This window comes from Micromonospora sp. 050-3 (genome assembly GCF_046549335.1).
Classification (GTDB): Bacteria; Actinomycetota; Actinomycetes; order Mycobacteriales; family Micromonosporaceae; genus Micromonospora; species Micromonospora trifolii.
Window position 1 is genome coordinate 1,312,911 of record NZ_JAJPVX010000001.1, and the last position, 57,114, is coordinate 1,370,024.

The 57,114-nt window shown below is 70.1% G+C and carries 48 protein-coding genes (2 of these 48 running past the window's edge); 19 read left to right on the forward strand and 29 right to left on the reverse strand.

The genetic code is table 11. The features are described 5' to 3' along the window. From ACLJOK_RS06100 to ACLJOK_RS06110, 3 genes are all read right to left on the reverse strand, one after another. Positions 1-209, reverse strand: the start of a protein-coding gene (locus ACLJOK_RS06100) for a hypothetical protein (RefSeq protein ID WP_410816702.1). The gene continues 316 nt to the left of window position 1, outside the view; 209 of the gene's 525 nt are visible here — the first part of the coding sequence; the start codon lies at positions 207-209; the stop codon falls past the left edge of the window. Positions 210-328: 119 nt separating this feature from the next. Beyond that, positions 329-1,987 (reverse strand): RICIN domain-containing protein, encoded by a 1,659-nt coding sequence (locus ACLJOK_RS06105; protein WP_410816703.1) that lies wholly within the window; start codon positions 1,985-1,987, stop codon positions 329-331. 8 nt (positions 1,988-1,995) lie between these two features. Then, positions 1,996-3,498 carry a family 43 glycosylhydrolase gene (locus tag ACLJOK_RS06110; protein WP_410816704.1) on the reverse strand — a complete coding sequence of 501 codons (1,503 nt, stop codon included), beginning with the start codon at positions 3,496-3,498 and terminating at the stop codon, positions 1,996-1,998. A gap of 257 nt (positions 3,499-3,755) precedes the next feature. Between ACLJOK_RS06110 and ACLJOK_RS06115 the strand changes: the two genes are divergently transcribed. Beyond that, positions 3,756-4,190: a glutaredoxin domain-containing protein gene (locus tag ACLJOK_RS06115; protein WP_410816705.1), complete on the forward strand. Its 435-nt coding sequence runs from the start codon at positions 3,756-3,758 to the stop codon at positions 4,188-4,190. Between the two features lie 14 nt (positions 4,191-4,204). Here the strand turns inward: ACLJOK_RS06115 and ACLJOK_RS06120 are convergent, their stop codons facing one another. Further along, positions 4,205-5,392: an amidohydrolase family protein gene (locus ACLJOK_RS06120; RefSeq protein WP_410816707.1), complete on the reverse strand. Its 1,188-nt coding sequence runs from the start codon at positions 5,390-5,392 to the stop codon at positions 4,205-4,207. 273 nt (positions 5,393-5,665) lie between these two features. On the opposite strand from ACLJOK_RS06120, the gene ACLJOK_RS06125 reads away from it, so the two are divergent. Beyond that, a complete protein-coding gene (locus ACLJOK_RS06125) occupies positions 5,666-6,085 on the forward strand; it encodes a VOC family protein (RefSeq protein WP_410816708.1) in 420 nt (139 codons plus the stop codon). Between the two features lie 138 nt (positions 6,086-6,223). After that, entirely contained in the window at positions 6,224-7,177 is a 954-nt protein-coding gene (locus tag ACLJOK_RS06130; protein ID WP_410816710.1) for a cyclase family protein, read from the forward strand. Here the strand turns inward: ACLJOK_RS06130 and ACLJOK_RS06135 are convergent. The 5 genes from ACLJOK_RS06135 to ACLJOK_RS06155 form a co-directional block, all read right to left on the reverse strand. After that, positions 7,155-8,006: a CPCC family cysteine-rich protein gene (locus ACLJOK_RS06135; protein ID WP_410816711.1), complete on the reverse strand. Its 852-nt coding sequence runs from the start codon at positions 8,004-8,006 to the stop codon at positions 7,155-7,157. The genes ACLJOK_RS06130 and ACLJOK_RS06135 overlap by 23 nt on opposite strands. A gap of 98 nt (positions 8,007-8,104) precedes the next feature. After that, on the reverse strand, positions 8,105-9,052 hold the full coding sequence (locus ACLJOK_RS06140; protein WP_410816713.1) for a hypothetical protein: 948 nt from the start codon (positions 9,050-9,052) through the stop codon (positions 8,105-8,107). Positions 9,053-9,109: 57 nt separating this feature from the next. Next, positions 9,110-9,649, reverse strand: a complete 540-nt coding sequence (locus ACLJOK_RS06145) for a hypothetical protein (RefSeq protein ID WP_410816715.1) — start codon at positions 9,647-9,649, stop codon at positions 9,110-9,112. Continuing rightward, complete coding sequence (locus ACLJOK_RS06150; protein WP_410816716.1) at positions 9,646-10,173, reverse strand: hypothetical protein; 528 nt, start codon at positions 10,171-10,173, stop codon at positions 9,646-9,648. Before ACLJOK_RS06150 ends, ACLJOK_RS06145 begins: the two co-directional genes overlap by 4 nt. Continuing rightward, positions 10,160-11,188 carry a hypothetical protein gene (locus ACLJOK_RS06155; protein ID WP_410816718.1) on the reverse strand — a complete coding sequence of 343 codons (1,029 nt, stop codon included), beginning with the start codon at positions 11,186-11,188 and terminating at the stop codon, positions 10,160-10,162. Before ACLJOK_RS06155 ends, ACLJOK_RS06150 begins: the two co-directional genes overlap by 14 nt. A gap of 232 nt (positions 11,189-11,420) precedes the next feature. Between ACLJOK_RS06155 and ACLJOK_RS06160 the strand changes: the two genes are divergently transcribed. Then, positions 11,421-13,901 carry a M14 family zinc carboxypeptidase gene (locus ACLJOK_RS06160; RefSeq protein ID WP_410816719.1) on the forward strand — a complete coding sequence of 827 codons (2,481 nt, stop codon included), beginning with the start codon at positions 11,421-11,423 and terminating at the stop codon, positions 13,899-13,901. A gap of 77 nt (positions 13,902-13,978) precedes the next feature. Here the strand turns inward: ACLJOK_RS06160 and ACLJOK_RS06165 are convergent, their stop codons facing one another. After that, positions 13,979-14,446 (reverse strand): cupin domain-containing protein, encoded by a 468-nt coding sequence (locus ACLJOK_RS06165; protein ID WP_410816721.1) that lies wholly within the window; start codon positions 14,444-14,446, stop codon positions 13,979-13,981. 110 nt (positions 14,447-14,556) lie between these two features. Here ACLJOK_RS06165 and ACLJOK_RS06170 point away from each other — a divergent pair, with 110 nt between their 5' ends. Continuing rightward, positions 14,557-15,033, forward strand: coding sequence for an RrF2 family transcriptional regulator (locus tag ACLJOK_RS06170; protein ID WP_410816723.1), 477 nt, complete (start codon positions 14,557-14,559; stop codon positions 15,031-15,033). Positions 15,034-15,041: 8 nt separating this feature from the next. On the opposite strand, the gene ACLJOK_RS06175 is transcribed toward ACLJOK_RS06170, so the two are convergent. After that, entirely contained in the window at positions 15,042-16,133 is a 1,092-nt protein-coding gene (locus ACLJOK_RS06175) for a LacI family DNA-binding transcriptional regulator (RefSeq protein ID WP_410816724.1), read from the reverse strand. 561 nt (positions 16,134-16,694) lie between these two features. On the opposite strand from ACLJOK_RS06175, the gene ACLJOK_RS06180 reads away from it, so the two are divergent. Continuing rightward, positions 16,695-19,385 (forward strand): RICIN domain-containing protein, encoded by a 2,691-nt coding sequence (locus ACLJOK_RS06180; RefSeq protein ID WP_410816726.1) that lies wholly within the window; start codon positions 16,695-16,697, stop codon positions 19,383-19,385. Positions 19,386-19,582: 197 nt separating this feature from the next. Here ACLJOK_RS06180 and ACLJOK_RS06185 read toward each other — a convergent pair whose 3' ends face one another. From ACLJOK_RS06185 to ACLJOK_RS06205, 5 genes are all read right to left on the reverse strand, one after another. After that, the gene (locus tag ACLJOK_RS06185; RefSeq protein WP_410816727.1) at positions 19,583-21,712 is read right to left on the reverse strand and encodes a ThuA domain-containing protein; all 2,130 of its coding nucleotides are present in this window, start codon (positions 21,710-21,712) and stop codon (positions 19,583-19,585) included. An 84-nt stretch (positions 21,713-21,796) separates the two neighbouring features. After that, positions 21,797-24,937 (reverse strand): glycosyl hydrolase family 95 catalytic domain-containing protein, encoded by a 3,141-nt coding sequence (locus ACLJOK_RS06190; protein ID WP_410816729.1) that lies wholly within the window; start codon positions 24,935-24,937, stop codon positions 21,797-21,799. A gap of 221 nt (positions 24,938-25,158) precedes the next feature. Beyond that, on the reverse strand, positions 25,159-25,512 hold the full coding sequence (locus ACLJOK_RS06195) for a VOC family protein (RefSeq protein ID WP_410816731.1): 354 nt from the start codon (positions 25,510-25,512) through the stop codon (positions 25,159-25,161). 47 nt (positions 25,513-25,559) lie between these two features. Beyond that, positions 25,560-26,402 carry a hypothetical protein gene (locus tag ACLJOK_RS06200; protein ID WP_410816732.1) on the reverse strand — a complete coding sequence of 281 codons (843 nt, stop codon included), beginning with the start codon at positions 26,400-26,402 and terminating at the stop codon, positions 25,560-25,562. Positions 26,403-26,416: 14 nt separating this feature from the next. Further along, the gene (locus tag ACLJOK_RS06205; RefSeq protein WP_410816734.1) at positions 26,417-26,908 is read right to left on the reverse strand and encodes a SigE family RNA polymerase sigma factor; all 492 of its coding nucleotides are present in this window, start codon (positions 26,906-26,908) and stop codon (positions 26,417-26,419) included. Positions 26,909-27,096: 188 nt separating this feature from the next. On the opposite strand from ACLJOK_RS06205, the gene ACLJOK_RS06210 reads away from it, so the two are divergent. Beyond that, positions 27,097-27,759, forward strand: a complete 663-nt coding sequence (locus ACLJOK_RS06210; protein ID WP_410816735.1) for a tetratricopeptide repeat protein — start codon at positions 27,097-27,099, stop codon at positions 27,757-27,759. 58 nt (positions 27,760-27,817) lie between these two features. Here the strand turns inward: ACLJOK_RS06210 and ACLJOK_RS06215 are convergent, their stop codons facing one another. Continuing rightward, entirely contained in the window at positions 27,818-29,032 is a 1,215-nt protein-coding gene (locus ACLJOK_RS06215) for an RNA polymerase sigma factor (protein WP_410816736.1), read from the reverse strand. Next, positions 29,032-29,418, reverse strand: a complete 387-nt coding sequence (locus tag ACLJOK_RS06220; protein ID WP_410816737.1) for a YciI family protein — start codon at positions 29,416-29,418, stop codon at positions 29,032-29,034. Before ACLJOK_RS06220 ends, ACLJOK_RS06215 begins: the two co-directional genes overlap by 1 nt. Positions 29,419-29,844: 426 nt before the next feature. On the opposite strand from ACLJOK_RS06220, the gene ACLJOK_RS06225 reads away from it, so the two are divergent. From ACLJOK_RS06225 to ACLJOK_RS06240, 4 genes are all read left to right on the forward strand, one after another. Further along, positions 29,845-31,059 carry a cellulose-binding domain-containing protein gene (locus tag ACLJOK_RS06225; protein WP_410816738.1) on the forward strand — a complete coding sequence of 405 codons (1,215 nt, stop codon included), beginning with the start codon at positions 29,845-29,847 and terminating at the stop codon, positions 31,057-31,059. 366 nt (positions 31,060-31,425) lie between these two features. Next, on the forward strand, positions 31,426-32,067 hold the full coding sequence (locus ACLJOK_RS06230) for a GNAT family N-acetyltransferase (protein ID WP_410816740.1): 642 nt from the start codon (positions 31,426-31,428) through the stop codon (positions 32,065-32,067). A gap of 131 nt (positions 32,068-32,198) precedes the next feature. Further along, positions 32,199-32,345 carry a hypothetical protein gene (locus ACLJOK_RS06235; RefSeq protein ID WP_167337290.1) on the forward strand — a complete coding sequence of 49 codons (147 nt, stop codon included), beginning with the start codon at positions 32,199-32,201 and terminating at the stop codon, positions 32,343-32,345. A gap of 158 nt (positions 32,346-32,503) precedes the next feature. Beyond that, positions 32,504-34,537 carry a hypothetical protein gene (locus tag ACLJOK_RS06240; RefSeq protein WP_410816742.1) on the forward strand — a complete coding sequence of 678 codons (2,034 nt, stop codon included), beginning with the start codon at positions 32,504-32,506 and terminating at the stop codon, positions 34,535-34,537. Positions 34,538-34,591: 54 nt separating this feature from the next. Here the strand turns inward: ACLJOK_RS06240 and ACLJOK_RS06245 are convergent, their stop codons facing one another. Next, positions 34,592-35,008: a hypothetical protein gene (locus tag ACLJOK_RS06245; protein ID WP_410816744.1), complete on the reverse strand. Its 417-nt coding sequence runs from the start codon at positions 35,006-35,008 to the stop codon at positions 34,592-34,594. Between the two features lie 137 nt (positions 35,009-35,145). On the opposite strand from ACLJOK_RS06245, the gene ACLJOK_RS06250 reads away from it, so the two are divergent. From ACLJOK_RS06250 to ACLJOK_RS06265, 4 genes are all read left to right on the forward strand, one after another. Next, entirely contained in the window at positions 35,146-36,174 is a 1,029-nt protein-coding gene (locus ACLJOK_RS06250) for an NBR1-Ig-like domain-containing protein (RefSeq protein ID WP_410816745.1), read from the forward strand. Positions 36,175-36,381: 207 nt separating this feature from the next. After that, entirely contained in the window at positions 36,382-37,245 is an 864-nt protein-coding gene (locus ACLJOK_RS06255) for a peptidoglycan-binding domain-containing protein (RefSeq protein WP_410816746.1), read from the forward strand. 33 nt (positions 37,246-37,278) lie between these two features. Beyond that, the gene (locus tag ACLJOK_RS06260; protein WP_410816748.1) at positions 37,279-38,163 is read left to right on the forward strand and encodes a peptidase inhibitor family I36 protein; all 885 of its coding nucleotides are present in this window, start codon (positions 37,279-37,281) and stop codon (positions 38,161-38,163) included. A gap of 6 nt (positions 38,164-38,169) precedes the next feature. Continuing rightward, on the forward strand, positions 38,170-39,093 hold the full coding sequence (locus ACLJOK_RS06265; RefSeq protein WP_410816750.1) for a peptidase inhibitor family I36 protein: 924 nt from the start codon (positions 38,170-38,172) through the stop codon (positions 39,091-39,093). 75 nt (positions 39,094-39,168) lie between these two features. On the opposite strand, the gene ACLJOK_RS06270 is transcribed toward ACLJOK_RS06265, so the two are convergent. The 3 genes from ACLJOK_RS06270 to ACLJOK_RS06280 are packed head-to-tail and all read right to left on the reverse strand — an operon-like array spanning position 39,169 to position 44,840. After that, positions 39,169-42,042, reverse strand: a complete 2,874-nt coding sequence (locus ACLJOK_RS06270; protein WP_410816751.1) for an FAD-binding and (Fe-S)-binding domain-containing protein — start codon at positions 42,040-42,042, stop codon at positions 39,169-39,171. Between the two features lie 24 nt (positions 42,043-42,066). Further along, entirely contained in the window at positions 42,067-43,263 is a 1,197-nt protein-coding gene (locus ACLJOK_RS06275; RefSeq protein WP_410816753.1) for an anhydro-N-acetylmuramic acid kinase, read from the reverse strand. An 11-nt stretch (positions 43,264-43,274) separates the two neighbouring features. Beyond that, positions 43,275-44,840, reverse strand: coding sequence for a sodium:solute symporter (locus tag ACLJOK_RS06280; RefSeq protein ID WP_410816755.1), 1,566 nt, complete (start codon positions 44,838-44,840; stop codon positions 43,275-43,277). Positions 44,841-45,092: 252 nt separating this feature from the next. Between ACLJOK_RS06280 and murQ the strand changes: the two genes are divergently transcribed. Continuing rightward, complete coding sequence (gene murQ, locus ACLJOK_RS06285; protein WP_410816757.1) at positions 45,093-45,986, forward strand: N-acetylmuramic acid 6-phosphate etherase; 894 nt, start codon at positions 45,093-45,095, stop codon at positions 45,984-45,986. 78 nt (positions 45,987-46,064) lie between these two features. Here the strand turns inward: murQ and ACLJOK_RS06290 are convergent, their stop codons facing one another. The 4 genes from ACLJOK_RS06290 to ACLJOK_RS06305 all read right to left on the reverse strand — a co-directional run bounded on the left by ACLJOK_RS06290 (position 46,065) and on the right by ACLJOK_RS06305 (position 49,298). Beyond that, positions 46,065-46,349, reverse strand: a complete 285-nt coding sequence (locus ACLJOK_RS06290; protein ID WP_410816759.1) for a hypothetical protein — start codon at positions 46,347-46,349, stop codon at positions 46,065-46,067. Positions 46,350-46,395: 46 nt separating this feature from the next. Further along, positions 46,396-47,109, reverse strand: coding sequence for a hypothetical protein (locus ACLJOK_RS06295; protein WP_410816760.1), 714 nt, complete (start codon positions 47,107-47,109; stop codon positions 46,396-46,398). Positions 47,110-47,336: 227 nt separating this feature from the next. Then, positions 47,337-48,575 (reverse strand): MFS transporter, encoded by a 1,239-nt coding sequence (locus tag ACLJOK_RS06300; RefSeq protein ID WP_410816762.1) that lies wholly within the window; start codon positions 48,573-48,575, stop codon positions 47,337-47,339. A 57-nt stretch (positions 48,576-48,632) separates the two neighbouring features. After that, entirely contained in the window at positions 48,633-49,298 is a 666-nt protein-coding gene (locus tag ACLJOK_RS06305) for a DNA alkylation repair protein (protein ID WP_410816764.1), read from the reverse strand. Positions 49,299-49,407: 109 nt separating this feature from the next. Here ACLJOK_RS06305 and ACLJOK_RS06310 point away from each other — a divergent pair, with 109 nt between their 5' ends. Further along, the gene (locus tag ACLJOK_RS06310) at positions 49,408-50,121 is read left to right on the forward strand and encodes an alpha/beta fold hydrolase (protein ID WP_410816765.1); all 714 of its coding nucleotides are present in this window, start codon (positions 49,408-49,410) and stop codon (positions 50,119-50,121) included. A 66-nt stretch (positions 50,122-50,187) separates the two neighbouring features. Here ACLJOK_RS06310 and ACLJOK_RS06315 read toward each other — a convergent pair whose 3' ends face one another. Beyond that, entirely contained in the window at positions 50,188-52,071 is a 1,884-nt protein-coding gene (locus ACLJOK_RS06315; protein ID WP_410816766.1) for an alpha/beta hydrolase-fold protein, read from the reverse strand. Between the two features lie 224 nt (positions 52,072-52,295). Here ACLJOK_RS06315 and ACLJOK_RS06320 point away from each other — a divergent pair, with 224 nt between their 5' ends. Then, the gene (locus ACLJOK_RS06320) at positions 52,296-52,688 is read left to right on the forward strand and encodes a YybH family protein (RefSeq protein WP_410816767.1); all 393 of its coding nucleotides are present in this window, start codon (positions 52,296-52,298) and stop codon (positions 52,686-52,688) included. 55 nt (positions 52,689-52,743) lie between these two features. Next, a complete protein-coding gene (locus ACLJOK_RS06325) occupies positions 52,744-53,076 on the forward strand; it encodes a carboxymuconolactone decarboxylase family protein (RefSeq protein WP_410816768.1) in 333 nt (110 codons plus the stop codon). A gap of 84 nt (positions 53,077-53,160) precedes the next feature. Here ACLJOK_RS06325 and ACLJOK_RS06330 read toward each other — a convergent pair whose 3' ends face one another. Both ACLJOK_RS06330 and ACLJOK_RS06335 read right to left on the reverse strand, forming a co-directional pair. After that, positions 53,161-54,726 (reverse strand): alpha/beta hydrolase, encoded by a 1,566-nt coding sequence (locus tag ACLJOK_RS06330; RefSeq protein ID WP_410816769.1) that lies wholly within the window; start codon positions 54,724-54,726, stop codon positions 53,161-53,163. A gap of 69 nt (positions 54,727-54,795) precedes the next feature. Further along, positions 54,796-57,114: the 3' portion of an AfsR/SARP family transcriptional regulator gene (locus ACLJOK_RS06335; RefSeq protein WP_410816770.1), read on the reverse strand. 510 nt of this gene lie beyond the right edge of the window; only the last 2,319 of its 2,829 coding nucleotides appear in the window; its start codon lies off the right edge, out of view — the gene reads right to left on this strand; it ends in the stop codon at positions 54,796-54,798.

Consider the following 57,114-nt stretch of genomic DNA (forward strand, 5'->3'; position numbering starts at 1 on the left):
AGCAACACCGCTTCCCGAATCTCGACAGTGTCCAAGGCGGAGCGCAGCAGGCTCAGCAGGCTGCGCTCCACCTCGTGGTCATGGTCCGGAACGGACAGCGTGGCCAGCAGCCCCGCAATCTCCTCGAGATCGATTACTTGGCGCACCCCGGAGCGGAACTCCGGCAGCTCCCACGCGACCTGCAGAGCCTTGACGAGATTGCGATTCATGGGCCATCGCTACCCGCAGCCGCCAGCCGGCGAAACCCCGCGACCGGTTCGGGCCGGCGCACCAACCACGATCCGGCTGAGAGCGGCCGCCCCAACCCGGGCGGCCGCTCCTCACCGGGTCAGCACCACGTCAGGGTCGAGTTGACCCGATTGACGTTGCTGATCGTGTTGTTCGCCCCACCGCAGGGGCTCTGGGTGATGTTGGTGCCGCTGACGGTCAGATTCTGGAATCGGATGCCAGAGGAGATCGGGAACTCGCTCCGGGCCGCGATCCGCACTTCGCCACCGCCCGTCACCGTCCCGGACACCCCGGCGATGACGACGTTGTAGCAGTTTTCCACCAGGATCGCGTTGTTCCCCGTGTTCGAGATCGTCACCCGGTCGATGACCGCGCCACCGGACTCGGACACGCAGAAGATCCCCCGGCCACCGCCGGACGCGAGCACGGTTCCGACCCGGATGTTGGTCGGGTACGAGTTGCCCACCCGGCCGTTGCGGTTGGCCATCCGGAACGCCGCGTACCCGGTTCCGGCCCCGGCGCCCTGCGCGTCGACAGTGCCCACCGTGGCGTTGATCGTGTCGTTGAGCAGCAGGCCGGAGTCCCGGGTGTTCCGTGCCGTGACAGTGCCGATCGTCAGACCGTCCACGCCGTACGTCTCCACCCCGTGGGTACCGGTCCCTGACACGTACACGTTGTCGATGCGGATGTTGCGCACCTTGACAGCTCGATCTCCGCCGTGGTTGTCGATGCGGACGCCCAGACCGGTGGAGAGTCGCATGTCGATCTGCCCGAGAGTCAGGTTGTTCACGTTGCGCATGAAGATCCCGTACAACGGTGAGCCGGTCAGCGTGAGGTTCTGCACCTCGACGTCAGTGGTTCCCCGCGAGTACACCGGCGCCTGGTCGCCCGAGCCCGACCCGGTCACGTTGATCGTGCCGCACACCGCAAGGGTCGTGTACGACGGCAGCGACAACCGCGAGCCCGCGCTCATCGAGCCGGAACCGCGAACCACCACCCGCTGCTTCGACGTACGACCCGACGAGAGTGAGGTGACCGCTGCCTGCATCGCCGACAGCATGTCCGAACCCGAGTAGACAGTCGACGAGCCGTTGCGGGCCGTCCAGGTGCTCCCGCTCAGTACGGCCTCGGCGTTGCTCGATCCGCTGCCACAGCCGGTGGTCGGTGGCGTGCTGCCGCCGCCCACCGCGACCAGCTGCCACTGCTGGTTCGGGCCGTTGAGGTCGGCGTACTGGCTGATCCGGCCGCCGTCGGCCGTGGACCGCTCCCAGACCTCAAGTGCCTTGGCCGAGTGGCGGTTGATCAGCCGGACGTAACCGCCGTCGGAGTCGAGGACCTGGAACTGCTGGTTGGTGCCGTTGGCATCGGACCACTGGCGGTACTCGGCGCCGTCGGCGGTGTTCCACTCCCACAGGTCGACGACCTTGCCGCTGTGCCGGGCCTTGAGGCGGTAGTAGCCGCTGCCGGAGGAGACGAACTGGAACTGTTGCCACGCGCCGTCGTTACGGGACCACTGCTGAATCACGGCACCGTCTGCCGTCGAGGTGTCCCGGACGTCGAGGACCTTGCCGCTGTTCCGGTTGACCAGGACGTAGTAGGCGTTGGTATCGATGCTCGCCGCCGCTGCCGGCGGTGCGCCGACCAGAGCGGCACCGGCCGCGCCGACCAGCGTGGTGATCATGGCGAGCGCCAGGCCCGTACGCCGGCCGCGACGGATCGACCCGCCGCCGAACGGTCTTCTCGTGCTGGTGAAGGGCATCGCTCCTCCTAGTCCAGGTGGAAGGTGGCAGAGGCGCGTTCGGCGCTCGAACTGACCGCCTCGATGTAGAGCAGTCCGTCGCGGTGGCGCACGTGGCGGCCCGGGAAGTTCTGCGACTCCAGGGAGATCCCGGCGCTGTCGGCGAGGCCGGCTTGGCGACGGAAGCTCGCGTCGCCGCCGAACAGCGCCGAGCCGTCGTTCTTCTCCACGTACAGGGCGTAGCCCCGGTGACGTAGGTAGTAACCGGGGAAGTTTGTCGACTCCAGCGACACCGAGCCACCGCCGGCGAGGCCGGTGACGATGCGGAACTGGGAGTCGGCCAGGTTGGTGACGTTCGGCTCGATCCGGGCCCGGTAGTCGTAGTGCCGGATGTAGCTGCTGGCCTGGTCATGTGACCGCAGCCGCACCGGTGTGACCCCGTCGGGCACCGGGATGCCGAAGTTCGGGGTGCCGTCGGCGTTCCAGTACACCTTCTGTAGCCGGGTGCGTCGGTTCGGGTCGTTGAGCGGATCGCCGGTGATGTCGCGGTAGTTCCGGTCGTGGTAGACGAGGATGTCGCTCTGCCCGTCCTCGGAGACGGTGAACGAGTTGTGGCCGGGGCCGTACTGACTGGTGGCCGCGTTGCTGGCGAACACCGGGCTGGGGCTCTTGCTCCAGGAGGCGGCGTCGAGCAGGTTCGCGCTGGCGGAGGCGCTCAGCATCCCGAGGCAATAGTTGGCGTCCGTGGCGCTGGCCGAGTAGGTCAGAAAGATCCGGCCGTTTCGTTGGATCACCGCCGGCCCCTCGGCAACCCGGTAGCCGCGGGTCTCCCAGTCGTAGGTCGGCACGACGAGCCGGGTCACGGTGCCGGTGATCTGCCACGGGTTGGCACCCATCCGGGCGAGATAGACGTTGGAGTTGTTTCCCATCGCCGGCTCCTGCTGGGCCCAGGTCAGATAGCGCACCCCGTTGGCGACGAAGGTCGAGGCGTCCAGGCTGAAGGTGTCCCAGGGGGTGGTGATCCGGCCGCGTTCGGTCCACGAACCGGTCAGCGGATTGGCGTTGGCGTTCTCCAACACGTACATCCGGATCCGCCACACGTCGTCGGTCCGGCCCGCCGCGAAGTAGACGTACCACCTGTTGTTGATGAAGTGGATCTCCGGTGCCCAGATGTGGGCACCCATCTCTCCGCTGGTGTGGCGGCTCCAGATCGTCGTCTCCGCGGCCGTCGCCAACCCTTGCAGGGTGGTCGCCCGGCGCAGCACGATCCGGTCGTACTGCGGCACCGTCGCGGTCAGGTAGTAGTAGCCGTCGGTGTGCCGGAAGATGTGCGGGTCGGCCCGCTGGTTGACCAACGGGTTGGTGTAGTTGACGGCCGGTGCGGCGTAGGCCGGCGCGGCCACGGGCAGGCCGGCCGACACGGCCAGCACCACCAGCACCGCGGCCAGCGTCGACCGCAGACGCCGAGGGACACCGCGGCCGGCAGGCCCCCGACGGGTGTTCGGGTCGGTTCGAGGGAATGGCAGCGGCATGTGTCCTCCGCGAGATTGGGAACGGCCATTGACCAGCACCTGGAGCACCGCGGCGATGCCGCAGCCGGTCCGGTCGACCCCGCGCGGCGACGTCGGGCAGGACCGGGGGAGAGGCGCGAAGGGCTGGGAATGTGACGGTGGCGTTGCTACCAGGTGGCGGAGTTCATGTTGGCGTTAACATCGATACATGTCAAGGCGTGATGGCCGCCGACCTGGCCGAAACTGCGGCCCTCGTACCTGGAGGTAGGGTCCTCGGCGTGCTGCGACGGTGGGTTCTGGCGATCCTGATGGCGGCGTGCGGCGTGCTGGTGGCTGCGGCGCAACTGGCCGACGGTCTGCCCGTCGTTGGCGGGGTCGAGTTGTTGGTCTTCCTGGCGTTGGCGCTGCTGCTGTCGCCGTGGGCCTTCCCCCGCTCGGTGGGCGCCGCCGACGCGCAGCGGGCCAGCGCGGTGGACGGCCGGCCGATCGTCTACTGGCGTCCCGGCTGTCACTACTGCCTGCGGCTCCGGTTCTCCCTCGGCCGGCTCGCCCGGAGGGCACACTGGGTGGACATCTGGCGCGACCCGGCCGCTGCCGCCGCCGTCCGGGCGGTGGCCGGCGGCAACGAGACAGTGCCCACCGTCGTGCTCGGCGATCAGGCCGTCGTGAACCCCGACCGAGCCTGGTTCCGCCAGCAACTCCGCTCGTCCTGACCCGGCGACACCCCTCAGGCCGCGAGGTCACCGGCGAGGTACACGGCGAGTGGGCGGCGCAGCACAGTGATGTCGCTCGTCGGGTCGCCGTCCACGATCAGCAGGTCGGCGTCGAACCCGGGGCGGACCCTGCCCTTGCGTCGCCCCAGGCCGCACACCTCGGCGCCGACCGAGGTGGCCGCAGCGAGGGCGACGGTGGCGGGAAGGCCGCAGGCCACGTACTCGACGAGCGTCTCGGGCAGGATCCCGTGCGGCTTCGCGGGGCCGAGGCCCGCGTCCGAACCGGCCACCAGTCGGACCCCGGCCCGGTGCAGGGTGGAAACGCCGTCGCGCAGCGCGGCCTCGCTGAGCCCGGCCCGCGCCGCCATCTCCACCACCTCCGGTGGCGTGACCACTGTCGGGTCGGTGCCGAGCGTGGCGCAGACCGCCACCCCCGACGCGGCCAGCCGGTCCGCGAGCTCACCGGGGACGTGAGCACCGGCCGCGGTCACGCAGGTGCAGTGTTCGATGCCGTCCACACCGACACGCAGCGCCTGCTCGACCGCGCTGAGCGCGTGCGCATGCGCGGTCACCGGCAGACCCAGATCGTGGGCCTGCGTCAGTGCGGCGGTCAGCGCCTCGTCGGTGAACTGCGGCCTCGTGGTGTCGGTGCCCGGGGTGAAGACCCCGCCGCTGGCCATGACCTTCACCAGATCGGCACCGGCCGCCGCCCGCAGACGTACGGCCTCGCGGACCCCGTCGACACCGCTCGCCTCACCCCCCAACGACCAGCAGTGCCCGCCAACACTGGTGAGCGGTGCGCCCGACCCCACGACCGTCGGTAGGTCGTCCCGCACCCGCCGATCCCGCCACCGCAGCACCGCGTCACGCCGGTCGCCCAGGTCCCGGACCGTCGTGACGCCGGCCGCCAGGTGCGTACGTAGTGACACCTCGACGATCGCGTCGAGGTCCGACTCGGGCCGGTCGGCGAGCCGACCGAGCGCGTCAACCCCGGCATCGGCGCACAGGTGCACGTGCGCGTCGACCAGACCGGGCAGCAGAGTGCCGGTCGGCTCCTCGCGCACCGGCCAGCCTTCCGGAGCCTCGGCGCTACCCCGGTGCACGTCGGCGACGCGCCCCTCGTCGAGCAGGACCAGCGCCCCGCCGTCCACGAGCCGTTCGCCGTCGAACATCCGGGCCACCCGGACAGCATGCTTCGTCATCGTCGCTCCAACCCGCCCCGCTCGGCCACAACTGCCACCACCGACGCCCGCGATGCCCTCGTCCGTTGGCGGCGACCGGTCATGGCCCGACCATCGCATCGCCACGGGCACCCGGCCTCCCTCGCCAGAGCGATATCCATCCCCCTGTCGGGTCGGCACCTGTCGGGTCAGTCGGGACATCACCCGTCGCTGTGGCGTTTTCGCCAACACCTGCTGGGGATACCGACGCCGCCCGACTTCTCGCGCTGGACGGGCGACGACAGGAGGACGGTCATGGCGTTGGCCAACCCGGCACCCGACTACTTCGAACCCGAGGACGGCATGTTCCTCGCGACATTGCTGATCGTTCGTGATCTGGCGCGATCACGGGAGTACTACGAGCGGGTGTTCGGAGCGACCTGCGTCCACGAGAGCAGCCCGCTGATCATGAAGTTCTTCAACAGTTACATCATCATCAACGTCGAGGGCGGTCCGACGGATGACAAGCCGACGGTGCAGGCCAAGGCGCCGGCCGATTCCAACACCCTGAGCTGCGCGATGAACGTCCGGGTCCGGGACATTCGGAAGCTCTACGAGGAGTGGAAGTCTCGGGGTGCGGACTTCATCACCGAGCCGAAGGACCACGGAACGGAGATCCGCTGCTACCTGCGCGACCCGGACGGATATCTGGTCGAGGTGGGGCAGGGCCTCTGACCGTCGGGCACCGGCGGTGGTGCCGACAGGGCGAACCACCCGGAACCTGCGCTGCCTGCGCTCGTCCGTGGATCAAGCGGCGGGCTACTCTGACTTGCGGTGCCTCGAAACCGCGTGACCAGAGGGATCGATGCTGACATGACGGCAGGACGACCGATGCCGACCCAGGACGAGGTGCTCGGGTACTTCGACACCCTGTCCAACTGGGGACGGTGGGGCGACGACGACGAACTCGGCACGCTGAACCACATCACCGACGACATCCGGTTGGCGGCGGCGCGGGCCGTGCGGCACGGCAGGAGCGTGTCCTGCGCATGGGAGGTCTCCGCACCGGGAGACATGGAGCGGTCGACGACGACGTGCCCGTGCACCGCCGACATGCCGGGCGCGGAGAACATGCCGCCCGCCTTCCACGCCGACCGGCGCTGGGGCTTCTCGTCCGAGCGGCTCGGCATCTCGTTCCACGGCAACACCCTCACCCACCTCGACTCGCCGTGCCACATCTACTGGGACGGCACGATGTACAACGGGCGGTCACACTCGTTGGTCGACGCCGCGACGGGCTCGGCGTGGGCGGCCGTCACGGCGGCCGCGAACGGGATCGTCACGCGTGGTGTCCTGCTCGATGTCGCGGCGGCCCGAAATGTGCCGTGGTTGGAGCCAGGGCAGGGGGTGTCGCCCGACGATCTCGAGGAGGCCGAGCGCCGCCAGGGTGTGCAGGTGCGACCCGGCGACGCGGTACTCCTGCGGACCGGCTACGGGCGCTTCCGGCACGAAAACGGTGCGGCCAGCGGTTTCGCGCAGGCCGGCTGGCACGCGTCCTGCCTGCCGTGGCTGCAGGAACGGGGGGTCGCGCTGATCGGCGCCGACACACCGCAGGACGTTCAGCCGTCGGGGTACGACGACGTGTTGATGCCGGTCCACGCCGTGAGCCTCGTCGCGATGGGTCTGTGGATGCTCGACAACTGCGACCTGGAGGCCTGCGCGACGACGGCCACCGAGCTCGGCCAGTGGGACTTTCAGCTGGCGGTCGCACCGGTCCGCTTCGCCGGCACGTCCGGCAGTCCGATCAACCCGATCGCCACGTTCTGAACTCGGGTGCTGCGTCTGTCGGCGCAGCGACGTTGTCGGACCATCGTGTGAAGATCGAAGCGGTGATGTAGTAGCCGCCCTGGCTGTTCCTGGTCGCCACGTGGAGATCCACCGAGGTCGGCGTGACCTGCAGCAGGTGGGCGTCCCAGTCCTGGTAGCGAAGGTCCCGCATCCACACTTCTTCAAGCTCCGCTGCGACCTGCTGTGGCGATGCGGCTTGTTCGGCGAGGCAGTGTGCGGTCAGTTGTCGGGCAGGATCCGCGCTGCTGGACACTGTCACCTGCCGGATCGATCGGCAGCGCCAGAGGTAGTGGTCGAAGTCGACCTCCATGCCGGAGAGGTTGTCAGGATCGGCAGGCGGCGTCGCGTCGGCGACAGCACGCACGGCCGCGACGAACTCGGTGACCCGACTGTCGGCGTCGTCGCCGTAGGTGAGGGCACTGGGTGTGACGTCCTCCCACCAGGCTCTCGCGGTGCGGCGCCGCCACCAGTACAGGATCGTCCGATCGTCGGGCCAGGGGGCGAGGCTTCCGCCGCGTGGCTCGAACCGGTCGCGGCGATCATCGATGCGCCGCCAGAGGGGATCCGGCTCGAAATCGGCGACGTCGGCGCGGGTCTGCGTACGGCTGGAATCGGGGCTGGACGCGGGCGGAGTGAAGCTCCGCTGGGCATCGAACAACGAGCGATCGTTCGCGCCGACCGCCTGATACGGCCAGCGGAGTTGGTAGACGTCGTCCTCCCACCCGCACACGGGGCAGATCTCATGAGATCCCGGTGGTTCCGAGAGGGTGCGATATCCGCAGCACACACAGGGGTAGGCGGGCTCCATGCCGTCAAGCGTGCACTAGGCAATCTCGTCGAGGCCCGCGCTCTTTGGGGCACCGGCTGCGCGGAACTGCCGCTGCGAAGCGGTCAGCGGTTGTGGGCTCAGCTCAGTTCCAGGACGGGCCGGGTCAGGATCTCTTCGGCGTACCCGTCGTCAGAGGCGAGCCACTGGCCGAAATCCTCGTCCCGGTAGGCGGTCGCGAGGGCGAGCCACCCCAGGAAGAAGCCGCTGCCTCCGCAGGTGGTGCTGCCGCCATCGCCGCCGCACACGATGGTGCGCTCGGTGGTCGCCTCGTGCTGGTACGGATCCTGCCCGATCGTCAACCCCCACAGGTTGGTCTCGCGGTGCACCCCGGTCTTGTGGTCGAACGGGTAGCCGTCGTTGGGGCAGTCATCGCCCCAGCGGAACAGAGTCGCCGCCCCCGCTCCGCATGCCCACTCCCACTCATCAGCTGTCGTCGTCCGCAGGCCGGCGCCTGCGAGCTGGGCCATCGCCGCGTCATAGGACACGTCAGTGGTCGCTTGGGCCGTCGTCACCTGCCCGGTCCGGTCGAACTCGACGATCAGCCCACCGGCGGACCGGAACTGGCTCACCCCGTCGAGCTGAGCACCCTCCGACGCGATGAGTTTGAGCACCCGGGGGTCGTCCGGCGCCAGCGTGACCTCGCACGGGTCGATCGCCTCCACAGCGACCAGCATCGCTGGCAGCTCGACGCTGCGCGCCGGCGAGGTCATCGCGTCGACGTACTCGGCCAACTGTGGAAGGCCGTACTCCGCGGCGCTGTCGGCGTAGCTGGCCAGCTGGTCCGACGTGGGCCGGAAACGGGCCGCATCGTGACCGAGCGTCGGTCGGCCGCCGGGCACCAGAGCGAACCGCATCCCGTCCCGCTCGAACAGCGCCACCCGGTGCGAGCGCCCCGCGTACACAGTGTCCTGAAGGCCGACCGGCACGGTCAGACCGTGCCGGTCGGCGATATCCTCGGCGAGGCGGCGCGCGGCACCATCGGAGAGGTTGTTCCACTGCGCGACAGTGAGATCGGCGTACGACACCGCGCAAGGATAGGACCGGACGCCCCGCTCCCGCAGGCGCGATATCGCTTTGGAACGTCACGACCCGAACGCGTAGCCGCCGGGCCGGACCGGGTAGCGGGAAAGGTTGTACGGCGCGGTGTCGATGCAGTACCGCGTGGCGGGTCTGGTCGGATCGCCGCCGGCCTGGAGCGTCTCGATCTGGTCGGCTCGACCCGGACCGCCCTCAATGATCTTGATAGCGAAGACGTGGTTGACCATCGGGCTGCCGCCTGCCGGGACGACAGCGGTTACCAGTGCGGTGTCGCCCACCACGCTGACGCACGTCACCTCGGCCTGCCCCTCGCTCGCCACGCTCCCGTCGGGCAGCGCGTGCCGGAAGCGGAACACGCCGTGGCCTGTCCCGTGGCGGTCGACCCAACCCAGGACCCCGAACCGGATCTGATGATCGACCAACCCGGGCTCGTTGTAGACGAAGCCGCCGATGCCGGCGATCCACGCACCCGGCGTGGCGGGCACCTCGGGTGGGTCCTGATCGTCGGCCTGCGCCGACACCGGGGCACCGACTACCGCCACGACCCCGGCGAGCATGGCGACAAGCAACCTGCGGATTCTCATGGCCTCTCCAGTCCTCGAAAATTGGCTGCGCGCCGGCGGTAGTCGACGGCCACGGCTATGACGAGCGGGCCCCACGCGAGCATGGGGGCGTAGTAGCGGAGCACCTCCCAACCGGGAGTCGGGTGCACCGGTTCGTCCTCTCCGATGCCCACCCAGCCGCTCTGCACGAGATGGAACCTGTTGTTGAGGAGGAAGTACACGCAGATCGCGACGAGCAACCAGCCGCCGGTCAGCGCCACGCGAACGACCGGACGCGCCGGGATGGGACGGCCACCGACGCCGGGTACCCAGTGCGGAACTCGCTGTCCCCACCGGTGCACCAGCCCGAGTGTCAACAGGGCCAGTCCCATCGACAGCGCGGACAGGAAGACCATGTACCAGTGCGTGGTGCCATCGTCGGTGAACACCAACGACAGTCGCCAGAGCGCGGACGGCAGGACGCAGAGCGGGACGGCGTAGGCGGCCCAGATCGCCCAGGGCGGCGGGGCGGCGGTCGAGACGCGGGCAGCGTCAGTGGGGTTCATGGACGCTCCGATCCTGAGAGGCGGTCATGGGGGCATCGGTCGAGGTGGCGAGGGCGTAGCCGGCGGTGGTGACGGCCAACGACACTCCCCAGCCGAGGAACACCAGCAGCGTGGCGGTGACGGCCCATCCGTCCCACACGTCGGACCAGCGCGTGTCACCGGTGAGTAGTCGGCCGACGAGCACCGCGATGCTCAGCACGCCGTAGGTGACAAGCGTGAGCGCCACCACGCCGGCCGGAATCACCGCCAGCCGTCGGGGGACCTGTCGACCGTGCAGTCCCGGCACCCAGCGCGGAAACTGCTGCCCCCACCGCTGTACCAGCCCGAGAACGAGCAGGCCGGCGAGCGGCGGGACGAGCGTGATCGCCAACCCGGTCGCCGTGGAGAGGTTCTGCTCGATGTCGTTCAGTTCCCGCTCGGAGATTCCGACGGGAACGCCGAGCACCCACAGCGAGTGGGGCAGGGCCCAGCCGGCCACGGGCAGTGCGACAGCGACATACGCCCAGCGGCGCGTCCACAGCGGCACCGGCCGGTAGCCGGCGGTGGCCGGTCCGCGCCGGGGCCCGGATGCGTTCGCGAGACCGGCGAACAGGACGCCACCGGCCAGTAGAACGAGCCGGGCTCCGAGGTCACGCCAGTCCGAGGGCCGCCCCGCCAGTGCCGCCGGGATCTCGAAGAGCAGGTGCAGCGGGAACGCGGCCACCAGGAGCAGCGCCGCTGCAGCCCAGCTGCCGGCGGTCGCCCGGCTGCCGGGAAACCGGACCGTGCACCCGAGCACCACCGCGAGGGCGACGCCGACTCCCACCGCGCCCCACCCCGACCAGAACGGCAACGCCACGACCTGGTCCGCACCGCACCCGCCCGCCGGATCGACCAGATCGGTGCGGTCGCAGGCGGTGTACCCCCACCGGCCACCCGCGATCCAGTAGAGCCGCTGAGCCACCGCGGCGACGACGAACACGGCACACGCCAGCGCCCACGGTCTGGCGCGGGTCGGTACTTCAACGACAGCCATGGACCAACGATCGCCGGCTGCGGATCAGCTTTCCTCCCCGACAGATGGGGAAGCGCTCCCTCTACCGGGGGACAGGCTCCCTGGGTACGGACACGGCGGCGCGGGGTGCCGGCGACGGTCGCCTCAAGGAATGCTCAAATTCGATCGACGTGAACCACTGGAGCTGCGAACGCACATACGCTCACCGGACCGGTCCGCCGGCAATCACCCGTCGTAGGCAGAAGGAGGGGGAATGCGGCGATCACAACGGCGCATCGCGCTGTTCGCGCTGTCCACCCTGGTGGGCAGCATCCTCGTGACGACCGGCCCTGCGGGCGCGGATCCCACGGGGCCGTCAGCCGCCGCCAGCCGATCCCAGCATGAGGATCGTGAGTCGGTACGCCTCGTACACGTCAGGCTGACCGGCGCCGACATGCTGGACAAGGTCGCCGCGGCCGGTTTCGACCTCGAACACGGCCTCCGGCGCGTGCCGAACGGCATCGAGGGCGAAGCGGTGGTGACCGCCGAGCAGGTCACCGAACTCACGGCGATGGGCGTCGAGGTGCTCGGCGACGACGCGGGCTTCGCCTGGAGCGACGAGGCCGACGGCGGCCTTGGCATCGGCGCGGCCAGCGCGCGGGCGGCCCAGCCGGCGAGCCACGACGCGACGGTACGCGTCGTCCGCGCCGACTGGTTCACCACCAAGGGTCAGGGCTTCCTCTACGTCGAGGCGCGGACCACCGAGGGGCAGCAGGAGGACCCGATCGTCGGGATGCAGCTGGAGAACGACTCGGGGAAGGGCACGGCGTTCGGCTTCGCCAGGACGATGAGCAGGTTCGTCGACTCGGGGCAGTACATGTTCCACCGGAACCTGTTCAAGCTCGACGTACGCCCCAACAAGATCAAGCTGACGAGTTCCACCGGTGGCGTCGCGACCGGCGTCGTCTCCAACTGGCTGGAGGACGCCCCACCGCCACTGACGGAGAACCCGTCCTACAAGTCGGACTTCGTGGACGGCTACCGGCACCCGCAGCAGCTCTACAGCCGCGCCAAGGAGATTGCCCGTCAGTACCCGGACATCGCCGAGATCGTCTACCTGCCGAACCAGACGAACGGGTACCAACGCAAGGCGCAGGCCCAGATCGGCGGCACCGGGCAGGCGGCGGTCGTCGTCTCCTCGACCGCGTGGGGTCACCAGGGCGGCAACGACGTCACAGTGGACTTCGTGGACCGGCCCGACCCGGATCTCCCGCTGGCAGTCGAGGTGACCGGCAAGGCGGTCCGTGTCCTGCTCGCCACTGACGCCTCGGGTGCGCCGACGAGCACGGCCGCCGAGGTGGCCGAGGCGCTACGGACCCGCTCTGCGGGGCTCATCGACCGGGCGCACCCGTACCGCACCAACGAGGGCACCGGCATCGTCGCTCCGACGGCCGGACCGGTCGCGCTGACCGACTTCCTCGACCAGAAGCGCGTCGGAGCACCGGAGGGCGAGGTGCCGCGAGGCCCCGCGACGATCCCGGTCCTGCGGATCGGCAAGCATCGTGACGGTAAGAAGCCTGGTGTCCTCATCCAGGCGCAGGACCACGCCCGCGAGTGGGTGCCGGCGACTACCAGCCTGGAGTCGGCCGAACGTCTGGTGCACAACTACCGGTCCGACCGGGAGACGAAGAAGATCGTCGAGAACACCGACGTCTTCTTCATCCTGTCCAACAACCCCGACGGGGCGAACTACAGCTTCTACAACTTCGCCTCGCAGCGGAAGAACATGACCAACCACTGCCCGGACGCGAGCGCCGACCCGGCGCAGCGGAACTCCTGGGGCGTCGACCTGAACCGGAACTACCGGGTCGGGTCGGGCCACGACGGCTACGCGGGAGGGTCGACCAACTGCGTCAGTGGCACCTACCAGGGGCCCGAGGAGCTGTCCGAGCCCGAGTCGAAGAACATCATCTGGCTGGTCGAGAAGTACAAGAACATCAAGTTCATGATGTCGGTGCACTCCAACGGCGGCCAACTCTTCTGGCAGCCCGGCGCCTACATCGCGGACGGCCGGATCACCACGCCGCGTCCGCCGCTGGGTGACGAGGCGTTCTACTGGCAGTCCGCCGCCCGGATCCTGTCGCAGGTCAAGGCGCACCGGGAAACCGTCGTCACGCCGGAGAACGTCGGCGGCTCGTCCGACGTCCTCTACTCCTCGGCGGGCAACGTACGCGAGGACCTGTACCACACCTACGGGATCTACGCGTTCGGCTGGGAGGTCGGCGGCTCGGTCTACAACCCGGCCACCGGCGATTGGCAGGGCGGTTCGTTCCAGCCGGAGTGGGACGGGAACCCCGAACTCGTCAGTGGCCACGCCGAGACGATGGAGTACGCCAACGGGATCATGGAGATGTTCCGGGTCGCTGCCGACTGGGGCAGGGACAGGAAGAACCCGACGTCCCAGCTTGTCCCGGGTGCGGGGCGCTACTCCCGGCCTGTCGACGTGCGCTTCGAGACCAGTGAGCCGGCGACCATCTACTACACGACCGACGGCAGCCGGCCCACGCTCGAGTCGCCCCGCTACGAGGCGACCGAGTTCCGTGAGCCGGGGCAGGTGTTCCACGTGACCGAGACGACGACGTTCAACTGGTTCTCGGTCGACAGCGCCGGCAACATCGAGAAGAACTACGACCCGACGAAGAACGACAAGCGCAACAACTACCGCACGGCGACGATCAGGATCGCCAAGAGGTAGCGCCCCGCGACATGCGTTGCCCCGTCGGTGTGGATCACCCGCGCCGACGGGGCAACCGCATTGACAGGTCGCGCCGGTCAGCCTCGTCGGCCGGCCCACAACGGGCTGTCCACGTAGTGGTTGTCGTACCGGTCCTGGGTTTCTTCGACGTCCTGCCAGGTGGCTTCGCCCTGGTGCACCTTGTCGAGCAGTCGGTAGTAGTCGAACCGTGGCTTGCCGGGGGTGATCACGACGAGAAAATCGGCGTCCTGGCCCTCGGCGGGGGCGAAGGCGTGCGGGGTCTTCGGCGGGACGAAGAGCGCGTCTCCCTTGTGTAGGGTGTGCACCTCGTCGTCGACGAGCATCTCGAGGGCGCCGTCGAGCACGAAGAACAGCTCACCGGAGTGGGTGTGCAGGTGTGGCGGCGCACCGTCGGTGCCGTGCTTGAGCACTGTGCGGTTGCTGGTCAGGGCACCGCCGGTGTGCTCGGGGTCGAGGAGCAGCGTGATCACGCTGGCCGGGTCCCTGTCGAGAACCTCGGCCTGGGCTGCGCGTACCAAAGTCATTGTCGGCTCCTTGGTCGTTCATCGGTTCCTAGACACTAGATGTCCAGAATCAGTCGGCGCCAGTGATCAGGGTCGGTGTCCCAGATTCTGGACATGTAGAGTCCAGGATCATGCGGATGAGTCAGGGCGTCGAATGGGCCCTCCACACGTGCCTCAATCTGAGCTGGCTGGACGCCCCGGTGCCGACCAGCACCCTCGCCGCCTTCTACGAGCTGCCACCGGCGTACCTGAACAAGCAGCTCCAGGCCCTGGCCCGGGCCGGGATCCTCACGTCGACCTCCGGGCCGCGCGGCGGCTTCCAACTGGCCCGGACCCCGGCGGCGATCTCTCTGCTGGACATCGTGGCCGCGATCGAGGGCCCGGAGGAGCTGTTCCAGTGCGACCAGATCCTCCGCAAGGGCCCGGGCGAACACGCGGGCGTCGACTATCGACAGTCCTGCGCGTTCGCCCAGGCGATGCGGGGCGCCGACCTGGCCTGGCGGCGGGAGCTGGCCGGCAAGACCGTCGCCGATGTCCGGGCCGACGTCGAGCGCGGACACCCCGAAGCCCCAGCCAACACCAGGGCCAGGATCGTGGAACTGCGCTGAGGCGTGTTTCAGAAGTCGTGGGTGGCCGGTGAGGTCACCCCGTGGCGGTGATCGATAACGATCGGCCGGGGCAGTGGTGGCGCCGTCGAGGCGCGGACGACGAGCTCGACCGGTTGGTCGGCCGCCGGTGGGAGCTCGACGTCCGGCTTCTCGATGACCTGTACCAGCAGCGCGAGGCCCTGCCGTGCGACCTCGTCGAACGGCTGCCGCACGGTGGTGAGCGGGGGAGTGACGTAGGCGGCGACCGGGATGTCGTCGAACCCGACGACGCTGATGTCCTCGGGCACCCGGCGCCCGGCCTCGAGCTGCGCGCGGATGAGACCGATCGCCATCTCGTCGTTCGCGGCGAACACCGCGGTCACGGTGCCGTCGCCGGCCAGTTCCCGGCCCGCCGCGTAGCCGGACGCGGCCGACCAGTCGCCCTCGACGACCGGCGGCTCGTGCGCGCCGTGGGCTCGCAGCGCCTCGCGCCAGCCGGCGAGACGGTCCCGTGCCGAATACCACCGCTGCGGGCCGGCCAGGTGATGGACGGTCGCGTGCCCCAACTCCAGCAGGTGCTCGGTCACGGCCCGCGCAAGCCGGCCCGCGCCGACCCTGGCGGTCACCACCTGCGGCGCGGCGAAGGTGGGCGGCGCGCCGAGGACCAGGACCGGCACGTCCACGCCGATGAGGCCGACGCCCTCGTCGATCGGCTCGGAGATGACGACGCCGTCCACGCCCTGGTCCAGCAGCGACGCCAGGGCGCTCGCGATGCCGCCCGGGTCGCCCTCGATCGTGGTGGCCACCCGCAGCGTGTAGCCCACCTCCCGGACCGTCCGCTCGATGCCCATGAGCCACGACGCCGGCCCGTACAGGGCGCTGCCGAGCGTCACCACGCCGATCGACCGGGTCCGCCCGGAGGCCAGCGCCCGGGCCGCCTGGTTGCGCCGGTAGCCGAGCTCCGCGGCGGCGTCCAGGACCCGCCGGCGCACGTCGGCCGAGACATACGGCTCGTCGTTGAGGACCCTGGACACCGTCTTCTGGGAGACGCCGGCCAGCCGCGCGACGTCCACGCTGCGCGGCGTCGAAGGGCTTCCACCCGGCCTCGCCAGTCGCGTCACGGCACCTCCCATCGCCGGCCATAGTCCTCTATGATTGCGCAGTCATGTCTGCGCAATCAGACACTCGCCATCAAGATCCCGTAACCCGTCCGTGACGCTGGCGAAGCACGTTCCTTGCCAACACCCTGACCCCAGTTTGGAACCGAACAGGTCAGGCCGGGCCGCCCGCCGCCTTCGCCGAGGACCGCAGTGCTGTCCACGCCTTCGACGTGTCGCGCGGCCGGGTGCCGCAGAGGCGAATCGATTCGCTAATCGATCGGCGCGCGTCGGTGAGCCGGTGACATGGAATGCCTGAGCGCGATGCCCTAGTACTCCGGAAGGGTCGTGCTCATCGGCGGTCACTCGAAGCCTGCGAGGCGTCATGAGCAGGAAGTAACCGTCTTGAAACCTTGACTTCACGCGCGACGCGCCCATTAATACATACCTATGTATCGGGCCGTAATCACCCTTCCCGGGTGGTCGGCGACGCCGGCAGATCCGTCGAACCGGTTCGACTTTCGGCCATGAGGCTGTGCGCTGAACGGTGTTGGCGAGCTGGCGGATGAGTCACAGGAGGTTGGCATGCATCGTTCGAACGCCCGTCGGCGCGGCTGGTTGCCGGCAGCGGCTGGAGGTCTGGCCGTAGCCGTGGTCGCCGCGAGCGTGGCCCTGGCGATCCACGGGTCGGCCCTGGCCGCGCCGGTCGCGCCGCAGAGTGTCGCGGCCGCCGGTGTTGACGGTGTGGCGGCCGGCAACGCCGCGATCGCCTCGGTCGACCTGGCCGGGACGTGGAACTTCACGCCCGCGGGTCGGGGGGCGACCACGATCGCGGTACCCGGTGGCGGCTGGTACAAGCAGGGTTTCACCGACGTGAACGAGGCGGTGTACTCGCGCAGCATCACGGTGCCGGACTCGGGGCAGCCGCAGTCGACCTGGATCGAGTTCGGCGCCGTCAATCACCAGGCGACATTGTCGGTCGACGGCCGCGTGGTCGCCACCCAGACGACGGCGTTCACCCCGTCGAACTTCGACATCAGCGCATACGCGGCGCCCGGCACCACCCACACGATCACCGTGAACGTGAAGGGCCGCGGCGCGTTGAAGGCATCCAACGGCCGGTACCTGGTGCCCGACGCCGCAACGTGGTCCGAGGCGATACCGCAGGGGATCTTCGGGTCCGCGTTCCTGCGGGTGTACCCGGCGGTGTACGTCAGCGACACATTCGTGCGTACGTCGGTGGCGAACAAGACGCTGACCTACGACGTGACGGTGCGTAACACGTCGGGCAGTTCGCGGTCGGTGACGTTGACCGGGTCGCTGTCGTCCAACAACGGAACGGCTTTCAGCTACCCGGCACTGCCCAGCCGCACGGTCACCGTGGCGGCCCGCTCGACCGCGACCGTGACCGTCGGGCCGGTCGCGTGGAACCTCGACAGCACCTCGTACTGGTGGCCCAACGTGCCGTACCGGTCGGGGTACCGGGCGCAACTGCACGGGCTGACGGTGCATGCCGTCACCGACGACGGCCGGACGAGCGACGCCGAGTACCGGTTCGGGTTCCGGGAGGCCACCCAGAACGGTGACTACTACTACCTCAACGGCGTGCGCGTGAACTTCCGCGGCGACAACCTCCAGGGCGCCGACTACGACCGGATCAACAACGGCGGCAAGGGCGACGCGTACCACACCCTGCCCGGCTTCCTGCCCCCGTCGTCCGGCAACGGCGGCTGGCCGCAGGCGGTGGACAACTACCAGCGGCTGAACTACAACGTGGTACGCATCCACCAGGAGCCCCCGAGCCCGTACATGTTGGATGTCGCCGACGAGATGGGCCTGATGATCATCGGTGAGACCGCGATTCGCGGCTCCCAATCCTCCCAGGAGTGGCAGAACTCCGTCGGGCGCGACAACATGGTCAACCACGCCCGTGCCCTGGTCCTGCGCGACCGCAACCACCCCGCGATCATCCGCTGGAGTCAGAACAACGAGCCGAACCAGAGCGGCCAGGATTCCGAACAGTTCGAGAAGGACCTGTACGCGGCGATGAACGGCGCCGACGGCACCCGGCCGATCATTGTCGAGGTGGGCGTCGGCGGAAATGTCAGCCTGTATCCCGGGATGACGTACGCCAACTTCGCGGTGATCCCGCACTACGTCGACGGCTTCGGTAGGTACGGCGAGGGCCTGATCACCGTGAACGGGCGGCCTGACGGCGAGGGCGAGTACATCTGGCCGGCATGCAACAACAAGCAGGGCTTCGAGTGGTTCGCCACGGCAACCCTGGCCAAGCGCGGCAAGGGCGCCACCGACCTGCGCCCGTACACGCTGCTGTCCGCTTGGGCCAGCGTCGTGCCCGGCGTGCGGAGCACCGACTTCACCCCGGAGGAGGGTGGTCACCCCATCTACGGCGTCGACAACCTGCCCGACCCGTGGAGCAACCCGCAGATCCAGCGCGTGCAGGCGGCGTTCAACCCGGTGGCCGCGGTCGACCTCCCGTACTGGTCCGCCTCCGGCAATTCGGACTCGAACGGCAGCTTCCCGCTGCCGCAGGCGGTACCCACCTACGCCCGCAACGCCACTGTGGCCCGCAACATCACCGTGTTCAACGACGACTTCACCAATACCTCGGTGAACTTCGCCTGGACCGCCCGGCTCGACAGCCCGACCGGCGCGGTCGTCGCGTCCGGCAGCAGCAACCTGACCATCCCGCTCGGCTCACGGGTGACCCAACCGGTGTCCTTCACCGCCCCCGCCACCGGAAGCCGCGTGTACCTGCAGCTGTCGACCACGAAGTCCGGCAGCACCGTCTTCACCGACGCGGTCGAGTACCTGAACCTCAGTGGAAGTGGCGGAACCGGGCCCGCAGCCGGCACCTACCGCATCGTCAACCGCAACAGCGGCAAGCCCCTCGCCATCGTCGGCAACTCGACCGCCGACGGCGCCAAAGCCGTCCAGCAGAGCGGCACCCCCACCTGGACGATCAGCACCAACCAGGACGCCTACACCCTGCGCTACACCGCCTCCGGAAAGATGCTCGACGTCAACGCCGGCAGCACCACGACGGGCCTGCAACTACAGCAGTGGTCGGCAAACGGCGGCACCAACCAGTCGTGGTACCTGCGGCCCACCGGTGACGGCTACTACACCATCGTCAGCCGCAGCAGCGGACTGGCAGCCGACGTCTACGCCGCCTCCACCAGCGACGGGGCGCAGGTCGTGCAGTGGACCGCCAACAGCGGGACCAACCAGCAGTGGCAGTTCGTACCCGCCTGACCAGTGGCAGAGGTGAGCGTCAAGCTCGGCCGCCGGTAACAGGCTGCCGATTGTCGCGCCGACTCGGGGGCACGGTTGTGCCCCCGAGTCGGCCGCGATCCAATCACTGAGGAACACGAGCTACCGCTCCGGACAGATGCGGGCCCGGTCCCCTCGCTACCCGTGTGTGAGCCAGGCCCGGGCGTTAGGGCTCGCGCTCAACTGCCGTGCACCTCCAGCTCCCAGAGTGAGTAGCCGTACGCGGGTAGGGCCCGCTGGGTGCCCTGGACGCGCAGGTAGCGACCGGTGGCCGAGAGGGCGATGTCGTCCACACCACCGTCGCCGGTGGTCGTGGTGTGTACCGGCGACCAGGCGACGTTGTCGGGGGAGACCTGGATCTGGTACGCCCGCGCGTACGCCGCCTCCCACGTCAGCCGGACCCGGTCGAGGGTGCGGGACGCGCCGAGGTCCACCGAGATCCACTGCGGGTCGGCGTACGCGCTGCCCCAGCGGGTGGTCGTGTTGCCGTCCACGGCGTTGGCCGCCGCGTGCGCGCTGCCCGGCTCCACGCTGGACGCGGTGACCGGCTTGCCCCGGGAGAGCAGGGTGCCACCGGCGGCGGTGCCGTAGACGTTGAGGTCCCACAGCGAGTAACCCCACTGGGTGGCGCGTTGGGTGCCGTACACCCGCAGGTAACGGCCGGTGCCGGTGACAGTGAGGTCGTCGACGCCGCCGTCGCCGGTGGTCGTGGTGTGCACCGGCGACCAGGTGACGTTGTCCGGCGACACCTGGACCTGGTATGCCCGCGCGTGGGCCGTCTCCCAGGCCAGCCGCACCCTGTTGATCGCGTACGTGGCCCCCAGGTCGACGGTGATCCACTGCGGGTCGGCGTACGCGCTGCCCCAGCGGGTGGTTGCGTTGCCGTCCACGGCGTTGGCCGCGGCGTGCGCGCTGCCCGGCTCGACGCTGGACGCCGTCACCGGCCGGCCCTGGGCCAGGTCGGTGGCGGGCGGCTCACTCGGCCCGTCGGTCTTGATCCGCACGTTGCGGTAGTTGATGTCCATTCCGGCGCCGTCGTTCTGCAACCCGATGTAGCCGTTGGCGATGGCCCGGCTGCTGACGTAGTCGTTGATCTTGACGCCGTTGAGCCAGATCTCGACCCGCTGGCCGTGCACGCCGATCTCGTAGGTGTTCCAGGAGCCGGGTGGGTTGAGCGCCGCCGCGCGGGCGGCCTGGTTGGGTGCCTGGAGGCTGTAGACGCTACCGGTGGTGCGCGTCGGGTCGCCGTCGGTGGCGTCGATCTGGATCTCGTGACCGGCGGCGACCGGGCCCCACGGGTCGCCCTGCGGATCGGGGAACCCGATGAAGACCCCACCGTTGTCGTCGCCCGGCATCATCCAGTCGACCTTGAGCGAGTAGTTGGCGAAGGTGCGCACCGGGTACCAGAGCAAACCCATGCCACCGTTCGACGTGAGGGTGCCGTCGGCGAGCGTGAACCCGCCCGGTCCCGCCTGGCGCCACTGCCCGAGGCTGGCCTGGGTGCCGTCGAACAGTGGGGTGTAGCCGGGCTCCGGCCGGCAGTCGGCCGCCACCGCCCCGGCCGCCACCTGGATGCCGCCCAGCAGCATGCGGGTGAAGTTCGGGTCGGCGTAGCTCTGCTCGGTGTGGCCGAGGCCGGTGTACCAGGACCGTCCGCCGCCGTAGCTGTGGCACCAGGTGATGGGGTGGTCACCACCCATCGACCCACCGGTGTACGACGACTCGTCGAGGCTGGCCAGCACCTTGACCGCCGAACGGGGGTTGGTCCGGTAGTTGTACCACTCGTCGGTGCGGGTCCAGGTCGACGGCAGGTGCGCGGTCGAGGCGTTGGCCCGGTCCTCGACCCGCACTGTCGCCTGCTGGGTGGCCGGGTGCGAGGCGAAGTACCCGCCGACCAGCCCGCCGTACCACTGCCAGTCGTACTCGGTGTCGGCGGCGGCGTGCACTCCGACGAAGCCTCCGCCGCCGGCCACGTACGCCTCGAAGGCGCTCTGCTGGCCGGCGTTGAGCACGTCGCCGGTGGTGCTGAGGAAGACCACCGCCTGGTACTGGGCGAGGTTGGCAGTGGTGAAGGTCGCCGCGTCCTCGGTGGCGGTGACGGTGAAGCCGTTCGCCGCGCCGAGCTGCTGGATGGCGGCGATGCCGTTCGGGATGGAGGAGTGCCGGAAGCCGGCGGTCTTGGAGAAGACCAGGACCTTGCCCAACGGTGCGGCCTCGGCCGGGGTCGAGGCCACCGTCGCCGCACCAGCGGCGAGGGTGAGTCCGGTGACGATGGCGGCGGCGAGCGTGCTGATGGCGCGTCTACGCATGCGGAGCTCCTTGTGGGAGGGGGTGGACGGGCAGGGCGCGGCAGGGCCGGCCGGCGGGCCCGCACAGGCCCGCCGGCTCCGGCGTCAGAGGGTGACCAGGTCGAACTTCTCCCAGGGACCGATCGCGTCCCGGTTCGCCATCAGCGCCTCGGCCCCGGCGTTCTCCGCGACCACGTATCTGTTGTTCACAGTCGCCCGCAGGCTGACCGAACCGTCGGTGTTGCGGACCAGGGCGAAGGTCTCCCACGACCCGGCGGACGCCCGGTTGGCGATCAGCGGGTTGGCACCGGCGTTGTCGGCGCAGACGATCTGGTTGTTGACCCGGGCCCGCAGGGCGATGGTGCCGCCGCCTAGGTCGATCTGCTCGAACTGCTCCGAGCTGCCGACGCTGGCGGCGGACGCGACGAGGTTGCCCGCGCCAGCACTGGTGGCGCTGACGTAGCGACCGTTCGCCTGGGCCCGCAGCGCGACCGCCCCGGTCGTCGGCGTGCTGCCGGTGAGGATCCGCAACGCGTCCACAATGCCCACGGAGGTGGTCTTGTTGACGATGCGGATCGTGTGGGAGCCGCCTCCCAGCCCGGTCCTGCGGAACACGACCTGCTGGGCCTGGCGGGCGCCGGCGACGTTCAGGTTGACGTTGGTCTGGAACACGTTGTCCAGGTAGACGTCGACGTTGCCCATGTCGCTGAACCGCTCGGACAGGTACTCCACCCCGGTGCCGGTGAACGTGTAGCTGGCCGCCGAGCCGATGGTGGTGCTGTGGTGGGTGTCGTCGCTGTAGTCGCCGTACCCCCGGGCGGTGGTGTGGTGCCAGTTGGCGTCGTAGGTCAGCATCGTGTCGTTGACCAGCCCGCCACCGCCGGCGCCGCCGAGGCCCAGGGTCGAGGCGGTGCCGGACAGGCTCTTCTCGCCCTGGTTGGCGGTGCCGGTCAACGTGGTGGTCGCGTACGCCGACAGCGGCTTGGCGGTGCGTTCCACCACGTACACAGTGTTCGCCGCGGTGGCGAAGCTGATCTCGGCGGCCGACGTGGTGGTCAGCACGGCGTTGTCCGAGGCACGACGGACCCGGACCTCCTGGCCGCCCCACGGGTTCACCACCCGGGCCGCCTTGCCGTACTGGCTGCGCAGCCCCACGTACTTGGTCTCGCCGGCCTCGCGCTCCGAGCTGACCAGGAACCCGTCCTTCGCGAGCAGTGTGAACTTCCCGACGAAGCTGGAGTCGGTCGGCGCGGCCGGAAACACCCGGATCTTGTCGTTGTACGACTGGAGCAACGACTCGTTCATCGCGGTCAGGTGGACGCCGAGGTACTCGAAGACGCCGTTGGTGTTGTTGGTCATTCCGTTCGGGTAGTTCTGGTACTTCTGCAGCATCGTCCGCATGCCCTGGAACGCCTGGTCGCCGAGGCCCAGCCGGGCTGCGTGCACGTGGTCGTTGGACCAGACGTTGCCGTACGGGTGGGGCCGCACGTTCCAGGTGGTGATGGCGGTCTGCTGGTCGGGGTAGCCGATGCCGGTCTGGTCGTAGGGCCAGGCCAACTCCAGCGCCACGTTCTCGTTGTTGCGGGTCTGCGCGACCGGCGGGTCGTGCGGCAGGTACGCCCCGTTCTGCACCTGGTACGGGGCCAGGTTGTTGACGATGGTCTGCCAGTTGGTCCGCAACCCGGCGTCGACGCCGAGTTGCTGGCTCACCTGGATGGTGAGCGGAAAGAGCAGCCGCACCGCCGCCAGGTCGGTGATGGCGTTGCGGACGTCCCAGTACGTCTCGTGGGCGTTCGAACTGGCCATGTACCACCGGCCGGTGGCGCTGTCGTAGTCGAGCATGTCCTCGTAGAACTTCACCGCCTCCCGCATGTACGGGTAGGCGGTGTTGCGCAGGTACGACTCGTCGTTGCTGTACCGGTACTGCAGGTACATGTTGTAGGCGGCCTCGGTGCCGGTCGAGTAGGTGTCGTTGACGTAGTCGCTGTTGATCGTGCCCCGGGCGTTGCCGTCCCAGCCCATCGTCTCGGGCACCCAGAGCCCGTCACTGCCGTACCGGGTGGTGGTGTACGTCTTCAGCGCGGAGAGGTTGCGGCTGTAGAGCCGGTTGAACCCGGCCATCAGGTCGACGTGGTTGCTGGCCAGGAACGAGTTGTAGACGTCCCGTTGGTTCCAGTACCAGTACCCGTTGCTCCACTTCGAGGTGTCCTGGGTGGCCCGGAAGACTCCGTTGATGAAGTGCAACGGGTAGTTGCCGTAGCCGCCTGCCGCGATCATGTAGGTCGCCAGGTAGTAGACGTTCTCCAAGTAGTCGGCGTCGCCGCCGGCGTTGGAGTACTGGACGAACGACTTGGCCCAGAAGTCGTGCCACCAGTTGCGGTAGTTGTTCAACGTGGTCGAGTAGCCGGCGGCCTTGGCCGCCGCCAACTGGTTCTTCGCCTGGGTCACCGAGTTCAGGCCCGGCGAGTTGATCCGGCTGGCCGCGGTGAACCACACGGTGTAGCTCGACGTGGGGGTGATCGTCAGCCGGACCCGGGTGCCGTTGACCACCTGGGAGGAGTACGACGCCCCCTCGACAGTTGCCGCGAGGGTGTACCCGAACTTGTTCGCGTCGGTCTGCCCACGGCTCAACCCGACGCCGCTGGCGTCGGCGAAGGTCGAGGCGGTCCGCCAGGTGTTGAGGTCGGGGACGTCCGCGATGTTCTGGACGGTGTTCATGTCCCACAGGCTCAGGTCGAGCCCGACGCTGCTCACCCCGGGTCGGGTGTCCTCGACGTGGATGCCCATCACCTCGGAGTTGGGCGCGCCCAGCACGGTGACGGTGCGATTGTTGTCGTACTTCGTGGTCAGCGTCCCGTCGTACAGCGAGAGGCGTTGCTGGAAGGTGGTGTAGCCGGTGTCGAGTTGCGGGTTGCTGTACAGGTTGACCAGCCCGGCGGCGTAGGTCGACTGCTGCGCCAGGTCGACACCGGAGACCTGGGCGGTCAGACCGTTGTCGTTCCACACCATGGCGCCGGTGCGGCCGTTGCCGACGGTGAGCCCGTGCAGCGGGTTGGTGTTCGGGCGGTTGTAGACGACGTCGTGCTTCGACAGGTAGGCCGCCCGGTTGACGTTCAACGTCCCGGTGCTGGTCCCGAACGCGGCATCCGTGGGTGCCGCGGTCGCAGGCGCAGCCGGCCCGACGGCGACGACACCACCGGCGAGCAGGACAGCGAGCGCGATTCGTAGCGGCGGCGTCAACTTCATCGACACGATCTCCTCTGGATCGTCGCGGATGCAGGTCTCGCACCCCGGGAAGTGCCCCGGTGTGCCCACGTCCGCCGAAACGAGGGCGATGTCGAGACGACGCGGAACGGCGCCACAGTGCCGGGTTGACGGCAACCGGATGAACATCGATCCACATCGTTGATGTGCAGTTAACATCGGGCGTCTGTGAGGGTCAATCCCTCGGGATTGTCGAGATCACCTCAGGAGCGGTGAGCCGCCACGTTGATGACGTTGCCGTCCGGAGCGCGGACGAAGAACCTGCGCACGCCCCACGGCTCGGTGGTCAGCGGATGCACGATCTCGTAGCCGAGCCGCTGTGCCTCGGCATAGGCACCGTCCACGTCATCCACCTGCACGCTGATGACCGAGTCCTCGGGTGCTGTCGCGTCGCCGGAGACGAGCTGCACGGCCACGTCGGGGTCGGCCGAGGTGTAGCGGGCCACCCACCCCAGGCTGAACGCCTCGGTGCTCAACCCGAGAAATTCGGTGTAGAAGCCCTTCGCGGCGCTGACGTCAGCCACCGGAAGGTTGGGCAGAATACGGACGACACGCATGGGGACCTCCAGCTCAGGCGATAGATACCCCCTGATTATTGCGACCGTCAGGCCCTGACCCGCTCCGCAACCCGTACCGCGACGGCCCTGAGCTGCTCGGCGGAGAGCGGCGGCTCCGGCTGCGCGGCGACGGCCTGCTCGTCGACCCCCACCATGTTGCTGACGCTCGCGCTGAGCGCCCGGTTGCCGGGCAGTTGGATCGAGACGATGTGCTGCACGCTCCCGGTCCGCTTCCCGGTCAGCGTCTCGGTCTTCATCCGGAGGCCACCGGGCGTCGTCCCGGCCACACAGACCCGGTGGTAGCGGTTGTCTCCCGCACCCTCCGGCAGCTCGCACGGCCAATGGAATCCGGCGGGCCCCTCGGGCGCCGAGGGGTCTACGGGCCGGCCGGTCGGCGCCGGATCGAGAACGTCGGGAGAGATCGACACCCCCAACGGACCCTTCCGTCCCCGATACGACACGCCGGATCCGCCGCCGACCATGTCGTCCCGACCGGTGTGGGTGAACACCGGCGGCCGCCCGTCCGGCTGGTGGGCCTCGCCCACGTGGTCGGGGATCCAGAACCACGTCGACCCGGACGCCACCGCGCGCAGCGCGGCATCGAACTCCACGCTGAGGCGCTTCGCGCTGGCCTCGGCGCTCTCGTCGGAGTCGAAGACCAGGCGGAACCCGGTGTCGGTGGCCGTGGGGGAGGGCGCGGCCAGCGGCCGGCCGGGCTCCCGATCGTGTACGGCGACACCGACGCCGACCGCCAACGCCAGGACTGCGGCCAGCGGGCCGCCGACCAGCCGGGCGCGGCTCGCGCGCCGCTCACGTCGAACGATGCCCGCCACGTCCACCTGGGGCGGCGGTGGCGTCCCGATCAACTCGTCGAACAACTGGTGACCCATCTGCTGCCTCTTCCTCATGACTGGCCAGTGACGACGGCGCGCAGGTTCGCCAACCCGCGTGCCGACTGACTCTTGACGGTGCCGGTGGAGATGCCGAGGATCTGCGCGGTCTCCTCCACCGAACAGTCCAGGTAGTACCGGAGCACGAGCACCGCCCGCTGCTTAGCGCCGAGGGAACGCAGCAACGCGGCGAGTCCTTCGCGGTCGGTGACCGTCTCCGGGGCCGCCACTGCCACGTCCGGCAGCGTCTCGCTCGCCTGTTCCCGCCGCTTCCAGGGCCGGCGCCGCTCGTCGAGCCAGGAACGGGTCAGGACACGCTGGGCGTACGCGTCACGGTTGTCCGCCCGACCCGCCGTGCGCCAGTTCCGGTAGAGCTTCGCCACGGTCACCGACACGACGTCGTCGGCGGTGTGCCAGTCCTGGCAGAGCAGGAACGCGCTGCGCCGCCAGCGATCCATCCGGCCCGCGACGAAGTCGTGGAAGTCGGTCTCGTCGGCCTGCCTCACCGGGGTCTGTCCTCTCCGGCGACCAGAACGGGTCTGTTCTCTGCGCTGACTGTCACGGCCGTACGACGCGGCCCTCCCGTCCGGGGGTTGCACGCTTGCTGATCTGGTGTTCGGGCGGGCCGGGCAGGCGGTCTGCCGACTAAACTGCCGGGCCTGGGACGGTAGCGGCGATGCCAGCGGGGGCGACGATGAGCACCGACGATCGGATCGTACGGGCCCGAGAGGTCTATGAACGGGCGGTGTTCGGCGGCGACGCCGGCGCGCTGATCGACGCCGAGCAGGGTCTGCGCGCCGTCGAGGCCGATGCGGTGTTGGCGCGGGGGATGATCCTGCACGCCCGGTTTCAGAGCGCGCCCTCCGACGCCGGCTCGTCGCCTACCGAGGATCCCGCCGAGCTGCCACTGTTCGAGCGCGCGCTGGAGCTGTACCAGGCACTGGGGGACCCGCGTGGCGAGGCCGAGGCGTTGTTCTGGATCGGTTGTCTGCACCAGTTCATCCGACGTGACGACGAGACCGCGGTGCCGTACCTGGAGCGGTCCTGCCGGCTGGCGGCGCAGACCGGCGACAAGCCGACCCGGTCCGAGGCGCTCCGGCACCTGGGCATCGCCGCGCACGCCGCTGGCCGGCTGGACGAGGCGCGCGAGCGGCTGGAGGAGTCGACCCGGCTGCGTCGGGAGGTCGGAGCGCTGCCGGGCGTGGCCTCCAACATGATCGGGCTGGCCTACATCGCCGCCGCGCAGGACCGCCGCGCGGACGCGCTCGCCACCCTCGACGAGGCGCACGTCATCGCACGCACCCACGGCGCGCACGCCATCGCCCGGCACATCGAGCAGGCGAGAACGCACATCTGATCCTGCGACCATGGGCGGCGAGCGGCCTTCGGGCTTCCGGCCGGCGGTGCTGAAGCAGTCAGCTCAGCGCGGCAGCCTTTCCGAGCAGCACCGAGCGTTCGCGCTGATTGGCGCAGAGCCGGGCGGCCAACTCCAGCTCGGCGCGCGCCTCCGGAAGCCGGCCGAGGCGGGTCAGCAGCTCGCCGCGTACGGTCGGGACGAGGTGTGAGCCGGGGAGCCGGTTCGAGGCGATCAGCCTCTCCACGATGGCCAGGGCTGGCGCCGGGCCCGACGCCATCGCGACGGCGACGGCCCTGTTGAGTTCGACCACCGGCGAGGGCGCGACCCGGCCGAGCGCCTCGTAGAGCCGGACGATTCCGGCCCAGTCGGTCTCCTCGACCGAGGCTGCCGCCGCGTGCGTGGCCGCGATCGCGGCCTGTAGACCGTAGGGGCCGAGGCCGCGCTGCGATGCCCTGGTCAGCGCGGCCAGCCCACGGCGGATCGCCGGGAAGTCCCACAACCGGCGGTCCTGGTCCTCAAGGAGGATCGGGGTGCCGTCCGGGTCGGTCCGGGCCGGGAATCGCGCGGCCGTCAGCTCGCACAGGGCGAGCAGACCGTGCACCTCCGGCTCGTCCGGCTGTAGCGCGGCAAGTGTGCGGGCCAGCCGGATCGCCTCGTACGCCACGTCGGTGCGCAGCAGCCGGTCGCCCGACGTGGCCGTCGACCCCTCCGTGAAGATCACGTAGAGGACGCTGAGCACACCGCCCAGTCGCTCCCGGCGCTCGCCGACCGGCGGCAGCTCGAACGGCACCCCGGCCGCCGCGATCGCCTTCTTGCCCCGGGTGATGCGGGCCTGCACGGTCGGCACGGGCACCAGGAACGCGCGGGCGATCTCCTCGCTGGACAGGCCGCCGACCACCCGCAGGGTCAGCGCCACCCGCGCCTCGGGGGAGAGCACCGGGTGGCAGCTGACGAACATCAACGCCAGCACATCGTCGTCGATCCGGTCGGGGTCGATCTCCTGGTCGAGCGCGGTATCGGCCGCCAACAGGGCGTATCGCTCCTGAAGGGCTACCCGGCGGCGGATCGCGTCGATCGCCCGCCGCCGGGCCGTAGCCATCAGCCACCCGGCCGGATTGGCCGGAGAAGCACGCGGCCAGGACACCAGCGCCTCGGCCACCGCCTCCTGGGCGGCGTCCTCGGCCAGCCCGAAATCACCTGTGAACCGTGTCAGCGCGGCCACGATCCGCGCCGACTCGATCCGCCAGACGGCCTCGACGTCGGCCGTACCCATCAGACGTGGCCGTTGATCTCGCTGCCCTGCGGGACCTCGTCGGCCCCGGCCACCCGCCGGACCTCGATCTTGGACCCGCGGACCGCCGGGACCCGCTTGGCCCACTCGACCGCCTCCTGTTTGGTGGCGACATCGAGCAGGAAGTAGCCGCCGAACAACTCCCTGGTCTCGCCGTACGGACCGTCGGTGACCACGGGTGCATCGCCGCCGAAGTCGACAACGACACCCTGGCGCGGATCGTCCAGCCCTTCGGCCGCCACGAGAACGTCCGCCTTCATCATGTCCTCGATGAACTGGCGGGTCGCCGCCATCATCTCGTCGAGGTCGGCCATCATGGCCGCGTTCGTCTCATCGGTGCCCCGCATGATCAACAGGTACTTCGACATCGCGTTCTCCTCATCCGACGGGGCCGTCTCCCGGCCCCAGCATCCCCACGTCGAACGGGAAACCCGCAGATCGACACGGCCCCGGAACTGTCCCTCCTCCGCGATCTTGCACTCGCTGTCCCGACATAAGGGGCATCCCACGCGTGTCGACATCTGAAACTGCAAGATCGGCACGGCGGGGGCTTCGTGCCGACCTTGATTGAATCGGTATTCGTCAATAGATTGAGGGCGGGCGCCGCCGGGGTCCGGGGGACCGGGCCGTCGGCGGCTGACAGGTCCACCCCCGAGCCGGGCATTTCGGTCGCACGCGCGACCGGTCGCTGTGGCGCACCGCAGCGCCGCATCCAGGGCACGTTGCCGTGCCGCGTCCGTCCAGGACGCGCCGCCGTGCCGCCTCCGCTCAGCTCGATGGCAGAAGGACTCTTCATGACGATTCTCCGCGCCCGCCCCGCCGCGACCCTCGTGGTCGTCGCCGCGCTGGCCGCCGCCGCGACCACAACCGGGGCGGCGCTGCTCAGCGGCCCGGCCGCAGCCGCCCAGGGCTGCCGGGTCGACTACACACCCAACCAGTGGCCCGGCGGATTCACCGCCACCGTCAAGGTCTCCCCGGGGGACGCGGCCGTCTCCAGTTGGACAGTCACCTGGACGTACGCCGGGGACGAGCGGGTCACCAACGGCTGGAACGCCACGGTCAGCCAGTCCGGATCGACGGTGACCGCCCGCAACGCGTCGTACAACGGCAGTATCCCGGCCGGCGGCTCCACCGAGTTCGGGTTGCAGGGTACGTACGGCTCCAGCGGTGGCGCGCCGACCGGGTTCAGCCTGAACGGCGTGGCGTGCAACGGCGCCACGCCGCCGCCCACCACCCCGCCGCCGACGACGCCTCCGCCGACCACGCCCCCGCCAACGACGCCCCCGCCGACCACCCCGCCGCCCACCACCGAGCCGCCGACCGGCTGTGCCGGCGCTGTGCTCTGCGACGGCTTCGAGGGCCAGACGGGTCCGACGCCGTCCGGTGACTGGGCCGTGGTGAGCCCGGACTGTTCCGGCGCGGGTACCGCCACCATCGACACGGCGACCACGCACAGCGGCAGCCGGTCGGTCCGGATCAACGGCGCCGCCGGGTACTGCAACCACGTCTTCATCAGATCCACGAAGAACCTCGGCAGCGTGGGCATCGTCCGGTACGGCCGGATCTGGGTCCGGCACACCACCGCCCAGCCCACCGAACACACCACGATGATGGCGATGGCCGACGCCGCCGACGGCAACAAGGACCTGCGGTTGGGTGGCCAGAACGGCGCCCTTCAGTGGAACCGCGCCTCCGACGACGCGACACTGCCCGAGCAGAGCCCGGCCGGGGTGGCGCAGAGCGTGCCGCTACCCACCAACCGGTGGACCTGCGTGGAGTTCATGGTTGACGGTGCGGCCGGTCAGCTGCGTACCTGGCTGGACGGGACCGCCATCCCCGGGCTGACGGCGGATGGCGCACCGACGCACGACATCGACGGCCAGTGGTACAACCGCGCCTGGCGGCCGCAGCTCGCCGACCTGAAGTTGGGCTGGGAGAGCTACGGCGGCGGAGCCGACACCCTCTGGTACGACGACGTCGCGCTGGGGTCCAGCCGGATCGGCTGCTGACCCGTCGAGGTCGTGAGCGGGCGCCGGCCGGAACGCGGGCCGGCGTCCGCCGTCGGTTGACGCGCCGCGCCGCCGCCTGCCGGGCCGCGCAGGCGTCTTGCCGGGGTCGGTGCCGCGGATCTGGACCTGGCGCGGCGCGCGCTCGCCGAGGCCGGCCTGGCCGGCTTCGAGTAGCGCCCGGCCCCGGATCTGGTACCGCAGCCACGCGACCTGGGCGCCGGGCCGATACACCGCGGCACACGGTGCCGTACTTCACGCGGGAGGATGTCTGAGCACTGTTTGGTTCGCGCGGTGGCAAGGGGCGGGAAGCGGATTGCCGCGTCCGACCTCGGCGGCCGTGCGGTCGGGGACCGAGGAGAGACGACCATGGACCGCACGTTGACCGACATCCTGGACGCGGCAGCGCACGGCCACTTCCCGCCACCAGACGGCGGGACCACAGTGGTGTCGCAGCCAAGCCAACGCGATGCCGGAGTCATCGCCTTCACCGGACACTCGGTGGTGTTCACCGACGAAGATCCCCACTGGGTACGTCGTACGCTGGCCGCTATCGACTGCGACTCCCTGGCGGCCACTATGAATCCGCGTTTCCTGGGTGCGCTGCTCGACCGCACCCGGCGCTCGATGGACACGATCGACCTGCTGACCGTCGCGAGTTTCCTTGCCGGGCCACCTCCGATGCCGCTGACTGAGCTGGCGGACGCCGGTCATCCTCGCGAGGTCAGGTCACGTCGGCGCCGTGACGACATCCGCGTCTGGGCCGCCGAGGGCGGGGTGGTCGTGCTCGGCCGAGGGGTGGCCGGCCGTTGGGAGGCGGCGATCGAGGTCGACGACGAGCGTCGCCACCGGGGCCTGGGGCGGGCGCTGGCGACGGCCGCCCGACATCTGGTGCCCGACGGTCAGCCGGTCTGGGCCCAGCAGGCCGCCGGCAACGCGCGCAGCGTGCGCGCCTTCCAGGCGGCGGGTTTTCGGCCGGTGGGCGCCGAAGCGCTTCTTCTCCAGACGTAGGCACCGCACCGGTCGAGCCGCACGTACCACTGTGGGCCGAACTGTGATCAGCAGGAGGTTTCTGAGATCACGCCCTGGGGCATCCCGCGGATGAAGTCAGCCGCTCGTTACCCCTGATTGAGGAGAGCACCATGTCGGTCCAGGCATTTCTCTACGTTGTCGCCGTCATCCTGATCGTGCTCGCAGCTCTGCCGCTGCCCACGAGGGGTGTCTCGCTCGCGCTTCTGGGTGCCGCCTGCGCCCTGCTCGCCTACGCCTGGCCGGTGATCACCGACTGAGCTTTCCGTGGGTCGTCGATGCGGCCGGTGGCCGGCAGCCAGAGCGTGATCGGCTGCCAGCCACCGGCCGCGAGTCTGTTTCGCTTGCTGAGTCGCTTTCACACGCGTAGGAAGAACACCACCCATCGATCCGCCGTCCAGCGTCGAAGGAGATGCGTGTGACCACCTCCGGAGGGCTCCGCCTAGCCGTGTCCGTGCTGGTGACGGCGGGCGCCGTCCTGCTCGGCACGGCGGCCCCTGCCGCACCGCCGACGACTCCCGCGCCGGCCGGACACCCGTCCTGCGACCCGATCGACCCGACCGCCTGCCTGCTGCCGTTCCCGAACGACTACTTCACAGTGCCGGACCGGAGCAGCCCCACCGGCAAGCGGGTGCGGTTCGCCGCCGCCGCGATGCCTGCCAACGTGCGGGGAACCCCGATCGACCCGACGGAGTGGAACCGGCAGGACGGGTTCAGTCCCGGCTCACCGATCCTGGTGCGCGTACCCGGCCTCGACGCCGCGGCGAGCGGGATCGCGCCGGTCACCGACATCGGCCGCTCGCTGGCGCCGGACGCGCCGATCGTGCTGCTCAACACCCGGACGGGTGAGCGCACACCGTACTGGGCCGAGCTGGACGCGCACGCCGCCGGCCAGCCCGAGCGGCAGCTGCTGATCATCAGGCCGGCGGTGGCGCTGACCGAGGGCACCCGCTACGTGGTCGGGCTGCGCGGCCTGCGCGACGGCAACGGGGCGGTGATTCCGGCGCCGAAGGAGTTCACGACGTACCTGACCGGCGCCAGCTTCAAGCCGCGGGACGCGCGGGGGGCGCAGGTGAGGCGGATCGTCACCGACCTGACTCGGACCGGCGTCAAGCGGCACAGCCTCTACCTGGCCTGGGACTTCACAGTGGCCAGCCGGCACGGGCTGACCGGGCGGATGGTGGCTGTTCGCGACGACGCGTTCGCCGACCTCGGCCGGGCCGCGCCGCCGGTCACCGTCACCCAGGTGACCGACTATTCACCGGAGCAGGACCCGCTGATCGCCCGGCAGGTGACCGGCACCATCGGCGTACCGTCCTATCTGACCGGCGACGGCGGGCCCGGCTCCCGGCTGCACTACGGGCCGGCCGGCGGCGCCGGGACGCCGCCCACGCCGAACGCCCTGCCCACACCGTCCGGCGCGACGCTGGCGGCGGACTTCGTCTGCAACATCCCGCGCAGTGCGTCGGCCGCGAGGCCGGCGCACCTCTCGCTCTACGGCCACGGACTGCTCGGCAGGCCAACCGAGATCAATGCCGGCAACGTCAAGACGATGTCGAACACCCACAACTTCACCTTCTGCGCGAGCAGTTGGATCGGCATGGCCGCCGCCGACGTCCCCTATGTGGCCGGCGCCTTCACCGACCTCAGTGTCTTCCCCGCGGTGGCGGACCGGTTGCAGCAGAGCTTCCTGAACTTCCTCTTCCTGGGTCGCGCGATGATCCATCCGGCTGGGTTCGCCGCCCACCCGGCGTTCCGGGACGCCACCGCCCGGCCGCTGATCAATCGCGTCGGCGGGCTGCACTACGACGGAAACAGCCAGGGCGGCATCAACGGAGGTGCGCTCACCGCCATCGCCCAGGACTGGACCCGGTCGGTGCTCGGCGTGCCGGCGATGAACTACTCCACGTTGCTGCAACGCAGCGTGGACTTCGCACCGTTCCAGACCGTGCTGGACGGCTACTACCCGGACAAGGTCGACCAACAACTGGTCCTCGCGCTGCTACAGATGCTGTGGGACCGGTCCGAGGCCAACGGGTACGCCCAGCACATGACCGACCGGCCACTACCGCGCACCCCGGCGCACCAGGTGTTGATGCACGTGGCCTTCGGCGACCAGCAGGTCTCGCCCGCCGCGGCGGAGGTGCAGGCGCGCACCATCGGCGCGCGCCTGCACACCCCCGCGCTCGCCGACGGCTGGTCACTGGACAAGCGGCCGTACTGGGGCATCGCGCCGATCCGCCGCTACCCGTACACCGGCTCGGCGATCGTGATCTGGAACAGCGGCGCGGCCTACGCGCCGCCACCGACCAACCTCGCTCCGGCCGGTCCGGAGTTCGGCGACGATCCGCACGAGTTCCCCCGCGCCCAGGCCGAAGCGCAGAAACAGAAGGCGGTCTTCCTGCTCACCGGCAAGGTCGTCGATGTCTGCGCGCGGACACCCTGCCCGTGACGCCGGGCCCGCCGGGATCACCATCCCGGCGGGGAAAACGTCGAGTTCGCCGGGTCAGCAGCGCACTTCGGTCTCCTTCTGCGCCACGTCCGAAATGCCACCGAGGGCCCGGGTGCACACCGACAGCGTGTTGGCGCCCGAGGACCAGACCTCCGGGCCGCTGGAACACTGCAGGTCGCGCAGCGTGCTTCCGGTCACGATGGACGTGCAGACCTGGTACGAGCCGTGGCTGGCCCGGTACTGCTGCCACACGTACGTGTAGGCGTAGTTCTTGCCGCAGCCCTTGTACTGCTTGACCGAAGCCGCGGTCTGACCGCCGACGGTGACGTAAGCGGTCGCGCCGATCTGCACCGAGCCGGCGCAGCGCGGGTTGGTCTCGGCGTGCGCGGGTCCGGCGATCGCCAGCGCCGCGGGCACAGCCAGACCGGCGGCCGCGAGGACGCGCACGCCACGTCGGGAAAGGCTCTTCATCGGTGACCTCCTTCAATGCACCGGGACCGTGGAGCCCGGTGTCGTCGATGCACCACATTGATGGCGGCCTTGTCCCGTTCGGTACCCTCTGACACGCTCTGACAACGCCTGACGACGTCGTCTGACATGGGGGAGTGATGAAGGACCAGCGTGCCGCCGCCGAGTCGACTCAGGACAGACGGGCCGCCGAGAGGTTCGCTGAACAGCTACGGACCCTGCGGACCGCCGCGGGCGACCCGTCGTTCCGCAAGATGGCGGGGCGGTCGGGCCGGATCTCGCACACCACGCTGCACGAGGCCGCCGCCGGGACCAGGTTTCCCTCCTGGGAGACGGTCCGGGAGTTCGTCCGAGCCTGCGAGGCGGACGAGGTCCAGTGGCGGCGTCGCTGGGAGGACGCGCAGCGCCCCGCGTCCGCCCCTGGCACCGAAGACGGCGATGCCGCGCCGGTCAGTACCGAGTCCCCGACCGGCGCCGAAACCCCGATCACCGCGGGCGGGGAGAAGCCCGACACCGGAACCGACGCCGCGGAACCGGATGGGCCTGTCGTGTCCGTCGTCCCCGCGTCGTCTCCGAAGGAGCAGAACGCGCTGCGCGGCACGGACTATCCGCCGACCGACGAGGAGGTCGCGGGTGCACGGCGGCAGCGGCTGCCATGGCTCGCCGCCGCAGCGGTGGTCCTGGTGGTGGTGATGGTCGCCGTCCTGGGCATCGTCGTCCGCGGCCGGTCGTCGCGGGACGACCCCGGCGCGGTGGCGGCGTCGTCAGCACCGTCGGTGTCGCCGTCGGCCTCGGCGTTCTCGGACTCGCTGATCCCCGGCGACTCCAGCAAGTTCATCTCCGACGTCACCATCCCCGACGGCACCCGGGTGCGGGTGAACTCCCAGTTCGTCAAGGTGTGGGCCCTCAAGAACGTGGGGAAGGTCGCCTGGCACAACCGTTTTCTCCAGCGGACCAACCCCACAGCGGACGCCGACGGCTGCCAGGTGCCGGACCGGGTGGCGATCGGCGACACACCGCCCGACGAGCAGGTGATGATCAGTGTCGAGGTCACCGCACCGAGTCGTCCCGGGAAGTGCTGGGTCAGCTGGAAGATGGTCGACGAGAACGGGCAGGAGTACTTTCCCACCCGCCGGCCGGTGTATTTCATGGTCACCGTCACCGCCTGAGTGCGCTCCCCGCTCACCTCGACCGGTGTCAGAGGGCGAACCATCGATGTCAGTCAGGGGTACCGCCGAAGCTGACAACACCACATCCATCGAGGTCGGTGACGGCCTGACGGATCTGACAGGGCAGCAGGGGTACCGAACAGCAGGCCGATTCTCGCAAGGTGATGTCCGTACCGAACGACACACCAACTGCGAGGAGGACCGACAGTGCGCCGTCCCTGGTTATCCGTCGGGCTCGCCGCGCTCTGCGTGGCCGTCGGTGTTCCGGCCCACGCGTGGGCCGCGACCCCCGGCGCCACAGCGCAGCGAACCGTCACCACGGCCGCGCGGCCAGTCGTGGACATGGAGGCCACCGTCCTGGCCGCTCAGATCGACCCCCGCCGTGCCGACAACACACTGACCCCGGGCGCGAAGACCTCCGTGCTCGCCGTCGAGCAGGCGCTCCAGGCGCAGGGCCTGCTGAACGCGCAGTGGGTCGACGGTTACTTCGGCACCGTGACGGTCTCGGCGTACGCGGCGTACCAGCGTTCGCTCGGCTACACCGGGCTGGCCGCGAACGGGCTGCCCGGCACGACGTCGCTGACGAAGCTCGGGCAGAACCGCTACACCGTCGGCAACACCATCGGCCCGGGCGCGAAGGTCCCGCGTGACGGGTACGTCGTCAACGCCCGTACACAGGCCATGTTGGCCGAGGCCCAGCGTCTGCTCGGCTACACCCTGGTCCTCGACCAGGGCTCGTACAACCCCGGTGGTGACCCCACCTCGGCCGGTACGCACGACGGCGGGGGTGTGGTCGACATCGCGGTCACCGGCATGACAGCGACCAAGCGCACCGCAGTCGCCCGGGCCCTGCGCAAGGTCGGCTTCGCGGCCTGGGTCCGTAACCCGAATCAGGGCGACTGGCCGTGGCACATCCACGCCACGGCGATCAACGACACGGACCTGTCCAGCCAGGCGCAGCACCAGGTCGGCGACTACTACCTGGGCATGAACGGCCTGGCCAACCAGGGACCGGACGACGGCCCTCAGGTCCCGATCAAGACCTGGGAGCAGTACCAGCGCGGGCAGTGACCCGCACCCCCTCACCGTTCCTGAAAGGACACCATGAACATCCGTAAAAGCCTCGCCGCCGTCGGCGTCGCGCTGGCCGCGACCACCTCGATCCTCAGCGTCGCATCGCCAGCGTCGGCGGCGGCCCGCGACGGGGTCTGCGACAGCGGCGAGTTCTGCTACTACTACAACAGTGACCACGCGGGATCGGTCTCGGACTTCACCGGTTCGCTCGACGACTACGGCACCGAGCAGCCCTCGTGTTACGACTTCAAGGGCGCTGGCGCTGGCAAGGGCCTGTGCATCAAGAACGAGGCCGCCTCGGTCTGGAACCGCAGCACCAAGACCGTACGCGTCTACTTCAACAGCGGCTACGCCGGTTCTTACCAGGACTTCGCGGCCGGCGCGAAGAGCAACCTCAACGCCACGCTGAAGAACAACAACGCCTCGCACCAGTTCTCGCCGTCGACGCGCACGAACCTGTCGTACGCCCTGTACCAAGCCAGCGGCGGCACGGTCACCTGCGGCTTCGACGGTTACACCACGACACCCGGCCGGCACGAGGGCATCGACATCGCCCGCAGCGTCGGCTCGGACGTGCGCGCCCTGGTCTCCGGAACTGTGATCTACGTCGCGCGGGGCACCACCGGCAGCGGCGGCCTGTCCACGATCTCCGTCTACAACTCCTCACTCAACAAGTCGGTGATCTACCTGCACACCGCGCCGAAGTCCGGGGTGAGCGTGGGCGACGCCATCAGCAAGGGCGAGATCATCGCCGATGAGTCGTGGCACGGGGTGTCCTCCAGCTCGGGCGCGCACACCCACGTCGAGGTCCGGGCCGGCCGGCAGACCCACGCGGCCGTCAGCGTCGGCGACTCCACCCTGGACAACGCCGACCCGACCGCGTTCTGGAACTCCCAGGGCTACAACGAGAAGTAGGACACCATGAATATCCGCAAGGGCCTCGCCATCGTCGGCGCCGTCCTCGCCATGTCCACCTCCATCCTGAGTGTTGCCTCGCCGGCAGCGGCGGCCGCACGGGACGGAACCTGCGACAGCGGCGAGTTCTGCTACTACTACAACAGCAACCAGGCGGGCTCGGTCTCCGACTTCACCGACTCAATGGACGACTACGGTACGACCCAACCGACCTGCTACGACTTCAAAGGCGCGGGCAGCGGCAAGGGCCTGTGCGTGAAGAACAACGCCGCGTCGGTGTGGAACCGCACCGGCAAGACGGTGCGGGTCTACTTCAACAGCAACTTCGCCGGTGCGACCCAGGACTTCGCGTCCGGGGCGAAGAGCAACCTCAATGCCACGCTGAAGAACAACAACGCCTCGCACGAGTTGCTGAGCGGGCCGACGGGCTGTAGCACCGACGGCACCAACAGCAAGCTGCCGAGCACCATCCTCGTCTACCGGGTCAGTCTCGGGCGGGTCGACCGAGTCGACTTCAAGACGTACGTCAAGAACGTCCTCCCGAACGAGTGGGTGACGAGTTGGCCGGCCGCCTCGCTGGACGCCGGTGCGATGGCAGTCAAGAGCTACGCCTGGTACTGGGCGCTGCACTCGACCCGGAAGACGCCCGGCGGACAGTGCTACGACGTCCGGGACGACACCGGCGACCAGGTCTACCGGCCGTCGTCGGCACAGTCGTCGACGTCCGCGGCGGTGGACCGGACCTGGTCGGCCCGGATGACCCGCAGCGGCAACATCCTGCGGGCGCACTACTGCGCGACGACGACCGCGTGCGGTGGCTGGGTGGACGGGGACTGGCTGTCGCAGTACGGCTCGCGCGATCTCGCCAACGAGGGCAAGAACTACCAGGCGATTCTGCGCTACTACTACCGCGACATCGCGCTCTCCTGAGGTAAGGCAAGGCACCAAAGCGCGCCGCCCGCCGCAGCTCTGCGGCGGGCGGCGCGCTCTTGGGTACGGCACCGGCTACGCCGGCGGCTCGACCGCCTCGACGAGCACCTCGAGCACATGCCGGTACGGCTGGCCGGTGGCCCGGCTCATGCCCATCTCGCAGGTGCGGTTGCAGGAGGCGTAGGCGTCGTGGTCGCGTTCATTGATCTCGGCGGCCTGCGCCGCTGTGGCGCCGGCAGTGACCTCGGGGTGCAACAGCCCCCGGTCACCGGCGAAGGCGCAGCACCCCCAGCTGTCCGGCACGGTGACGGTGTCGGCGACCGCCCCGGCCACCGCGCGGAGGTCGTCGATGCCGCCCAGGTGCACTGTGGAGCAGGTGGGGTGCAGGGCCAGCGAGCCCAGTCGCCGGGGCTGCGGCAGCGCCGGCAGGAGGTGCTCGGCGGTGAAGGTCACGCTGTCGACGAAGCGCAGCGCGCCGTACCGTGCCCGGTCCTCCTCGGCCAGCGCGGCGGTCAGCTGCGTCAGCCCGTGCGTGCACGAGGACGCGTCGCACACGACGGGCAGGCGACCCTCGTCGCTGGCCGCCCAGAGCGCGGCCAGGGTCCGCTCGGCCATCTCGCGGTGACCGGCGGGGTAGCCCTTGGACTGCCACGGGGTTCCGCAGCAGAGACCGGCCGTGCCGGTCGGTACGACGAGCGGCACCCCCGCCAGTTCGCACAGACGCAGGAACGCCGCCGCCGAACCGCCGGACGAGCCGTCCTCGGGTGCGAAGAGGCTGCCGACGCAGGCCGCGAAGAACACCGCCTGGGCGTCCGGCGCGCTGCGGGGGGTAGGCCGGGCCGCGCCGGCGCGTGGCATGTCGTCGCTCCACAGCGGCACGAGTTCGGTGGCGCCGAGACCACGGATCGCCATGGTGGCGGCGCGGGTCACCGGCGTCGGTACGGCGTGTGCGGCGGTCAGTCCGACCCGGACGCCCGTCACGGCGGCCTGCCAGTGTCGCGCGGCAGTGCGGGCGGTGCGCTGGGCGCGAGGGGTGTGCCGCTCGGCGCGTAGCCGCTTCATCGCTGCCCCGGTGTCGATGCCGACCGGGCAGGCGGTGACGCAGAGGCTGTCCGCGGCGCAGCTGTCCACAGCGGCGTACTCGTAGTCGGCGGTCAGCTCCCGGCGGCGCTCCTCGTCGCCGGCAGCGGTGGCGAGGGCGATCTGCCGTTGCAGGACGATGCGCTGCCGGGGGGTGGTGGTGACGTCGGCGGTGGGGCAGACCGGCTCGCAGTAGCCGCACTCGACGCAGGCGTCCAGCTCGGGGTCGACAGTCGGGACGGCCTTGAGCTGCCGCAGGTGCACTGTCGGGTCGTCGTTGAGCAGCACACCGGGGTTGAGGAGGCCGCTCGGGTCGCACAGCCGCTTGAGTTCGCGCATCACGTCGTACAGCTCGTCGCCGTACTGCCGGCGGACGAAGGGCGCCATGGCCCGACCGGTGCCGTGCTCGGCCTTGAGTGTTCCCCCCTCGGCCAGCACCAGGTCGACCATGTCGTCGGTGAACCGGGCGTAGCGGTCGATCTCGGCCGGGGTGTCGAAGGACTGCGTCAGCATGAAGTGCAGGTTGCCGTCGCGGGCGTGTCCGAAGATCACCGCGTCCGGGTAGCCGTGCCTGTCGAACAGGCGGATCAGCCCGTCGCAGGTGCCGGTCAGGCGCGGCATCGGCACCGCGACGTCCTCCAGCAGGGCCGTGGTGCCGGGCGGGCGGGCCCCGGCGACGGCGGTGTAGAGGCCCTTGCGCAGGTGCCAGAGGTTGGCCCGTTCGCGCGGGTCGCGGGTCAGCTCGGTGCCGCTGACGGCCGGCAGCCGGTCGAGCACGGGCCGGGCGTCGGCCAGCGTCGCGGCCAACTGCTCCGCGCTGTCCTCGGCGAACTCCACAAGCAGCGCGGCGTGGCCGGTGACCGCCAACCCGCGAAGGGCCGGGCTCGCCCCCGGGTCGCGCTGGCTGACCCGCAGCGCGGCCGCGTCGAGCAGTTCGGCGGTACGGGCGCCGGCGGCGAGCAGGGCCGGCAGCGCGTCGGTGGCGTTGGTGAGACCGGGCAGGATCAGCAGGCCGGTGGCGGCGTGGTCGTGGATCTCGACGGTACGGAAGACGGCCTCGGCCACGAAGCCGAGCGTGCCCTCACTGCCGATCATCAGGTGGGCGAGCATCTCGACCGGGGTGCTGTGGTCGAGCAACGAGTTGAGCCCGTACCCCATCGTGTTCTTCATCGCGAACAGCCGCTCGATGGTGGCGCGCGACCCCGGCGTCGCGCGCACCCGGTCGCGCAGGCGCAGCAGCCCGGCGTGCAGCTCGGGCTCGTCGGCCCGCAGCCGGTCGTCGGCGTCGCGGGCGCCGGAGTCGACGACGGTGCCGGACGGAAGCACGAAGCGCAGCGACTCCATGGTGCGGTACGCGTTGTCGGTGGTGCCGCAGGTCATCCCGCTGGAATTGTTGGCCACCATGCCACCCACAGTGCAGGCGGCCTCGCTGGCCGGGTCCGGGCCGAGCCGGCGTCGGTAGCGGGCCAGCCGAGCGTTGGCCTGCCGGATCGTCAGGCCCGGCTGGAGCCGGATGCGGCGGCCGTCGTCGAGGACCTCGGCGTGCCGCCAGTCGGTGCGGACGTCGACCAGCACGCCCGCGCCGCCGGCCTGCCCGGCGAGGCTGGTGCCGCCGCCGCGCAGGGTCAGCGGCACGCCGGCCTCGCGGGCGCCGGCCATCAACGCCCCTACCTCGGCGGCGGAGGCGGCGCGAACCACTGCCTGCGGCTCGAACAGGTACGGCGAGGCGTCGTGCGCCGCCGCCAGCCTCCGGGGCAGTTCGGCGCTGGCCCGGCTCGGATCATCGAGGCGGGAGCGCAGCAGCTCGGCGACCGCGCGGGCGCGAGCGCCGGCCGCTGTCGGCGGCGGCACGGGTACGACGGGTCTCATCGGCGGATCCTCCCGGGAGCGTGGTCAGCCGGCCACCGGCGGCACGGCGGGACGGCTGGCGATCAGCAGTCGGCGGGGAGCGGTGCTGGCCGGGGCCGGCAGCCGCAGCGGCTGCCGGCCGGGGGTGATGCTGCCGAGCACGGAGGCGTGCCGCGCACCGGTGCCCGAGCGCAGGGTGCCCGGCAGCCCGTGCACTGTCAGGTAGCCCAGCAGCGCGAAGGCCAGCGCCTCCTTGGCGTCCGACGCGATGCCCAGGTCGTCGCTGGAGGACAGCTGGACGCCGGGCAACTCGTCGGCGATCATGCGCATCAGCGTCGGATTGTGTGCGCCGCCGCCGGAGACGACGAGGCGGGTGACGCCGTGGTTGCGGCAGGCGCCGGCCACGGTGACCGCCGTCAGCCTGGTGAGCGTGGCCAACACGTCCTGTGGGTCCGGCGTGGGCGCGTCGGCGAGGGCGGCGAGCAGGTAGGGCAGATGGAACAGCTCTTTCCCGGTGGTCTTCGGGCCGGGCAGCCGGTAGTACGGCTCGTCGAGCAGCCGCCGCAGCAGCTCCGGGTTCACCTGCCCGGCGGCCGCCCCGCGCCCGTCCCGGTCGTACTCCTCGGTGCCCCCGCTGAAGTGGCGGGCGGCGGCGTCGAGGAGCGCGTTCGCCGGACCGGTGTCGAAGGCGAGCGGGTCCGCGTCCGGAGCGACGACGGTGATGTTGGCGATGCCACCCAGGTTCAGCGCGGCCGGGACGCCGGGCAGACCGCCCAGCAGCAGTGCGTCGAAGAGGGCGACCAGGGGAGCGCCCTGGCCGCCGGCGGCGACGTCGCGGCTGCGCAGGTCGGCCACGACCGGAAGGCCGGTGGCTTCCGCTATCCAGGCCGGCTGACCCAGCTGGAGGGTGCCCCGAACCGTGCCGTCCTCCACCCAGTGGTGCATTGTCTGCCCGTGCGAGACGACCAGATCGGCGTGGCCGTCGCACAGCTCGGCGAGGGCCCGCATGCCGGCCTCGGCGAAGGCCTGGCCGATGCCGGTGTCCAGCACGCAGATCGCCTCGGTGGTGGTCGCCGCGGGCGGCAGGGCGGCGGCGATCTGCGTGCGCAACTCGTCGGAGTACGAGTGGCTGAGCCGGCTCAGCGGTCGCATCCGCACTGTGTCGCCGCTGAGCTCGAACTCGGCCGCGGCGGCTTCGATGCCGTCGTATGAGGTTCCGGACATCAGGCCGATCACGCGCATCACGTCCTCCTTCACGCCCGGCCGGCGGGCGCCGCCGCTGCGTCGTCGTCGACCTCGTCGCTACGCCCATGGTCGTACGGCGTCTCCGGGGCCGGGTGGAACCGGCTGGACACCGCGCCGACGACCAGGGTGATCAGGACGCCGATCGGGACCAGCCACTGCGCGGCGATGGCGGTGGCGGTGGTCGTCCCGGCCGTCGTCACATCGATCTTGACGTAGCGGACGATGTAGGTCATCACCGCCACGGTGACCAGGAAGGCGACCACCGCGTCGACCTGGTTGGCGCGCTTGACGAGGCGGCCGAGCAGGAAGGCACCGAGTAGCGCCCCGTAGGTGTAGCCGGCGATTGTCAAACCGGTCAGGTAGACGTTTCCGGTGCTGGAGCTGAACGCGCAGGCGAAGACCGCCATCAGCACCGCCCAGACCAGGGTCATCACCCGGGCGAGGCGGAGCATCGCGTCGTCGGACGGGACCTTGCGGAAGAAGCTGTGGATGAAGTCGGCGACTGTGGAGTTCGACATCGAGTTCAGCGCCGAGGACAGCGAGCCCATCGCGGCGCCGAGGATGCCGGCCACCAGCAGACCCGAGATGCCCACCGGCAGGGCGTGCAGGATGAAGCTCGGGTAGAGGTTGTCGCTGCTCGCCAGGCCGAGTTCCTTGAAGGTCTGACCCTTGTTGTACGACCACAGCAGCGCGCCGACCAGGGAGAACGCCGCGAACTGGATCACCACGAAGATGCCCGAGGAGATCATCGCCTTCTGCCCCTCGCGCAGCGTGCGGGTGGACAGGATGCGCTGCACGATCAGCTGGTCCGACCCGTGGCTGGCCATCGCGAAGATCGCGCCACCGATGATCGCTGTCGGCAGGGCGAACGGGCTGGTGAGCACGTGCGAGAGCGCGAAGTTGGTGTCGAAGAGCTGGAACTTGCCGGCGTCCAGGGCCTGCGAGTAGCCGTCGAAGCCGACGGCGTGGCTGAGCACCGCGATGGCCAGGATCGCCCCGCCCAGGTACAGCCCCATCTGGATGGCATCGGTCCAGATGACCGCCTTGATGCCACCGAGGTAGGTGTAGACCACAGTGATGAGCGTCAGGACGATGATGATGGCCTGGTAGCCGACATTCAGCCCGAACTCGTCGAGAAGAAGCTTGATGGGGATGGCCGAGGCGAACAGCCGTACACCCTCGGCGAGCAGGCGGGTGAAGACGAACGTCACCGACGCCAGACCCTGAAGTTTCAGGCCAAACCGCTCACCGAGGTACTGGTAGGCACTGACGAACCCACCCCGTTTGTAGAGCGGGATGAGCACAGCGGCCACGACGACTCGACCGATGACGTAACCCAGGGCCAGCTCGACGTTGCCGAAGCCCTGACCGCTGTAGGCGCCGCCGGGAACACTGATCACGGTCAGGACGCTGGTCTCAGTGGCGACCACGGAGAACGAGACAGTCCACCAGGGCAGTCGACCCTCGCCCACGAAGTAGTCCTTGGCGGACTTCTGTTTACCGGACAGGCGTAGTCCGACGTAGGCGATCACCACGAGGTACAGCACGATCACGACGAGGTCGAGTTGACGCACGGCTCGCTCCCAACCAGCGGTTGTCAATAAGTGACGGTGACCCAGCGTAACTCGAAACTTTTTGCCACCGCCCGTCCGGGCTGGTTACGCTGTGGTTTCAGCCTGCTGATACGGGGACTGTTCGCAGCTGCGCCCTCGGCCCGGTCGCGACGGCGGGTCGCGAGGACGCACTCGGCGGCGAGCCGCCGGGCGACCGGAGGACCTCTCCCCGCCGGCCGGCGACTGCACACCAGCGAGAGGAACGAGCACCCCGTGGACCTCAGCACCCTCGGCACCGAGACCCGCAACGACAAGACCGGCGACCTCGACCGGATGTCTCCCACCGAGTTGCTTCTCGCGATGAACGACGAGGACCAGACCGTCGCCGACGCCGTCCGCCGGGCCGTGCCGGACATCGCGGCCGCCGTCGACGTCATCGTGGCGTCGCTCCGCCAGGGCGGACGGCTGATCTACCTCGGCGCGGGCACCAGCGGCCGGATCGGCATGCTCGACGCCGTCGAGATCCCACCCACCTTCGGTACGACGCCCGAGCGGGTCATCGGTCTGCTCGCCGGCGGGGCACGAGCCTTCGGTGTCGCCGTCGAGGGCGCGGAGGACGACCCGACCCGCGCCGTCGCCGACCTCGACGCCGTCGGCCTGACCGCCCGCGACACTGTGGTCGGGCTCGCCGCCAGCGGTCGTACCCCGTACGTGGTCGGTGGCTTGGATCACGCCCGCGCGCTTGGCGCGGCGACCGTCTCGGTGGCCTGCAACACCGACGCGGTGACCAGCCGGCACGCCGACGTCGCCATCGAGGTGCCCACCGGCCCCGAGGTGCTCACCGGCTCCACCCGGCTCAAGGCCGGCACCGCCGAGAAGCTGGTCTGCAACATGCTCTCCACCGCCACGATGGCCCGGCTCGGCAAGGTCTACGGCAACCTGATGGTGGACATGAACGCCACAAACGAGAAGCTCGTCGACCGGGCACGCCGGATCGTCGCCGAGGCCGCCGACACCGACCTCGACACGGCGGCGCGGGCGCTCGCGGCGGCGCACGGGCACGCCAAGACGGCCATCGTGCTGCTGTTGGCGAACTGCACCGCCGAGGAGGCCGCCGCCCGGTTGCGCGCCGCCGCCGACGACGTCCGGGCGGCCGTCGCGGCCTGACCCAGGGGTTCGCGGGTGAGCACGGGATAGAAGATTGACGAAGCGCCCCGTCCGTTGCGGACGGGGCGCTTCGTGGTGTCAGTCGAGCTGTGTGTCCGGAACCGTTCGGTCCTCGTCCGCGTCGCCGTCGGGGGAGCTGGCCAGCTCGATCCGGGGGGACCGGTCCGGCGGGAGGTGGGCGAAGTCGGCGATGACGACGACATCCACCTCACCGTCGATCATCGTCTGCTCGACGGTCTCCCAGGGGGCCCGCATGATTCCTGCGAATCGGTAGGAGTGTTCGCGAAGGTGGCTGAGACACCTCGCGACGGCGGGCTCCGACGGCTCGATGTGGGCGGGGATCCAGATAACGGCGATTTCCATGAACCTCTCCTGATCAACGTCGTGGACGCGAGTGGGTGATCAGGAGTTACTGGGGTGGGGGAGGACCCCGCTCGACGGGACGGCTGGTAGCGCGCTTGTCGACGGCGGTGACGGTGAGCCCTGGCCGCAACGGCGACGTGGGCGGCGAAGCTTCGGCTGGTGACGTGGGTGGATCAGCCCCACCGGCGCCGACGCCGGTCGGTGCGGACGCCAGCGCCAGCACGAACGCCGGTGGCCCCGGCGCGGGACGGGCGGGCGGGTTGGGCCGCTGTCCGGTGACAGCTGTCATCGTCGCCCGCGCCTGCTCCGACGCCCGGCCATCGGACCTGACGTGGGCGCCGGTTCGGGTCACCGTCGCCGGCACTCCCGTCGACGGTGCCGGCGGTGGTGGGGAGGCCACGCGTGCAATCAGGGATGCCGAGGCGGTTGGTGCCGGTGTGGCCTGCGGCGACGACGACGGGTTGCCGGCCGGCCGACTCGGCGGGGCAGTGGAGGGGATGGCCGACGGCGTCGGCAGCGGAACGGCCGACGGTAGAGGCAGCGGGTCCGTCGACGGTAGAGGCACGGGCAGGGAGACGACAGCGGTCGGCAGGGGCAGGGGGACGGTCAGCTGCACCTCGACCACGTCGGCCACCGAAACCTTGGCGGCCTCCGGAGAGGTGGCGACCTCCACCAGCGGGAGACGCGGCGGCGACGGGGTGTCGGCGTGGGCGGGGCTGGCGCCCAGAGCCGCGCCGAGCGCCACCGCGCCGAGCGCCACCGGGGGGAGGCTGTGCCTCAGCCGCATCAGACGGAGGCCGCCGGCAGTGGGGTCGCCAGGCCCGCGCGGTCCGGCTCACCGGTACGGTGCCGCCGGCCGAGCTGTTGCCTCTCGCGCCCTGCCGTTCCCTCCATGTGCGGGTTCTTGCCCCGGCGAACCGAGGGCTACACCTTCTGTCGATATCTCCGCTGAGCCATGTGGACAGAGCAGGAGCGCACCTGGTCGGTTCACACCCTCGCCTCGGTGGGTGTTGGCGTGGGGTCGAGCGGCAGGTCACGCAGTCGGCGGATCGGCGTCGACAGGTAGATGATCGGGGACAGCACTGTGAGCGCCCCGAAGATCAGCAGGGTGGTACGGGCGCCGAGTGGCCCGGCCAGGATGCCGGCGAGGAGGCTGCCGACCGGGATCGCGCCCCAGGAGACGAACTTGACCGTGGCGATCACCCGGGACAGCAGCTCCGGTGGGCTGGCGATCATCCGGTAGGTGCGGGTGGTCACGCTGAGCACCACGGTGGAACTGGCGAAGATGAGGTTTCCGACGGTGAAGGCCAGGAACGCGGCGGTGCCGGTGCCCAGCGGGATGATGAGCGCGCCGGCCACACCGACGAAGGCCGCGATGATCAGGCCGCGTGCGGTGCCGAACCGGTCGGTGAAGCGGGTCGTCACTGCGGCGCCGATGAGCGTGCCGAGGCCGTCGGCGGCGAGTAGCAGCCCGACCATGAGCGGCGATGCGTGCAGCTCACGCACCAAATAGAAAGGGAACAGGGCGAGCATGGCGCCGTTGACGAAGTTCGTCGCGGTGGCGTCCCACATGGCCGGTCCGATGATCGGGTGTCGCAGCACGAACTGCCAGCCCTCGCGGATCATCGTGACCATCGGCGGCCGCTCGGCCGGTCGCTGCACCCGCCGGGCCGGAAGGGTGCGCAGCAGCGTGGCGGAGAGCAGGTAGCTGACGGCGTCCACGAACAGCGTCGGCACCGCACCCAGCAACTGCACCGCGAGACCGCCCAGGGATGGCCCGCCCAGCGCGGTGGCGGCGTGCGTGCCGGAGGTGAGGCTGTTGCGGGCCTGCAACTGCGCGGCCGGCACGATCTCCGGCAGGAAGGTCTGGTTCGCCACGTCGAACAGCACGTTGGCGAAGCTCACCACCAGGGCGACAGCGATCAGTTGGGCCACCGTCAGCATGTCGAACCACCAGGCCAGCGGGACCGACGCGATGGCGAGGGCCCGGACCAGGTCCAGGGCGACCTGCATGCCGCGCAGCGGCAGGCGCTGCACGATCACACCCGCCGGCAGGCTGATCAGAAGGTACGCCAGGTAGCCCGCCGCCGTGACCAGACCCATCTCGAAGGCCGACGCGTGGAGCACTGTCAGCGCGGTCAGCGGTAGGGCCAGCGCGCCGACCGCCGAGCCGAGTTGGCTGGTCGTGCCGGCGACCCACCACCGCCAGAACGTAGTAAGTCCCATAATGGAACTCACTATAGGGGCGCGCGGGAGGCGACGTCGACCCCGGAGACGTGCTGCCTATCCCGCTCGGCGCACCATCTCGGTGATCCAGGTGGGCGCGAACGGCGACGTGCAGCCGGGGGAGGTGGGGTAGTCCTTGAGCACCTCCAGGCGTTCACCGATGCCGATCGCCCGTTCGCGGTGCTCGGCGTGCTCGATGCCGATCTGCGCCAGGCAGTGGTTCATCGCCCACTGCAGGCGATCCGGCGCGTCCTTCATCTCGGTCTCGATCACACCGAGCAGTCCCGGGAGGTCCAGACTCTCGGGTTTCTTCGTCACGCGCTCGGTGGTCAGCGCCCAGCCGGCACTCGCGACCACAGGATCCGGGTCGGCGAACCAGGCCAGCCGCAGCTCTTCGGAGTGCGGGCTCTTCTTCACCACGTAGTTCAGGAGCCAGTCGTGCACCTTCGGGGGGCGCGCCTCGCGCACCATGACATCCAACTCATCCCGCTCGAACGCCCTGGGACGGCAGATGAGGATTGCCAGCAGCCGCGCCGAGGCATCGCCCGTCGCCCAGAGCTGGCGCGCGAGATCCTGCTGCGTCTTGAGCCGCTTCGCGAGCGCCCGAAGCGCGCCGAGGTGCACGCCATGGTCGTCGCCGTGTCTGGCGTTCACTTCCCGTGCCTTCGGGTCCTCCAGCTCGGCCAGTTCGGCCGTCACCTCGGCCAGCGTCGTCGTGGCCATCGCAGCCTCCTGCTCATCGGGTCGGACGTTTCACACTCGCGTAACGGGTATCCAGGCGTACCAGTGCGACCGGCGGTGAACAGCTTCACGGAATGAGGGGGCACCTGTCATGCCAGATCCACAGCCCACCATCGTGCTCGTGCACGGCGCGTTCGCCGAGTCGGCGAGCTGGAACGGTGTCCTTGAGCGGCTGGGCGCCGCGTACGACTCGGTGGCCGTCGCGAACCCGCTGCGGAGCGTCGCGGGCGACGCCGCGTACGTGCAGGACGTCGTCCGCGGGATCGGCGGTCCGGTCGTCCTCGTCGGCCACTCGTACGGCGGCATGGTTATCACGCAGGCCGCAGCCGGCGACACCTCGGTGCGGGCCCTCGTGTACGTCAACGCCTTCGCCCCGGACACCGGCGAGTCGGCGTTGACCCTGTCCGCGAAGTTCCCCGGCAGCACGCTCGCCGACACGCTGGTGCAGTACCCGGTGTCGACCGGTGGGAACGAGGTGGCGATCGGCCAGGACCAGTACCACGCGCAGTTCTGCGCCGACTCGTCGGACGACGTGGCCGCGCTGATGGCCCGGACCCAGCGGCCGATCACCGAACAGGGCCTGGCCGACAAGCTCACCGGCGACCCTGCCTGGCGGTCGCTGCCCAGTTGGTTCGTCTTCGGTGACGCGGACAAGAACATCCCCGCCGAGGTGCACCGTTTCATGGCCGAGCGGGCCAACCCCCGGGGGCAGCGCGAGGTCGTCGGCGGCTCGCACGCGATGACGGTGGCCCGGCCGAGCGAGGTCGCCGAGACGATCATCGAGGCGGTTCGGGGCGTGAGCTGACGGTCCGGGCGGACAGCTGGTGGTGGGCCGACGACAAGAGGTCGTCGGCCCACCCCTGCCTGTTGGCTAGCGAACCCGCAGCTGCTGGTGGACCGCTGCGGTGGGGGCGTGGGCCGGGTCACCCGAGTAGGCGACGTGCACCGGGTACATCCCGGCGGGCAGCCCGTCGGTCGGCAGTTCGACGACGGCCGCGCCACCACGTAGCGGAATCACTTGGGTGGTGCCGCCGAAGGTGACGGCGACCTCGCCGGTCACCTTCGGAGCCTTGCGGTGCGGAGACTGAGCCCGTACGTCGACGGTCAGCGTGAACGTGCCACCGCTGACGACCGAGGCCGGCGCGGCCTTCGCCTTCACCGCGACCCGGGCCGGGCCCGCCGGCGTCAGGGTGACCCGGGCCGAGCGTGACTTGGCCGGATCGACCACCGACGTCGCCACGACGGTGAGCGACGACGCGGTCTCCGCGGCGGCGACCGAGAGCAGACCCTCCGCGGAGATGGTGGTGCCGGTGGAGGTCGCTCCCTGGACCGACCACGTCACCGCCGGGCTCACACCCTCGTTGGTCGTCACCCGGGCGGTGAACTGCCTGGCCCAGTTCCACCCCTTCGTCAGGTTCACCGTCGCGGGCGTCACCGACACGGAGTCGACCCCCGACCACAGGTGGTCCCGGGCGAAGATCGTGAACAGTTGGCCCGCCGTCATTCCGTCGTGCGCGCCGGGGACCTGGGTCGTCGCGGCGGCGTATCCCCGGGCCCGGAAGTTGTCCGCGATGGCGTTCTGGGCGTTGAGGTTGCCCTCGAAGATGCCATTGCCGAGGAAGACGGAGAGGTCGTCGTCCCCGACCGCGTTCGCGATGGTGTCGTAGTCCTGGGTGGTGAGCGACGGGTTGCCGGAGAAGTGTCCGTAGAACGCGAAGGTGGTCGGGTAGTTCTTGATGACGACGCCGCCGGTCATCCCGCCGTACGAGAACCCGGCGTAGGCGCGTCCTGAGCGCTCGGTCGAGACGTTGTAGCTGCCCTCGATGAGGGGCAGGATCGTCCGGACCAGGTTGTTGGCGGCGTTGGTCTGGTTGTAGGACCCGAAGCCGAGGCTGGTGCCCGTGAAGTGGTTGCCCATTGTGACGACCACCGTCGGCTCGATCTCACCCCTGGCCGTCATGTTGTCCAGGATGTTCGGGACGTTCGCGGGGACCATGAAGTCGGTCTCGTCGCCGAAGATGCCGTGGGCGAGGTACGCGACCTTGTACGGCTGCGCCCGGTTGGCGTCGTAGTTGGCAGGCAGGTAGACGCCGAGGTAGTGGCCGCTGTCGCCCAGGATCGTCGTGTACGGGACGTACCGGACGGTGCCTCGCTTCGCGCGGTCGGCCACCGGCAACTCGTAGTCCGCACGCGCCTTCAGCACCGGGTCGTTCTGCTTCTTGGCGTACGGCACGTGCACGGCATCGAGCACGTCGTTGTTCCGGACCCGAAACGAGGACTCGCCCGGCGGCCGAGGGTTCGTCGAGGCGGGATCCCAGATGCGCTTGTTCTCCCAGCCCTGGGTCGGGTCCCAGACCCGGTACCAGTAGCTGAGACCGCCGCCGTGCAGCGGGACCGCGACCGACCAGTTCCCCTTCGGGTCCCTGGTCATGTCCCGGAGGAACTCGGTGCCGCCCGCGTGGTAGCGCCCCGGTTGCCACTCTTCCGGCTGGTAGCGGGTGGTGCCGGTGTTGACGTCGAGCAGGGTCAGGTCCCCGGCGAGGCGGACCTGGGTGGCGTGGGGATTGCGGTAGACGAACGTGACTGTGTAGCCGGTCGGTGAGTTGCGGTCTGCCTTGACCGTCGCACCCGGTACGGGCGCGGGTCTGCCGGCGGCGGCAGCCGGCGCGGGGGCGACGGCCCCCGCGCCGAGTGCCGTGAACGCGAGAATCGAGATCGCAAGCCGGAGCCTGCGTCTTCCGGTCGTTTCCCTCATACGCGAAGACTCCTCTGTGGTCGCTCGTCGCGGTCTGGTCCGGGCACTGGCAGTCGAGGGCTTCGATGTTCGCTAAATCGAATTAGCATCGGGAGTGTGGCTGGCTACACCTTTCGATGTCAAGGGTGTCCGGAGCCGAGGCCGGCCAGTGCCTCTATGGGTGCGCTGCCCGCAGCCCGCGGGTTTTCCCAGCTGGCAGCCACTCGGATGGCAAGGTGATGGCCATGGACAGGAAGCACGTCGAGGATTGGCTGGCCACCTACGAGCGGCTCTGGCGGACCCCGGGCACTGACGCGCTGGTCATGCTCTTCACCGAGGACGCGAGCTATCAGCAGGGGCCGTACTGGAAGCCGGTCGTCGGCCTGCCGGCCATCGCCCGGATGTGGGAGAAGCAGCGCAAGGGCCCCGACGAGGTGTTCCAGCTGACCACGGAGATCGTCGCGGTCGAAAATGACACCGCCGTGTCGCGCCAGGAGGTCCGCTACGGCGACCCGGTCGACCAGGAGTACCGCGACCTGTGGGTCATGCGGTTCGCTGACGACGGACGGTGCCGGTCATTCGAGGAGTGGCCGTTCTGGCCGGGCCAGCAGCCGGCCGACTCCCCGGACGGGTCGTGACCCGAGGAACCCGCCGACGAGACCGCTGCTCCGGATAACCCGCCGAGGAGAACCCATGGCCGAGAAGAAGGAACCATCCAACGCGCAGAAGATGTTCGGCGACTTCGCGCCCACTCTCGTCGACTACACCGACAACGTGTTGTTCGGGCAGGTCTGGGAGCGCGCCGAGCTGACGAAGCGGGACCGAAGCCTCGTCACCGTCGCGGCCCTGACGGGCAGCGGCAACACCGAACAGCTCGCGTTCCACCTCGCCTTCGCCAAGCGCAACGGTCTCACCGAGGCCGAACTGATCGAGGCGATCACCCACCTGGCCTTCTACACCGGCTGGCCCAGGGCGGTGTCCGCGATGACCGTGGCCAAGCAAGTCTTCGCCAATAAGGACGACTGACCCGCCGGTGCACTGCCGAGCGGGCGGTGACGCCCCAGCACTACCTACCGTGAGCTGGGGCGTCACCGTGACGACGTCGACCCGTCAGGCCGGGGCCGCCGGGCAGCTCGCGCCGACCGGCGGTGTGGTTCTGGTGATCAGGTACCGCTCCACGTGACGACGGGTGCACTCGGTCCGTGGGTAGCTGGCGTGGCCCGACCCCTCGTAGGTGAGGAGGTGGCCCCGGCTGCCGAGCTGGCGCACCACCCGCTGGGCCCCGTCGTACGGGGTGGCCGGGTCGTACCGTCCGTTGAGCACCAGCAGCGGCGCGCTCGTTCGGACCTGCAGTCGATGTTGTGGGTTGTTCGCCGTCCAGCCCAGGCAGATAGCGGTGAAGCGGACGGCCAACGGGGAGGCCCGCAGGTGCGGTGCGGCGGCGCGGGACAGGTCGAGATACCGGTTCCACTCGGCGAACCCGTCGACCGGCAGCGACCAGTCCTGGCAGAACGCCGGTAGCGCGTACTCGGTCAGGTCCTCGTCACCGTCGACCGACACCGTCGGAGACGCGAGCGGGGCGGCTTCGCCTCGCTCCAACGCGAGAAGCATGGTCGCGAGGTCGGCCCAGGTCGCGTCGAAGAAGTTGACGACTGTCGCGAACCCGAGATCGAACCAGGTCAGCGTCGTGCCGGTGGCCGGGTCGACGAGCGTGCCGGCGTCGGCTCGGCGCATCAGTCGGTCGTAGAGCGCCGGCACGTCGCGTCCGTGCAGCGCGCAGCCAGGGCTTCGCTCGCACCAGGTCACGAACTCGTGGAACAGGGCCTCGTTAGCGGCCGCCCCGCTGCGGAAGTATTCCCTGACCCCCTGGCTGTGGTCCATCACGCTGTCCATGACCAGTGCGCGGACGCGGTCGGGGAACAGTTCGGCGTAGGACTGCCCGATCAGCGTGCCGTAGGACCACTGGTAGAAGGTCAGCTGTCGCTCACCGAGTGCCGCCCGGATGGCGTCCGTGTCGCGCGCGACGCTGGCACTGTCGATGTGGTCGAACAAGGGGCCGCTGTGAGCGCGGCAGTCGTCGCGCAACTGGCGGTTGTAGGTGCGGAGTCGCGCAAACTCTGCCGCATTGGCGGGAGTCAGGGAGGGCTGCTGGGCCAGCAGCGCCGAGGAGCAGCGCACCGGTGCGCTACGGACAGTGCCCCGGGGATCGAAGCCGATGATGTCGAAGCGGCGCAGCACGTCCGGCCCGAGCTGGCTGTCGGCCGTCAGCGCCACGTCCACCCCGGACAGGCCGGGGCCGCCGGGGTTGAAGACCAGGACACCGATGCGGGCGGCCGGGTCGGTGGCGGTGCGGCGGGCCAGCGCCAGTGGGAAGGTCTCCCCTCCCGGTCGGGCCCAGTCGACCGGGAGGCGCAGGGTGCCGCACCGCGTGCCCGGGTCGTCGGGCCGCTCCGGGCACGCCTGCCAGTCGATCCGACCGTTCCAACCGCCGGTGGCGTCCGCGGTGACCGACCCGGTTCCGTTGGCCGTCGGCGTGGTTCCCGCGAGCGACGGTGGGGCGTTGAGCGACAGGGCGACGAGGACCGCGACGGCGGCCGAGAGGCTGCCGAGGAGCCGCCGACGTCGAGGGTCAACCCTGCGGGGATGCCGGAAGGTGGTTCTCTTCGTGGTCAACATTCGTCCAGCCTGCCGACGCCCGGTCCACGTCGGATCCATGCCGGTCCGGGGACGGCCGGCGCAGGGAGGTCATTGGTACGCGGCCAGCCGCTCGGACAGCACCGCAGCCTGTGGATGACCGACCCGGTCGAGGATCGCCAACGCCTGACGCCACAGGTCGAGCGAGGTGTCGTGGTCGCCCACCGCCTGATGGGTGTCGCCGAGGCGGACGAGCGTGTCCGCCCTCCCGCACGGATCCTGGACGTCGGAATAGAACGTGAGCGCGCGCCGGTAGCAGTCCGCCGCGGTGGGGTGTTTCCCGAGGCCGTGATAGGCGAATCCGAGACTGTCCCAGGTGTGGGCCGCGCCGAGCCGGTCCTCGGCCTTCTCGTAGAGCGCGAGCGCCCGCTCGCAGTAGGTGATGGCCTGGGCGTGCTCGTCCAGCTGGGCGTGGATCCAGCCGAGAGCGTTGAGCGCCGCCGCCTCGCCGAGCCGGTCGTCGGTGCTGCTGGCCAGCGCCAGCGCCTGCCTGGCGTGCGGCAGTGCCGCCCCGGCTTCGCCCTGGATGTCGGCCAGCCAGGCGAGGTGCAGGTGGGTGCTGGCCTGCCCCGGGCGGTCGCCGGCCTGGTCGTACCGGGCCATCGCGCGCCGGAGGTGATGGTGAGCCGCACTGAACCGGCGGTGCTGGATGTGGGCCAGCGCGAGGTCCCGGTGGGCCAGCGCCTCGGCCCGCGGATCACCGCGGCGCTGCGCGACAGTGACCGCGATGGCCTGCACGGTGGCCAGGTCGTGCCACTGCGAGAGCCGGCTGAGCAGAGGAGTGAGGGCCTGGGCGAGCTGCCCGGCGTGGGCGTCGAAGTTGTGCGCCACCGCGTCGTCGACGGCGGCCAGCAGCACCCGCTGTTCGATGGTGAACCAGGCCAGCGCGGCCCGGTGATCGGCGAACGCCGACGGTGACGCGCCGGCGGGCAGGGGAGGCGGATCGAGCGGCTGCCAACCAGCGTCGACCAGCCTCGCCGCGTCCCGAGCGACACACAGGTAGTGGTCGAGCACGCGCCCGCGGACGGCGCTACGGTCGGCCGGAGGGTCGAGCGCGTACGTCAGCTCCTCCCCGTAGGCGCGGAGCAGATCGTGACAGCGGAAGCGGTTGGGGGACGACTCGGCCAGCAGGTTCGCCCGGGTCAACTCGTCGAGCGCCGGCCGGATCAGGTGCGGCGGCGCCCCGGCGAGGCTGGCCGCCGCCGCCGCGCTGACGTCCGGAGCGGGGTGCAGGCTGATCTGCCGGAACAGTCGGGCCGCGTCCGCGCTGAGCAGTCGGTACGACCAGGAGAGCACGGTCCGCACGTCGGTGGCGGCATCGTCGGTGGCCAGGGCGGCGAGCCCGCCCCGGCTCGCCGCCAGGTCGTCGGCGATGGCCTGGAGCGGGAACGTGGGTCGGGCTGCGGCTCGTGCGGCCACGATGGACAGGGCCAGCGGCAACCGCGCGGTACGTCTGATCAGCTCGTCCACCGCTGCCGGGTGGGCGGCGGCCCGCTGCGCACCCAGTCGGCGGACGAGCAGTTGGCGCGCTTCGTCGTCGGTGGGCAGGTCCAGCGCGAGGGGATGGGCGCCATCGGCGGCGACCAGGCCGGGCAATGTGTGGCGACTCGTCACCAGCACGCCGCAGCGGGTCGACCCCGGAAGCAGCGGCCGCACCTGTTCCGCGTCGCGGGCGTTGTCGAGCAGTACGAGCAGCCGCCGATTCGCGGTCAGGCTGCGGTACAGGGCGAACTGGGCCGCCGGCTCGGCGGGGATGTCCAGGGGTTTCACACCCAGGGCGGGCAGAAGCGAGCGTACGACGACGGCCGAGGGTGACGCCTCCTGCGTCGCGGTGCCGAATCCACCCAGGTCGACGTGGAGCTGCCCGTCGGGGAAGTGACGCAGGTTGTCGTGCGACCAGCGCAGCGCCAGCCAACTCTTCCCGACGCCGCCCGTACCGGTGATGACGACGGTGCCGGCCGAGCCGGGGTCAGCGAGCAGCAGCGTGGTGAGCCGGGCCAGCTCCCCGGCCCGGCCGGTGAACAGACTCGGTGGGGCCGGTAGCTGTCGGGGGACCACCGGCGGCGGGCATCTTTCCGGTGGCCGTGAATCGGATGTCAACAGCTCCCGCTCCGCCCGCAGGATGCGGGTGTGCAGGTGTTGGAGATCGGGACCGGGCTCGACTCCCACCTCCTCGGCGAGGAGCTGGCGGAGCTGCCGGTACGTCGCCAGCGCGTCGGCGCGCCGGCCGGTCCGCGCCAGGGCCACCATCAGTTGCCCCCAGGGGCGCTCGCGCAGCGGATCGTCGTCGACCTGGCTCCGCAGCGGTTCGATCAGCTCGTGATGCCGTCCGGCGCGCAGTTGGAGGTCCGCGACCTCTTCCACCAGGCT

Excerpts from the sequence above, each read along its gene's own strand:
- ACLJOK_RS06190 (WP_410816729.1), bottom strand. The coding sequence starts at position 24,937 with ATGAAGTTGACGCCGCCGCTACGAATCGCGCTCGCTGTCCTGCTCGCC.
- ACLJOK_RS06105 (WP_410816703.1), bottom strand. The coding sequence starts at position 1,987 with ATGCCCTTCACCAGCACGAGAAGACCGTTCGGCGGCGGGTCGATCCGT.
- ACLJOK_RS06235 (WP_167337290.1), top strand. The coding sequence starts at position 32,199 with ATGTCGGTCCAGGCATTTCTCTACGTTGTCGCCGTCATCCTGATCGTG.
- ACLJOK_RS06250 (WP_410816745.1), top strand. The coding sequence starts at position 35,146 with ATGAAGGACCAGCGTGCCGCCGCCGAGTCGACTCAGGACAGACGGGCC.
- ACLJOK_RS06220 (WP_410816737.1), bottom strand. The coding sequence starts at position 29,418 with ATGTCGAAGTACCTGTTGATCATGCGGGGCACCGATGAGACGAACGCG.
- ACLJOK_RS06195 (WP_410816731.1), bottom strand. The coding sequence starts at position 25,512 with ATGCGTGTCGTCCGTATTCTGCCCAACCTTCCGGTGGCTGACGTCAGC.
- ACLJOK_RS06230 (WP_410816740.1), top strand. The coding sequence starts at position 31,426 with ATGGACCGCACGTTGACCGACATCCTGGACGCGGCAGCGCACGGCCAC.
- ACLJOK_RS06270 (WP_410816751.1), bottom strand. The coding sequence starts at position 42,042 with ATGAGACCCGTCGTACCCGTGCCGCCGCCGACAGCGGCCGGCGCTCGC.
- ACLJOK_RS06120 (WP_410816707.1), bottom strand. The coding sequence starts at position 5,392 with ATGACGAAGCATGCTGTCCGGGTGGCCCGGATGTTCGACGGCGAACGG.
- ACLJOK_RS06210 (WP_410816735.1), top strand. The coding sequence starts at position 27,097 with ATGAGCACCGACGATCGGATCGTACGGGCCCGAGAGGTCTATGAACGG.
- ACLJOK_RS06225 (WP_410816738.1), top strand. The coding sequence starts at position 29,845 with ATGACGATTCTCCGCGCCCGCCCCGCCGCGACCCTCGTGGTCGTCGCC.
- ACLJOK_RS06315 (WP_410816766.1), bottom strand. The coding sequence starts at position 52,071 with ATGAGGGAAACGACCGGAAGACGCAGGCTCCGGCTTGCGATCTCGATT.
- ACLJOK_RS06300 (WP_410816762.1), bottom strand. The coding sequence starts at position 48,575 with ATGGGACTTACTACGTTCTGGCGGTGGTGGGTCGCCGGCACGACCAGC.
- ACLJOK_RS06170 (WP_410816723.1), top strand. The coding sequence starts at position 14,557 with ATGCGGATGAGTCAGGGCGTCGAATGGGCCCTCCACACGTGCCTCAAT.
- ACLJOK_RS06145 (WP_410816715.1), bottom strand. The coding sequence starts at position 9,649 with ATGAGAATCCGCAGGTTGCTTGTCGCCATGCTCGCCGGGGTCGTGGCG.
- ACLJOK_RS06305 (WP_410816764.1), bottom strand. The coding sequence starts at position 49,298 with ATGGCCACGACGACGCTGGCCGAGGTGACGGCCGAACTGGCCGAGCTG.
- ACLJOK_RS06290 (WP_410816759.1), bottom strand. The coding sequence starts at position 46,349 with ATGGAAATCGCCGTTATCTGGATCCCCGCCCACATCGAGCCGTCGGAG.
- ACLJOK_RS06325 (WP_410816768.1), top strand. The coding sequence starts at position 52,744 with ATGGCCGAGAAGAAGGAACCATCCAACGCGCAGAAGATGTTCGGCGAC.
- ACLJOK_RS06260 (WP_410816748.1), top strand. The coding sequence starts at position 37,279 with ATGAACATCCGTAAAAGCCTCGCCGCCGTCGGCGTCGCGCTGGCCGCG.
- ACLJOK_RS06265 (WP_410816750.1), top strand. The coding sequence starts at position 38,170 with ATGAATATCCGCAAGGGCCTCGCCATCGTCGGCGCCGTCCTCGCCATG.
- ACLJOK_RS06125 (WP_410816708.1), top strand. The coding sequence starts at position 5,666 with ATGGCGTTGGCCAACCCGGCACCCGACTACTTCGAACCCGAGGACGGC.
- ACLJOK_RS06245 (WP_410816744.1), bottom strand. The coding sequence starts at position 35,008 with ATGAAGAGCCTTTCCCGACGTGGCGTGCGCGTCCTCGCGGCCGCCGGT.
- ACLJOK_RS06330 (WP_410816769.1), bottom strand. The coding sequence starts at position 54,726 with ATGTTGACCACGAAGAGAACCACCTTCCGGCATCCCCGCAGGGTTGAC.
- ACLJOK_RS06275 (WP_410816753.1), bottom strand. The coding sequence starts at position 43,263 with ATGCGCGTGATCGGCCTGATGTCCGGAACCTCATACGACGGCATCGAA.
- ACLJOK_RS06310 (WP_410816765.1), top strand. The coding sequence starts at position 49,408 with ATGCCAGATCCACAGCCCACCATCGTGCTCGTGCACGGCGCGTTCGCC.
- ACLJOK_RS06150 (WP_410816716.1), bottom strand. The coding sequence starts at position 10,173 with ATGAACCCCACTGACGCTGCCCGCGTCTCGACCGCCGCCCCGCCGCCC.
- ACLJOK_RS06135 (WP_410816711.1), bottom strand. The coding sequence starts at position 8,006 with ATGGAGCCCGCCTACCCCTGTGTGTGCTGCGGATATCGCACCCTCTCG.
- ACLJOK_RS06200 (WP_410816732.1), bottom strand. The coding sequence starts at position 26,402 with ATGGGTCACCAGTTGTTCGACGAGTTGATCGGGACGCCACCGCCGCCC.
- ACLJOK_RS06110 (WP_410816704.1), bottom strand. The coding sequence starts at position 3,498 with ATGCCGCTGCCATTCCCTCGAACCGACCCGAACACCCGTCGGGGGCCT.
- ACLJOK_RS06155 (WP_410816718.1), bottom strand. The coding sequence starts at position 11,188 with ATGGCTGTCGTTGAAGTACCGACCCGCGCCAGACCGTGGGCGCTGGCG.
- ACLJOK_RS06180 (WP_410816726.1), top strand. The coding sequence starts at position 16,695 with ATGCATCGTTCGAACGCCCGTCGGCGCGGCTGGTTGCCGGCAGCGGCT.
- ACLJOK_RS06130 (WP_410816710.1), top strand. The coding sequence starts at position 6,224 with ATGACGGCAGGACGACCGATGCCGACCCAGGACGAGGTGCTCGGGTAC.
- ACLJOK_RS06215 (WP_410816736.1), bottom strand. The coding sequence starts at position 29,032 with ATGGGTACGGCCGACGTCGAGGCCGTCTGGCGGATCGAGTCGGCGCGG.
- ACLJOK_RS06185 (WP_410816727.1), bottom strand. The coding sequence starts at position 21,712 with ATGCGTAGACGCGCCATCAGCACGCTCGCCGCCGCCATCGTCACCGGA.
- ACLJOK_RS06165 (WP_410816721.1), bottom strand. The coding sequence starts at position 14,446 with ATGACTTTGGTACGCGCAGCCCAGGCCGAGGTTCTCGACAGGGACCCG.
- ACLJOK_RS06320 (WP_410816767.1), top strand. The coding sequence starts at position 52,296 with ATGGACAGGAAGCACGTCGAGGATTGGCTGGCCACCTACGAGCGGCTC.
- ACLJOK_RS06160 (WP_410816719.1), top strand. The coding sequence starts at position 11,421 with ATGCGGCGATCACAACGGCGCATCGCGCTGTTCGCGCTGTCCACCCTG.